The organism is Colwellia sp. BRX8-4 (assembly GCF_014077345.1).
Lineage (GTDB): Bacteria > Pseudomonadota > Gammaproteobacteria > Enterobacterales > Alteromonadaceae > Colwellia_A.
Genome location: NZ_JACGVS010000005.1, coordinates 1 through 57,005 on the forward strand (window position 1 = coordinate 1; position 57,005 = coordinate 57,005).

General features: G+C 37.4%; 65 protein-coding genes and 1 tRNA gene (1 of these 66 running past the window's edge). 34 read left to right on the forward strand and 32 right to left on the reverse strand.

Going from position 1 to position 57,005, the window contains the following annotated elements:
• Window positions 1–31: 31 nt before the first annotated feature.
• The 3 genes from H4J56_RS05820 to folB are packed head-to-tail and all read right to left on the reverse strand — an operon-like array spanning window position 32 to window position 1,767.
• Window positions 32–847 carry an undecaprenyl-diphosphate phosphatase gene (locus H4J56_RS05820; RefSeq protein ID WP_182258994.1) on the reverse strand — a complete coding sequence of 272 codons (816 nt, stop codon included), beginning with the start codon at window positions 845–847 and terminating at the stop codon, window positions 32–34.
• Between the two features lie 48 nt (window positions 848–895).
• Window positions 896–1,393: a 2-amino-4-hydroxy-6-hydroxymethyldihydropteridine diphosphokinase gene (folK, locus tag H4J56_RS05825; RefSeq protein WP_182241781.1), complete on the reverse strand. Its 498-nt coding sequence runs from the start codon at window positions 1,391–1,393 to the stop codon at window positions 896–898.
• Complete coding sequence (gene folB / locus H4J56_RS05830) at window positions 1,393–1,767, reverse strand: dihydroneopterin aldolase (protein ID WP_182258995.1); 375 nt, start codon at window positions 1,765–1,767, stop codon at window positions 1,393–1,395. Before folB ends, folK begins: the two co-directional genes overlap by 1 nt.
• A gap of 220 nt (window positions 1,768–1,987) precedes the next feature.
• On the opposite strand from folB, the gene plsY reads away from it, so the two are divergent.
• Window positions 1,988–2,590 (forward strand): glycerol-3-phosphate 1-O-acyltransferase PlsY, encoded by a 603-nt coding sequence (gene plsY, locus H4J56_RS05835; RefSeq protein ID WP_310733831.1) that lies wholly within the window; start codon window positions 1,988–1,990, stop codon window positions 2,588–2,590.
• Between the two features lie 29 nt (window positions 2,591–2,619).
• Here the strand turns inward: plsY and tsaD are convergent, their stop codons facing one another.
• A complete protein-coding gene (gene tsaD / locus H4J56_RS05840; RefSeq protein WP_070374848.1) occupies window positions 2,620–3,678 on the reverse strand; it encodes a tRNA (adenosine(37)-N6)-threonylcarbamoyltransferase complex transferase subunit TsaD in 1,059 nt (352 codons plus the stop codon).
• Window positions 3,679–4,040: 362 nt separating this feature from the next.
• Between tsaD and rpsU the strand changes: the two genes are divergently transcribed.
• The 5 genes from rpsU (at window position 4,041) to H4J56_RS05865 (ending at window position 9,401) form a co-directional block, all read left to right on the forward strand.
• On the forward strand, window positions 4,041–4,256 hold the full coding sequence (gene rpsU / locus H4J56_RS05845) for a 30S ribosomal protein S21 (protein ID WP_011045067.1): 216 nt from the start codon (window positions 4,041–4,043) through the stop codon (window positions 4,254–4,256).
• A gap of 38 nt (window positions 4,257–4,294) precedes the next feature.
• Complete coding sequence (locus H4J56_RS05850; protein ID WP_182218037.1) at window positions 4,295–4,741, forward strand: GatB/YqeY domain-containing protein; 447 nt, start codon at window positions 4,295–4,297, stop codon at window positions 4,739–4,741.
• 199 nt (window positions 4,742–4,940) lie between these two features.
• Window positions 4,941–6,698: a DNA primase gene (gene dnaG, locus H4J56_RS05855; protein ID WP_182221176.1), complete on the forward strand. Its 1,758-nt coding sequence runs from the start codon at window positions 4,941–4,943 to the stop codon at window positions 6,696–6,698.
• Between the two features lie 114 nt (window positions 6,699–6,812).
• Window positions 6,813–8,654 (forward strand): RNA polymerase sigma factor RpoD, encoded by a 1,842-nt coding sequence (gene rpoD / locus H4J56_RS05860; protein ID WP_146798012.1) that lies wholly within the window; start codon window positions 6,813–6,815, stop codon window positions 8,652–8,654.
• A 117-nt stretch (window positions 8,655–8,771) separates the two neighbouring features.
• Window positions 8,772–9,401: a hypothetical protein gene (locus H4J56_RS05865; protein WP_182258997.1), complete on the forward strand. Its 630-nt coding sequence runs from the start codon at window positions 8,772–8,774 to the stop codon at window positions 9,399–9,401.
• 3 nt (window positions 9,402–9,404) lie between these two features.
• On the opposite strand, the gene H4J56_RS05870 is transcribed toward H4J56_RS05865, so the two are convergent.
• A complete protein-coding gene (locus H4J56_RS05870; protein WP_182258998.1) occupies window positions 9,405–10,574 on the reverse strand; it encodes an MbnH family di-heme enzyme in 1,170 nt (389 codons plus the stop codon).
• Complete coding sequence (locus tag H4J56_RS05875) at window positions 10,567–11,403, reverse strand: MbnP family copper-binding protein (protein WP_182258999.1); 837 nt, start codon at window positions 11,401–11,403, stop codon at window positions 10,567–10,569. Before H4J56_RS05875 ends, H4J56_RS05870 begins: the two co-directional genes overlap by 8 nt.
• A gap of 142 nt (window positions 11,404–11,545) precedes the next feature.
• Between H4J56_RS05875 and H4J56_RS05880 the strand changes: the two genes are divergently transcribed.
• The 4 genes from H4J56_RS05880 (at window position 11,546) to H4J56_RS05895 (ending at window position 17,323) form a co-directional block, all read left to right on the forward strand.
• A complete protein-coding gene (locus tag H4J56_RS05880; protein WP_182259000.1) occupies window positions 11,546–14,305 on the forward strand; it encodes a choice-of-anchor B family protein in 2,760 nt (919 codons plus the stop codon).
• A 164-nt stretch (window positions 14,306–14,469) separates the two neighbouring features.
• Window positions 14,470–14,546 (forward strand) — tRNA-Ile (locus H4J56_RS05885).
• 744 nt (window positions 14,547–15,290) lie between these two features.
• Window positions 15,291–16,604 (forward strand): hypothetical protein, encoded by a 1,314-nt coding sequence (locus H4J56_RS05890; RefSeq protein WP_182259001.1) that lies wholly within the window; start codon window positions 15,291–15,293, stop codon window positions 16,602–16,604.
• Window positions 16,605–17,098: 494 nt separating this feature from the next.
• Window positions 17,099–17,323 (forward strand): hypothetical protein, encoded by a 225-nt coding sequence (locus H4J56_RS05895; RefSeq protein WP_182259002.1) that lies wholly within the window; start codon window positions 17,099–17,101, stop codon window positions 17,321–17,323.
• A gap of 108 nt (window positions 17,324–17,431) precedes the next feature.
• Here the strand turns inward: H4J56_RS05895 and H4J56_RS05900 are convergent, their stop codons facing one another.
• From H4J56_RS05900 to H4J56_RS05920, 5 genes are all read right to left on the reverse strand, one after another.
• Complete coding sequence (locus H4J56_RS05900; protein WP_182259003.1) at window positions 17,432–18,007, reverse strand: inovirus-type Gp2 protein; 576 nt, start codon at window positions 18,005–18,007, stop codon at window positions 17,432–17,434.
• 298 nt (window positions 18,008–18,305) lie between these two features.
• Entirely contained in the window at window positions 18,306–18,557 is a 252-nt protein-coding gene (locus H4J56_RS05905) for a hypothetical protein (protein WP_182259004.1), read from the reverse strand.
• Window positions 18,557–18,745, reverse strand: coding sequence for an AlpA family transcriptional regulator (locus tag H4J56_RS05910; protein ID WP_182259005.1), 189 nt, complete (start codon window positions 18,743–18,745; stop codon window positions 18,557–18,559). The genes H4J56_RS05905 and H4J56_RS05910 overlap by 1 nt, the downstream gene beginning before the upstream one ends.
• A gap of 92 nt (window positions 18,746–18,837) precedes the next feature.
• Window positions 18,838–19,404: a hypothetical protein gene (locus H4J56_RS05915; RefSeq protein WP_182259006.1), complete on the reverse strand. Its 567-nt coding sequence runs from the start codon at window positions 19,402–19,404 to the stop codon at window positions 18,838–18,840.
• Window positions 19,401–20,729 carry a site-specific integrase gene (locus H4J56_RS05920; RefSeq protein ID WP_182259007.1) on the reverse strand — a complete coding sequence of 443 codons (1,329 nt, stop codon included), beginning with the start codon at window positions 20,727–20,729 and terminating at the stop codon, window positions 19,401–19,403. Before H4J56_RS05920 ends, H4J56_RS05915 begins: the two co-directional genes overlap by 4 nt.
• Window positions 20,730–21,697: 968 nt before the next feature.
• Between H4J56_RS05920 and H4J56_RS05925 the strand changes: the two genes are divergently transcribed.
• From H4J56_RS05925 to H4J56_RS05950, 6 genes are all read left to right on the forward strand, one after another.
• Window positions 21,698–22,054 carry a hypothetical protein gene (locus tag H4J56_RS05925; protein WP_182241789.1) on the forward strand — a complete coding sequence of 119 codons (357 nt, stop codon included), beginning with the start codon at window positions 21,698–21,700 and terminating at the stop codon, window positions 22,052–22,054.
• A 243-nt stretch (window positions 22,055–22,297) separates the two neighbouring features.
• Window positions 22,298–22,693 (forward strand): universal stress protein, encoded by a 396-nt coding sequence (locus tag H4J56_RS05930; protein WP_182218047.1) that lies wholly within the window; start codon window positions 22,298–22,300, stop codon window positions 22,691–22,693.
• A gap of 558 nt (window positions 22,694–23,251) precedes the next feature.
• Window positions 23,252–24,112: a sensor domain-containing diguanylate cyclase gene (locus H4J56_RS05935; RefSeq protein WP_182259008.1), complete on the forward strand. Its 861-nt coding sequence runs from the start codon at window positions 23,252–23,254 to the stop codon at window positions 24,110–24,112.
• Between the two features lie 265 nt (window positions 24,113–24,377).
• The gene (locus tag H4J56_RS05940; RefSeq protein ID WP_182221187.1) at window positions 24,378–25,346 is read left to right on the forward strand and encodes an HlyD family secretion protein; all 969 of its coding nucleotides are present in this window, start codon (window positions 24,378–24,380) and stop codon (window positions 25,344–25,346) included.
• Window positions 25,343–26,311 (forward strand): ABC transporter ATP-binding protein, encoded by a 969-nt coding sequence (locus tag H4J56_RS05945; protein ID WP_182259009.1) that lies wholly within the window; start codon window positions 25,343–25,345, stop codon window positions 26,309–26,311. The genes H4J56_RS05940 and H4J56_RS05945 overlap by 4 nt, the downstream gene beginning before the upstream one ends.
• Window positions 26,308–27,456: an ABC transporter permease gene (locus tag H4J56_RS05950; protein WP_182218053.1), complete on the forward strand. Its 1,149-nt coding sequence runs from the start codon at window positions 26,308–26,310 to the stop codon at window positions 27,454–27,456. Before H4J56_RS05945 ends, H4J56_RS05950 begins: the two co-directional genes overlap by 4 nt.
• A 124-nt stretch (window positions 27,457–27,580) precedes the next feature.
• On the opposite strand, the gene H4J56_RS05955 is transcribed toward H4J56_RS05950, so the two are convergent.
• The 4 genes from H4J56_RS05955 to H4J56_RS05970 are packed head-to-tail and all read right to left on the reverse strand — an operon-like array spanning window position 27,581 to window position 29,937.
• The gene (locus H4J56_RS05955) at window positions 27,581–28,279 is read right to left on the reverse strand and encodes a GNA1162 family protein (protein ID WP_182244167.1); all 699 of its coding nucleotides are present in this window, start codon (window positions 28,277–28,279) and stop codon (window positions 27,581–27,583) included.
• Window positions 28,280–28,284: 5 nt separating this feature from the next.
• A complete protein-coding gene (locus tag H4J56_RS05960) occupies window positions 28,285–28,641 on the reverse strand; it encodes a DUF4810 domain-containing protein (protein ID WP_182176359.1) in 357 nt (118 codons plus the stop codon).
• Window positions 28,642–28,657: 16 nt separating this feature from the next.
• Window positions 28,658–28,963, reverse strand: coding sequence for a hypothetical protein (locus H4J56_RS05965; RefSeq protein ID WP_182259010.1), 306 nt, complete (start codon window positions 28,961–28,963; stop codon window positions 28,658–28,660).
• An 11-nt stretch (window positions 28,964–28,974) separates the two neighbouring features.
• Window positions 28,975–29,937 carry a CsgG/HfaB family protein gene (locus H4J56_RS05970; protein WP_182259011.1) on the reverse strand — a complete coding sequence of 321 codons (963 nt, stop codon included), beginning with the start codon at window positions 29,935–29,937 and terminating at the stop codon, window positions 28,975–28,977.
• Between the two features lie 440 nt (window positions 29,938–30,377).
• Between H4J56_RS05970 and H4J56_RS05975 the strand changes: the two genes are divergently transcribed.
• Together H4J56_RS05975 and H4J56_RS05980 are read left to right on the forward strand one after the other, a co-directional pair.
• A complete protein-coding gene (locus tag H4J56_RS05975) occupies window positions 30,378–30,569 on the forward strand; it encodes a DUF3185 family protein (protein ID WP_070374865.1) in 192 nt (63 codons plus the stop codon).
• 177 nt (window positions 30,570–30,746) lie between these two features.
• Entirely contained in the window at window positions 30,747–31,835 is a 1,089-nt protein-coding gene (locus H4J56_RS05980; RefSeq protein ID WP_182221190.1) for an endonuclease/exonuclease/phosphatase family protein, read from the forward strand.
• 43 nt (window positions 31,836–31,878) lie between these two features.
• On the opposite strand, the gene H4J56_RS05985 is transcribed toward H4J56_RS05980, so the two are convergent.
• The 10 genes from H4J56_RS05985 to mlaF form a co-directional block, all read right to left on the reverse strand.
• On the reverse strand, window positions 31,879–32,439 hold the full coding sequence (locus tag H4J56_RS05985; RefSeq protein ID WP_182259012.1) for a TrmH family RNA methyltransferase: 561 nt from the start codon (window positions 32,437–32,439) through the stop codon (window positions 31,879–31,881).
• A gap of 147 nt (window positions 32,440–32,586) precedes the next feature.
• A complete protein-coding gene (locus H4J56_RS05990; RefSeq protein ID WP_182259013.1) occupies window positions 32,587–33,189 on the reverse strand; it encodes a flavin reductase family protein in 603 nt (200 codons plus the stop codon).
• On the reverse strand, window positions 33,179–33,628 hold the full coding sequence (locus tag H4J56_RS05995) for an SMI1/KNR4 family protein (RefSeq protein ID WP_182221191.1): 450 nt from the start codon (window positions 33,626–33,628) through the stop codon (window positions 33,179–33,181). The genes H4J56_RS05990 and H4J56_RS05995 overlap by 11 nt, the downstream gene beginning before the upstream one ends.
• Window positions 33,629–33,905: 277 nt before the next feature.
• Window positions 33,906–35,168 carry a UDP-N-acetylglucosamine 1-carboxyvinyltransferase gene (murA, locus tag H4J56_RS06000; RefSeq protein ID WP_182243148.1) on the reverse strand — a complete coding sequence of 421 codons (1,263 nt, stop codon included), beginning with the start codon at window positions 35,166–35,168 and terminating at the stop codon, window positions 33,906–33,908.
• A gap of 28 nt (window positions 35,169–35,196) precedes the next feature.
• Window positions 35,197–35,454: a BolA family protein gene (locus H4J56_RS06005; RefSeq protein ID WP_070374871.1), complete on the reverse strand. Its 258-nt coding sequence runs from the start codon at window positions 35,452–35,454 to the stop codon at window positions 35,197–35,199.
• Between the two features lie 12 nt (window positions 35,455–35,466).
• Window positions 35,467–35,781, reverse strand: coding sequence for a lipid asymmetry maintenance protein MlaB (locus H4J56_RS06010; protein ID WP_182176367.1), 315 nt, complete (start codon window positions 35,779–35,781; stop codon window positions 35,467–35,469).
• Window positions 35,782–35,818: 37 nt separating this feature from the next.
• A complete protein-coding gene (mlaC, locus tag H4J56_RS06015; RefSeq protein WP_182259014.1) occupies window positions 35,819–36,451 on the reverse strand; it encodes a phospholipid-binding protein MlaC in 633 nt (210 codons plus the stop codon).
• Window positions 36,452–36,480: 29 nt separating this feature from the next.
• On the reverse strand, window positions 36,481–36,948 hold the full coding sequence (gene mlaD / locus H4J56_RS06020; RefSeq protein WP_070374874.1) for an outer membrane lipid asymmetry maintenance protein MlaD: 468 nt from the start codon (window positions 36,946–36,948) through the stop codon (window positions 36,481–36,483).
• A gap of 55 nt (window positions 36,949–37,003) precedes the next feature.
• Entirely contained in the window at window positions 37,004–37,780 is a 777-nt protein-coding gene (gene mlaE / locus H4J56_RS06025; RefSeq protein WP_070374875.1) for a lipid asymmetry maintenance ABC transporter permease subunit MlaE, read from the reverse strand.
• Entirely contained in the window at window positions 37,780–38,586 is an 807-nt protein-coding gene (mlaF, locus tag H4J56_RS06030; RefSeq protein ID WP_182202505.1) for a phospholipid ABC transporter ATP-binding protein MlaF, read from the reverse strand. The genes mlaE and mlaF overlap by 1 nt, the downstream gene beginning before the upstream one ends.
• A gap of 316 nt (window positions 38,587–38,902) precedes the next feature.
• Between mlaF and H4J56_RS06035 the strand changes: the two genes are divergently transcribed.
• The 12 genes from H4J56_RS06035 (at window position 38,903) to mgtE (ending at window position 48,309) form a co-directional block, all read left to right on the forward strand.
• Window positions 38,903–39,886 (forward strand): calcium/sodium antiporter, encoded by a 984-nt coding sequence (locus H4J56_RS06035; protein WP_182176370.1) that lies wholly within the window; start codon window positions 38,903–38,905, stop codon window positions 39,884–39,886.
• 43 nt (window positions 39,887–39,929) lie between these two features.
• Entirely contained in the window at window positions 39,930–40,895 is a 966-nt protein-coding gene (locus H4J56_RS06040; protein WP_182176371.1) for a KpsF/GutQ family sugar-phosphate isomerase, read from the forward strand.
• A gap of 1 nt (window position 40,896) precedes the next feature.
• The gene (gene kdsC / locus H4J56_RS06045) at window positions 40,897–41,442 is read left to right on the forward strand and encodes a 3-deoxy-manno-octulosonate-8-phosphatase KdsC (protein WP_182229931.1); all 546 of its coding nucleotides are present in this window, start codon (window positions 40,897–40,899) and stop codon (window positions 41,440–41,442) included.
• On the forward strand, window positions 41,439–42,005 hold the full coding sequence (lptC, locus tag H4J56_RS06050) for an LPS export ABC transporter periplasmic protein LptC (RefSeq protein WP_182214628.1): 567 nt from the start codon (window positions 41,439–41,441) through the stop codon (window positions 42,003–42,005). The genes kdsC and lptC overlap by 4 nt, the downstream gene beginning before the upstream one ends.
• On the forward strand, window positions 41,986–42,528 hold the full coding sequence (gene lptA, locus H4J56_RS06055; protein WP_070374881.1) for a lipopolysaccharide transport periplasmic protein LptA: 543 nt from the start codon (window positions 41,986–41,988) through the stop codon (window positions 42,526–42,528). The genes lptC and lptA overlap by 20 nt, the downstream gene beginning before the upstream one ends.
• Entirely contained in the window at window positions 42,525–43,256 is a 732-nt protein-coding gene (gene lptB / locus H4J56_RS06060; protein WP_070374882.1) for an LPS export ABC transporter ATP-binding protein, read from the forward strand. Before lptA ends, lptB begins: the two co-directional genes overlap by 4 nt.
• 79 nt (window positions 43,257–43,335) lie before the next feature.
• On the forward strand, window positions 43,336–44,844 hold the full coding sequence (locus H4J56_RS06065; protein ID WP_182221193.1) for an RNA polymerase factor sigma-54: 1,509 nt from the start codon (window positions 43,336–43,338) through the stop codon (window positions 44,842–44,844).
• A gap of 23 nt (window positions 44,845–44,867) precedes the next feature.
• A complete protein-coding gene (gene hpf, locus H4J56_RS06070) occupies window positions 44,868–45,155 on the forward strand; it encodes a ribosome hibernation promoting factor (RefSeq protein WP_182259015.1) in 288 nt (95 codons plus the stop codon).
• A gap of 45 nt (window positions 45,156–45,200) precedes the next feature.
• Window positions 45,201–45,656, forward strand: a complete 456-nt coding sequence (gene ptsN / locus H4J56_RS06075; RefSeq protein WP_182229930.1) for a PTS IIA-like nitrogen regulatory protein PtsN — start codon at window positions 45,201–45,203, stop codon at window positions 45,654–45,656.
• Between the two features lie 31 nt (window positions 45,657–45,687).
• Window positions 45,688–46,542 (forward strand): RNase adapter RapZ, encoded by an 855-nt coding sequence (rapZ, locus tag H4J56_RS06080; RefSeq protein WP_182176378.1) that lies wholly within the window; start codon window positions 45,688–45,690, stop codon window positions 46,540–46,542.
• 13 nt (window positions 46,543–46,555) lie between these two features.
• Window positions 46,556–46,831: an HPr family phosphocarrier protein gene (locus H4J56_RS06085; RefSeq protein WP_182214633.1), complete on the forward strand. Its 276-nt coding sequence runs from the start codon at window positions 46,556–46,558 to the stop codon at window positions 46,829–46,831.
• A gap of 119 nt (window positions 46,832–46,950) precedes the next feature.
• Window positions 46,951–48,309: a magnesium transporter gene (gene mgtE, locus H4J56_RS06090; protein ID WP_182214634.1), complete on the forward strand. Its 1,359-nt coding sequence runs from the start codon at window positions 46,951–46,953 to the stop codon at window positions 48,307–48,309.
• A gap of 102 nt (window positions 48,310–48,411) precedes the next feature.
• Here mgtE and pmbA read toward each other — a convergent pair whose 3' ends face one another.
• On the reverse strand, window positions 48,412–49,779 hold the full coding sequence (gene pmbA / locus H4J56_RS06095) for a metalloprotease PmbA (RefSeq protein WP_404842634.1): 1,368 nt from the start codon (window positions 49,777–49,779) through the stop codon (window positions 48,412–48,414).
• 107 nt (window positions 49,780–49,886) lie between these two features.
• Here pmbA and yjgA point away from each other — a divergent pair, with 107 nt between their 5' ends.
• Window positions 49,887–50,411 carry a ribosome biogenesis factor YjgA gene (yjgA, locus tag H4J56_RS06100; protein WP_182214636.1) on the forward strand — a complete coding sequence of 175 codons (525 nt, stop codon included), beginning with the start codon at window positions 49,887–49,889 and terminating at the stop codon, window positions 50,409–50,411.
• A gap of 154 nt (window positions 50,412–50,565) precedes the next feature.
• Here yjgA and efp read toward each other — a convergent pair whose 3' ends face one another.
• Complete coding sequence (gene efp, locus H4J56_RS06105; protein WP_070374890.1) at window positions 50,566–51,135, reverse strand: elongation factor P; 570 nt, start codon at window positions 51,133–51,135, stop codon at window positions 50,566–50,568.
• Between the two features lie 56 nt (window positions 51,136–51,191).
• Between efp and epmB the strand changes: the two genes are divergently transcribed.
• Window positions 51,192–52,208, forward strand: coding sequence for an EF-P beta-lysylation protein EpmB (gene epmB, locus H4J56_RS06110; RefSeq protein WP_182259069.1), 1,017 nt, complete (start codon window positions 51,192–51,194; stop codon window positions 52,206–52,208).
• A 38-nt stretch (window positions 52,209–52,246) separates the two neighbouring features.
• Complete coding sequence (locus tag H4J56_RS06115; protein WP_070374891.1) at window positions 52,247–52,558, forward strand: hypothetical protein; 312 nt, start codon at window positions 52,247–52,249, stop codon at window positions 52,556–52,558.
• A gap of 90 nt (window positions 52,559–52,648) precedes the next feature.
• Here H4J56_RS06115 and H4J56_RS06120 read toward each other — a convergent pair whose 3' ends face one another.
• The 4 genes from H4J56_RS06120 to H4J56_RS06135 form a co-directional block, all read right to left on the reverse strand.
• Window positions 52,649–53,158, reverse strand: a complete 510-nt coding sequence (locus H4J56_RS06120; RefSeq protein ID WP_182259016.1) for a DUF3016 domain-containing protein — start codon at window positions 53,156–53,158, stop codon at window positions 52,649–52,651.
• Window positions 53,159–53,269: 111 nt separating this feature from the next.
• Window positions 53,270–53,803, reverse strand: coding sequence for an RNA polymerase sigma factor SigX (gene sigX, locus H4J56_RS06125; RefSeq protein ID WP_182259017.1), 534 nt, complete (start codon window positions 53,801–53,803; stop codon window positions 53,270–53,272).
• 19 nt (window positions 53,804–53,822) lie between these two features.
• Window positions 53,823–54,647 (reverse strand): mechanosensitive ion channel family protein, encoded by an 825-nt coding sequence (locus tag H4J56_RS06130; RefSeq protein ID WP_182214641.1) that lies wholly within the window; start codon window positions 54,645–54,647, stop codon window positions 53,823–53,825.
• Entirely contained in the window at window positions 54,647–54,913 is a 267-nt protein-coding gene (locus H4J56_RS06135) for a hypothetical protein (RefSeq protein ID WP_070374895.1), read from the reverse strand. The genes H4J56_RS06130 and H4J56_RS06135 overlap by 1 nt, the downstream gene beginning before the upstream one ends.
• A 261-nt stretch (window positions 54,914–55,174) precedes the next feature.
• Here H4J56_RS06135 and H4J56_RS06140 point away from each other — a divergent pair, with 261 nt between their 5' ends.
• A complete protein-coding gene (locus H4J56_RS06140) occupies window positions 55,175–56,245 on the forward strand; it encodes an OmpA family protein (protein WP_182244176.1) in 1,071 nt (356 codons plus the stop codon).
• Between the two features lie 701 nt (window positions 56,246–56,946).
• On the opposite strand, the gene H4J56_RS06145 is transcribed toward H4J56_RS06140, so the two are convergent.
• Window positions 56,947–57,005 carry the final stretch of a YncE family protein gene (locus tag H4J56_RS06145; protein ID WP_182259018.1) on the reverse strand. It continues 2,977 nt past the right edge of the window, so 59 of the gene's 3,036 nt are visible here — the last part of the coding sequence; its start codon lies off the right edge, out of view; its stop codon occupies window positions 56,947–56,949.

Below are 57,005 nucleotides of genomic sequence, written 5' to 3' on the forward strand. Positions count from 1 at the left end.
ACTAAACGATAGCAGCACCGATTTAGATCAATCAACCCAGCACAAACCAAAGTAATGCGACACCCAGAACTAAGCGATAGATAACAAATGGCATCATACCGACTTTTTCCAATAGAATAAGAAAGTAGTGAATGCAGACATAAGCACTAAAAAAAGCTAACACACTGCCAATACCAATAGCATTCCAATCAACAGGACCCGTTTCAGTAATTAATTTTAATGTTAAATAACTCCCCGCCATCGCAATGGCAGGAATTGACAATAAGAAAGAAAATCGAGCCGCATTTTCTCGACTTAAGCCAAGCATCAAACCGATAGTCATTGTTATACCTGAACGCGATGTACCCGGAATTAATGCTACCGCCTGTGCTAAACCAATTAGCATAGCACCTTTAAATCCTAGCTTTTCAAAATCAATATGCTCAGTCGCTTTTCTTTTACCCGCTTTAATGTCAGCAAAACCCAGTAAAAATCCAAAAATTAAGGTAGTAGCAGCAATAACCAACGCAGTACGTAAATGTGCTTCGATGAAGTCTTTGCCGAGCAAACCAAATATTCCTAATGGAATAGTCGCAAATAATATCCACCAGGCAAGCTTGCCATCAAAGCTAGTATTATCACCTTTTATACTGCCCACACAAGCAACAGCCATATTCGCGACATCTTTACGAAAATATAAAACAACTGCGAGTAATGTTCCAACATGCAAAGCAACATCGAGTGCTAAACCTTGATCTTTCCAGCCTAAAACAGCTGATGGCAAGATTAAATGTGCTGAACTTGATACGGGTAAAAACTCCGTTAATCCTTGGAGAATAGCTAAAATAAATATCTCTGTAATGGTCATTGCTTATTATATTCCTTATGTATAATTCAATTTTTTAATGTCTAACTTTTATAATTGGCTTGACCAAGAAAAGTCTACTGTGGTTATTTGTTGTTGTGTTTTATCGTAAGCTTGCCAAAGTTGTTGGTACGATTTTTTTAAAATGGGGTGTTTAAGATCTGGCGCTACTTCAGCCAATGGCCATAAAACAAAGGCATTTTCTGTGATCTCGGCACGTGGAATTTGTGCTGGAGTGTCCAACACTAAATCGTCAAACAGCAATAAATCTAAATCTAAGGTGCGTGGGCTATATTTTTTAGCATCAATTTCTCGACCGTTTTTAAGCTCAATTTCGCGGAGTGCTTTAGCCACTTGTACTATATTAAGTTCGGTCGTCGCACCGATCACCATATTATAAAATTCAGCACCGTCGAATCCTACGGCTTTACTAGCAAATAAAGATGATAGCGTTAACTCACCAAGCAGCGCTTCAAGGGCAGTCAATCCTGTCTGTAAATAGTGCTGACGGTCTACATTACTGCCAAGCGAAATATATAAACGCGCCATTACCCATGATTACTGTTATTTGATTGGCTACCACGTTCAATTTCAACGCCAACTGTGATGGCATTATGCACCGCATTAGGCTTGGCTACTTTTAATTTAAGCCAAGGGATCTGATAAGTTTCGATTAAGAATTTAGCCAAACGCTCTGCTAATGTTTCAATTAAATCTACGGGGTTTTTATTAGCAAATTCGGCTATTTTTACTGATATGTCGGCATAATCGAGTGTTTTAACTAGCTCATCATTTTCGGCCGGTTTGGCGGTATCCCACCCCATAACTAAATCAATCACTAAGGTTTGTTTGATTTCTTTTTCCCAATCGAAAAAACCTATGGTGGTTTGAATACTCAAGCCTTCAATATAAACTTTATCCATTAACGTACACTCATCTTTAATAAAACAACTAAAAATATAGGTCGATTTTACCTGTGCAAAGTTATAAAAACTAGTGGTTGACGGATCAATTCATTTTTTTTATTAATAGACGATAGAAAAACTTATTTCCATTGACATTATGAAAGGCTAGAATATCTAAAATTGTTGAAAACTTGTTATAATTAACCATCATTTTAACAATGAATTGAGAGGTTTTTGTATTAGCGCTCTATTAGTAACACTGATAATAATGCTTGCTGCCTATTTGGTCGGTTCGATTTCTAGTGCTATTTTATTGTGTAAGCTATTAAAACTTCCAGATCCTCGCACTACCGGCTCAAACAATCCTGGCGCAACCAATGTTTTGCGTATCAGTAACAAATTCATCGCTGCACTGGTGCTGGTCTTTGATATCCTCAAAGGCACTATTCCTGTGTGGGGCGCTTATTTCCTTGATTTAGACCCCCTTAATTTAGGGTTAATAGCACTGGCTGCTTGTTTAGGCCATATGTACCCTATATTTTTTAACTTTAGAGGCGGAAAAGGCGTTGCAACCGCACTGGGTGTATTATTACCGATAGGTTTAGATCTTGGGGGTTTATTGATACTGACCTGGGTAAGTGTGATTTATTTTAGCCGATATTCAAGCTTAGCCGCTATTATTACGGTATCGCTTGCGCCTTTTTATATTTGGCTATTAAAACCTCTATATATGTACCCAGTGATGATGCTCTCGGTATTAATTATTTTTCGCCACAAGGACAACATTTGGCGATTGATAAAAGGAGATGAAGGTAAAATATCCTTTACTAAGGCCAAATAAAGTCATTAATGTGCCAACTTTACCGCTAGTTATACCGCTGGTAAAGTATCTAACGGCCAACGTGGTGTCGCTTTAAACGATAAATCTGCATCTGTTCCTGCTTTTAAACGTTGCAAGCCCGCATAAGCTATCATCGCGCCATTATCAGTACAAAACTCAGGACGTGGATAAAAAACTTCTCCACCGAGCTTTTTAGTAATTTCCGCTAATTTTTCTCGAAGCGATGTGTTGGCGCTAACGCCACCAGCAATCACTAAACGTTTTAACTCACACTGCTGCAAAGCACGGCGACATTTTATTGCTAAGGTATCAACAACCGCTTCTTGAAATGCATAAGCGACATCGGCATGAGTTTGTTCATCCATACCTTCATTGCCTTGTGCTTTTTGTAACGCTATTTCTTTGCGAATAACGGTACCCGCAGCGGTTTTTAAACCACTAAAGCTAAAATCTAAACCTGGACGATCTGTCATTGGACGCGGCAATTTATAACGCCCTTTTGTGCCTTTTTCAGCCATCTTCGATAAAGCAGGCCCGCCGGGGTAATCAAGCCCAAGTAACTTAGCTGTTTTATCAAACGCTTCACCCGCAGCATCGTCAACTGATTCACCGAGTAATTCATATCGACCAATGCCGTCAACACGCACTAGCATAGTATGTCCACCCGAAACGAGCAGGGCAACAAAAGGAAACTCTGGCACGTTTTCTTCTAACATAGGCGCGAGTAAATGCCCTTCCATATGATGAACAGGCACAGCCGGAAGTCCCCAACCGTAAGCTAAACTTCTGCCAATTGAACAGCCTACTAATAATGCCCCCACTAAACCAGGCCCTGCAGTATAAGCAACGCCGTCTAGATCAGCAGGGGTTAAGTTAGCTTCTTTTAACACTTCTTTAATTAAAGGTATTGTTTTACGGACATGATCTCGTGACGCTAATTCAGGAACGACTCCGCCGTAGTCAGCATGAACAGCTATTTGACTATATAAACGATGGGCTACAATACCTTTAGGTAAATCACCTTCTCCGTCATCATAAATAGCAATACCCGTTTCATCACAAGATGTTTCTATACCTAAAATTCGCATAATACCCTTAACCTAAAAGCCTAAATAATGTTTATTTCATTTTATTGAGCGATTTTAACGCCAAATACGTTAGCTATTATACCCATTTGATCAAGGTTGTGATCTACTTTTTTATCAGAAAAATAGATAATGGCCAGCGACAACGTTTAATAAATTATTATTCGTTCTCCCCCGTGAACATCAGCGGATATATAATAAAATTAGTATTAAATCAGTTAATTTTAATTTTAGAAAATATTACACTTTACTTTAACTAGTGCTTAGCTTTAGAATACGTCACCCAATTTTGATAGAGTGGGTGTTTGCGAAGCAATAATGCTTAAGCGATACACCAATCATATAGATACATACTAAGGTTATACATGCCAGTAATTAAAGTTAGAGAAAACGAACCATTTGACGTTGCATTACGTCGTTTTAAACGTTCATGTGAAAAAGCAGGGATCCTTTCAGAAGTTCGCCGTCGCGAATCTTACGAAAAACCTACTTGGGAACGTAAACGTAAGAAAGCTGCCGCTGTTAAGCGTGCTGCTAAAAAAGTTTCTCGTGAAAACGCTCGCCGCGTTCGCATGTACTAAGATACCTTAGTAGTATTTAAGACTATCGAGTAAAATAAATGAGTTTAATAGACCAACTCAGAGATGAAATGAAAGTTGCGATGCGTGCTAAAGACAAATGTCGTCTTGGTGTTATTCGTATGGCCATTTCATCAATTAAGCAAGCCGAAATCGATCATAACCTTGAACCAACTGATGAGAACATCATTGTGATTTTAACCAAAATGGTTAAACAACGCAGAGAGTCCATCAAAATGTTTACTGACGGTGGTCGTGATGAGTTAGCTGCTAAAGAAGCTGAAGAAGTAACCGCGTTAGGATTTTTTCTTCCGCAGCCACTTTCAAGTGAAGAAATTAGTCAGTTAATTACAAAAACTATTGCTGATACCGGTGCTGCTTCAATGGCTGACATGGGTAAAGTAATGGCGGTATTAAAACCATTAATGCAAGGCAAAGCAGACTTAGGCGCAGTAAGTGGCCAAGTTCGTAATACCTTAAATGCATAACGGATTTTACTAAAGCTTACTGTTTTCGTTTTATTAAAATGTACATTTTAAAGCCGTGAAATTTATTTTCACGGCTTTATTGTTTTATATAATACCTATTTATCGTTTCACTTGGGTGAGAAGTTAAAAAACACCTATCCAGTACAGGTCAATTAGGTTTAAAATAACCTTCGCACAAACAACCAAAGAAAATGTAGACATGACTGGTATGATCCCTCGACAATTTATTGATGATTTATTAGCGCGCGCTGATATTGTTGAATTAATTGACTCTCGAGTGCCGCTAAAAAAAGCCGGCAAAAATTATCAAGCTTGTTGCCCATTCCATACCGAAAAGTCTCCCTCGTTCAGTGTTAGCCAAGATAAGCAATTCTATCATTGCTTTGGTTGTGGAGAACACGGCAATGCTATTTCCTTTTTGATGGAATTTGACCGTTTAGAGTTCCCTGATGCGATTGAAGAACTTGCCTCACATTATAATATGGAGGTGCCACGTGAACAGAATAACCAGAGCCCTGCGCAACTAAAGCAGCAACAACAAGTTCATAAACAAAAACAAGATGATTACGAACTGATGGAAAAAATCAGTCGTTTTTATCAACAACAATTAAAAGTTGCTACCGATAAAGATTCCGCCATTGATTATTTAAAAGGTCGCGGCTTAAGCGGTGAAGTGGTGAAGCGCTTTGGTATTGGTTATATCAGTGACGCTTGGGATGGGATGATGAACCATTTTGCCAAAAATCCTGAAACCACTCAGCAACTTGTCGATTTAGGTATGGCAATCCCTGGCGATAAGAATCGTCCTTATGATCGTTTTAGAGGTCGTATTCAATTCCCCATTCGTGACAAGCGAGGTCGCGTTATTGGTTTTGGTGGTCGTGTATTGGGTGATGGTACGCCAAAGTATTTAAACTCTCCAGAAACACGTATTTATCATAAAGGCCATGAACTTTACGGATTATTTGAAGCAAAACAAGCCAATAAACAATTGTCTCGATTGGTCGTGGTTGAAGGCTACATGGATGTTGTGGCATTAGCACAACATGGTGTCGACTATGCTGTAGCGTCGCTCGGTACATCAACCACCCCAGAGCAATGCCAAACTTTATTTAGAACCGTTAAAGAAGTTATCTGTTGTTATGACGGTGACCGAGCAGGCCGAGATGCTGCATGGCGAGCCATGGAGAATGCCCTGCCTTTAATCAACGATGGTACGAGTTTAAAATTTGTATTTTTGCCTGACGGTGAAGACCCTGATTCGTTGATCAGAGAAAAAGGTCAACAAGCTTTCGAAGAAATTCTAGATAACGCCACACCCTTGTCAGTTTTTCTTTTTGATCACCTTTCTCTGCAAGTCAATATGAGTACTTTGGAAGGAAAATCAAAAATGATTGAGCTCTTCCAGCCTTACTTAAATAAGCTGCCTGATAGTACCTTGAAAGATTCAATTTTGACTGAATTAGCCAATAAATTCGCCCGTGGCAACGAAAAACGTTTAGACGAATTACGTAAAAAGAACAATCAAAACAACAAGGCGAGTACGGTAAAGAAGCAAAGTAAGATCACACCATTACGCCTTGCTATTGCATTATTACTTGAGCACCCCCATATCATTAGTGCATTACCGGATATTACTATTTTACAACAACTCGATATGCCAGGTATTCCTTTGCTAAATCGACTGTTAGTTTTATGTAAACAAAATTCAAAAATTAACAGTGCTCAGCTTATTGAACATTTTCGAGGGACCACTGAAGGTAGCCAATTAACAAAGTTAATGTGCTTACAACATCATGTTGAACCTGAAAATGCTGAATCGATGTTTATTGATGTAATAGAAAGTTTTTTAAACAAATTTATTGAACAACGTACGGAGCAATTGCTTGCCAAAGAACATGCAACTGGCTTAAGTAAAAGTGAGAAACAAGAATTACATAGTTTGTTAAGTGCGTAGCAAACAAAAATAAGTTGAACAAACTTTAACGCTGGCAATATACTAAGCAATTAGCTATAATTTCCGGCTTACTGTTTTCATTTTGATAGCCATAATTTAGGTGGACACTCGTCAATGAATCAAGCCCCACAATCTAGACTTAAAGAGCTCATTACCAAAGGTAAAGAGCAAGGTTACTTAACTTTTGCTCAAGTTAACGATCACCTGCCACAAGATATAATCGATTCAGACCAAGTTGAAGACATCGTTAGAATGATCAACGACATGGGTATTCAGGTATTCGAAACTGCTCCAGATCAAGATACCTTGATGATGACAGAAGGTAATACTGATGAAGATGCTGCTGAAGCAGCTGCCCAAGCACTTGCTACGGTTGAAAGCGAAATTGGTAGAACAACTGATCCTGTCCGCATGTACATGCGTGAAATGGGTACGGTTGAGCTATTAACGCGTAAAGGCGAAATTGTTATCGCTAAGCGTATTGAAGAAGGCATTAAGGAAGTTCAGCGTAGTGTTGCTGAATATCCGCCGGCAATCAATTTTTTACTCGATATGTGGGACAACTTTGAAGCTGAAGAAGTACGTTTAACCGATATTATCGTTGGCTTTTTAGACCCTGATGCTGAAGAAGAAGAAATTCCAGCAGCAGCGACGCATATTGGTTCAGAGCTTTCAAAAGAAGAGCTCAACGACGAAGACAAGTCTGATGGCGACGAAGAAGATGAGGAAGAAGAAGATACCGGTCCTTGTCCTGAACTTGCTAAAGAAAAGTTCACTCTACTTCGCAATGCCTACGAAAAAGCAAATAAAGTTATTAATGCTAAAGGTCGCGGTCATAAAGACGCACAAGCAGCGATTGATGATTTAGCTGAAGTATTTAAAGAATTCCGTTTAATCCCTAAACTTTTTGATAAGCTTGTTAAAAACATGCGTAGCGTAATGGATAGATTACGTATTCAAGAACGTTTAATCATGAAGCACTGTGTTGTTGGTGCTGGCATGCCTAAAACAACGTTTATCAAAATCTTTCCAGGTAATGAAACCTCTAAAGATTGGTTTAACGAGCAAAAAGCTGCAGGTCATGCTTATTCAGCAAAAATGTCTGATATTGAGTTAGACGTTGAACGTTGTATTTATAAATTAAACCAATTAGAAAAAGAAACGTTCTTAAATGTACACGGTATTAAAGATATTAACCGTCGTATGTCTATCGGTGAAGCTAAGGCTCGTCGTGCGAAAAAAGAAATGGTTGAAGCTAACCTACGTTTAGTTATCTCGATTGCTAAAAAATATACCAACCGTGGTTTACAATTCTTAGATTTAATTCAAGAAGGTAACATTGGTTTGATGAAAGCTGTTGATAAATTTGAATACCGTCGTGGTTACAAATTTTCAACGTATGCAACGTGGTGGATCCGTCAAGCGATCACCCGTTCAATTGCTGACCAAGCCAGAACGATTCGTATCCCAGTACATATGATAGAAACGATTAATAAATTAAATCGTATTTCTCGTCAGATGTTACAAGAAATGGGACGTGAGCCAACACCTGAAGAATTAGCTGAACGCATGATCATGCCGGAAGATAAGATTCGTAAAGTATTGAAAATTGCTAAAGAACCGATTTCAATGGAAACCCCTATCGGTGATGACGAAGATTCACACTTGGGCGATTTTATTGAAGATGGTAATGGCGAACTACCTGTTGACTCGGCTACCGCTGAAAACTTGAAAGATGCGACACACGAAGTATTAGCTGGCTTAACCGCTCGTGAAGCTAAAGTGTTAAGAATGCGTTTTGGTATCGATATGAATACCGATCATACGTTAGAAGAAGTAGGTAAGCAGTTTGATGTTACCCGTGAACGTATTCGTCAAATCGAAGCAAAAGCGTTACGTAAATTACGTCACCCTTCTCGCTCTGAGCAACTTAAAAGTTTCTTAGACGGCGAATAAAGCTTTCATTTTTAAATAGATGACTTAAAATCCAGTAATTAATTACTGGATTTTTTTTGTCTTTAATTAACTCGACTCAATTATCAGCCAATCAAATTTTGCATAAAAGGACTTTCAATGCGCTCTCTCATTCTACTATTTTCTTTATTTTTAACACTACCTACTTTAGCGGCTAAATCTGGACCTATCGAGGTAACTCCCTTTGCAGGTTACCGTTTAGGAGGAGACTTTACTATTGCAGGTGACTTTTATGATATGAGTGAGTCCCAATCGTTAGAAGTTGAGATAGATGAAGGCTCAAGCTTTGGAGTGATTGTTGCCTGGCCTTATGACAATAAACGACAAGGTGAATTGCTGATAAGTCACTATGAAAGTGAATTAATCCCTGCCAGTTTATTAAGCCCTTATACTAGTGACTTATCGGTAACTTATCTACATATCGGTGGTAATGTGCCACTTTCAAATAGCTTAGTCCCCTTTTGGTTTTCTGGTGGCTTTGGTGTTACGCATTTTTCACCCAAGGCAAAAGAACTTGATGACGAAACTAAACTCTCAGTAAACCTAGGGTTTTACAGTAAATTACAACTCAATGACCGTATAGCGATTCGTTTAGGTGCAAGAGTATATGCGACACTTATTGACTCTCAAGACGCACTTTTCTGTGATAACAATACCTGTAAAATCGCAATATCGAGCGATATGTGGGTGCAAAGTGAATTATCAGCAGGTTTAACCTTCACGTTTTAAGACTTACTTATCAACAATAATATGCTTAGGATCAGATAGAAATGTTTGGTCCGTTAAGGTTTTCAAAAAAGCAATTAAGTCTTCTTTTTCTTCTTCTGTTAAGACAAACCCTTTAATGAACTGGCTTTTCAGTGGATTACTTCGCCCATCACCTTGATATTCACCCGTAGTAACATTTCGTCCACCCGCGGCATAAAAATCAATAACTTCCGCTAAGCTTCCAATACTGCCGTCATGCATGTAGGGCGCACTAACTTCAATATTACGTAATGTTGGCGCTCTAAATCGGCCATTATCTCTCACTAACGTTGAAATTTCAGACAAACCAGTATCATGTTTAGGGTAACCTGATTTATCACGACCACTTTGATGGCTAACATTATACAAACCCGTATTATGGAAGGGTCTGCGATCAATAAGCTGTTTTTCATGACTGGTAGACTGAGTGAAATTAAATCCGCCGTGACAATGATGGCATTCAAGCTGCTCTGAGAAAAATAAATTCATACCGCGCAAAGCCGAGGCAGAAATAGCATTGTCATCAGCCAAATATGCATAGCTATCAAAAGGCGAATTTAAAGAAACTAAACTGCGAACATAGCTCGCTAATGCTTTCACAATTAAATCGAAACTAACGGTTTGATTTGGAAATGCTTCTGTGAATAACATTTGATAAGTTTCTGAGCTAAAGCGTGCCAAAACTTCTTCTTCATGACCGGTTATGCCTAATTCAACCGGCGATTCACCAAACATAGGTAATAGTATTTGTTGTTCAATTGACGTTAAACCGTCATGTGCCCACGTTAACGTTTTGTTATACGCTATATTAACTAAAGCAGAGGCATTACGTCGATGTGGTTGTGCGGTGCTGCCAAATGAATGGGGAATATTTTCACCAAAAGCAAACTCTTGATGATGACAACTTGCACACGCTTGTTGTTGATTAGCTGACAAATTTTTATCAAAAAACAGACTCTTTCCTAAATTAACTTTTGCTTGAGTCATTGGGTTATCTTGTGGTACTTGTGGTTTAGGAAAACCTTCGATAATTGGCCACTGATAATCACTTTCTAATTTCTTATCATCACTACATGACTGCAAAGCCAAGAAAATGCCAAAAGTGAATAAGCACTGAAGTGTTAATTTAAGTCGATGTAGAAGCCAATTACCCATTATTTTTTGTCTTAAATAACAACGATTCATTACTAGTATTCGCTCCCAAACCTAAGTTCTTAAATAACATTTTACAGCTCTCTTCATCGATTGCCGATTGACAACTATTTTTGCGTGCTAATCCAACATCTCGTATTAACAACGCTAAATCAAATTCAATGGTAGAATTTTCCAAGGTAAAAGGTAAAGCAACAGACACGCGATTAGGATACAAACATTCATTATTTGGTGCTCGTACTGGGCTTAATGCTTTACAACCTGTAGAGCCTAGGTGAAATAGCCAGTCATCATTTTGAGAGACTAACTCGGCCCGCATAAATTTATGCCCTCCTTGCCATCCCCAAAACATTGAAGCGTCATTTAATGGACTAGGTTGGGTTAATGGATTTAGGTGATTAAGTGCAAATGGTACACCTAAAGTAAAACGAATATCAGTAACAACAGCCGCTTCATCTAATGGCATTAATTCGAGTTGCCAATAACCTTTGCCATTTTTTCTATCACATATCTCTCCCAGTAAAGCGACATTGTCTGCTTGATTTGCATTTGTTGTCATCAGCCAAGGCTGCCAACCCTTACTACTGGTGTTCACTTCAACGCCATGTATAAAAAACTGTAACTGCTGATATTGCCACTTTTGTGATTCGCTACTTTTTAATTCATGAACATCAGAGAAACTGCTTGCACAGTTAATGTCAGTATTTTTATAAACAGCTTGAAAAGAAATTTTTGTGGGCTGTGACTTTTGAAAACATCCTGAAAGTAAGGTAATACTTAACCCAAAAATAGTTGTGACAGCTAAAATTTTTTTTAATATATAACGGTTCATTTGAATAAGGCTTAATCGTTGAATGCAAAGTAATATTTACATGAAGTTAAGGTAATGTTAACGAGTTGGTTTTAAATTGTACGTTAACTTGCTATGGTAAAGCCATCAAATATTGAGCAGCTAAATAAAAAACGAGCACATTATGGCTAAAATATCATTACCTCTTGGCATTGCAATTATTTCAATATCTTATTTTTTACTCTCTTCAAATACATTCGCTCATTCAGAGCATGATAAATCGAGGTTTGTTGCTGTTAATGGCGTAGATAAAGACCGCTGTGATAATGTTCTTAGACCCTGTAAAACAATTGCCTATGCGGTTAGCCAAGCAAACAAAGGTGATAACGTACTTGTTGCTTCAGGCGACTTTACAATCACTTCAAGCGAAGAATTATTTTATTTAAAAAGCGCTCTTGTCTCAGTCGTCGGAGGCTATAATCAATTTGATCATTACCAATCACAAAGCCCTCAGTCAAATGTTACCACTTTACATAATATTCCAATTGAAATGGTTGATGAGCTTCGTAGCAACGGTTTTAGCGTTATTGCAGATGGTAAAGCCTTTGCTAAAGATAAAGATTTAAAACAAAAACTTGCAAGTTATTATCAACTCAGTGAAAGCCAAGCAAATGAACCTTGTGTTAATGGCAAAGCTGATATTTTTGACTGCAATAACATTGATTTACTCGCTCATTTCCCATTAACTGCAATGTCGAGTGATCCTGTTGAAGGCAACGATATTTGGGGCCATGTAGATTTAAATACGGGTAATGAATTTGCTATTATGGGCGTAAAAAATGGCGTTGTTGTGGTTAATGTTACAAACCCAACCACTCCTGTTGAAGTGGGTACAATAGCTGGAGTAACGTCAACATGGCGAGATGTAAAAGTTTACCAATACTTTGATGAAAATATCAATTTATGGCAAGCCTATGCTTATGTTACAACCGAAGGTGTTCGAAATGGTCCAACAGATTATGTGACTATTATTGACCTTAACAATCTTCCTCATTCAATAACCTTAGTTGAAAAGAATAAAGTGGTCAGTAGAGCCCATAATGTTTATATCACTAATGTTGATCATACCCTTAATATAACGCTTCCAGATCAAACAGCTTCACTGCAACTTATTGGCACAAACAGTAGGGGTGGGGCTTTCCAAAGCTATTCATTAGAAAACCCAAAAACATTAGTCAACGTTACTGCTAACAATTTTGGTAATGGCTACACCCATGATGGGGCTTCTCTTGTTATAGATGATCAACGTTCAGTGAATGATTGTGGTTTAACGTCAGGTAGCTGTACTGTTTTCATTGATTTTAATGAAGACGTCATGAAGTTATGGAATATCACCGATCCAAATAACTCAACTCAGTTAGGTGCGGCTGAATATAACGACGTAGCTCCGAACAATAAATATGTACATTCTGGTTGGGGCACTGAAGATAAGCAGTTCATTTTATTACATGATGAATTTGATGAATTTCGTGGTGGATTAAACACCACTGTTAGAATATTTTCAATTGGGGACCTAACGAACCCAACACAGGTTGGCCAATGGACAGGTCCTACACAAGCGATTGATCATAATGGTTTTGTTCGAGGTAATAGATACTATATGTCTAACTACGAACGTGGCTTAACCATTTTAGACATTACGGATCCTACAACGCCTACTGAAGTTGGGTTCTTTGATACTTTCACACCGAGTAACTCAGCAAGCTTTAATGGTGCATGGGGCGTTTATCCATTTTTACCGTCAGGAAATATTCTCGTTAGCGATATTAACAGTGGTCTGTATGTACTAAAAGATAACGCAAAAGCTTCAACGAAAGGAATGTTCAGCTTTACCAGTAAAAGCACAGAAACCGCTCAAGGAACAACTCTCAACCTCATTGTGCAACGTAATGGTTCAGACATTACAGAAAGTACTGCGGTAAGTTACCAAGTAATTCAAGGTAGCGCCAAAAAAGGCACTGACTTTGATGTAGAAAACAACACACTCACTTGGGCTGCAAACGATAATACCAATAAGACAATAAGTATTGATATTGCAGATGATCTAACAAATACCGAATTGTCAGAGTCTTTTTTTATACGTTTATATAATCCAACAAATGGTGCAACACTTGGCTCAAACAGTTACAACACTATCAATATTACTGGGTTAATAGACAAAGGAACGGGAAGCTTTGAATTCGACGAGCAAACAATCGCAGAGAATGTTGATGAATACACCGTAAATGTTAACCGAATGGGTAGCACATCGGGCAGTATCTCATTCCAGTATCAACTGACTTCAGGGCAAGCGATTATTGGTAGCGATATCATTGATGCATCGGGGCAAGTATCTTGGGGCGAAGGTGAAAGTGATACTAAAAAAATTATATTAACTATTATTGATGATATTGAAGAAGAAGAAAATGAAACGTTCACCTTAACCTTATCAAGCATCGATAATAGTCGGTTAGGTAATAATGCAGAGATTATATTCACTATTGCTGATGATGATCAAAATACAGCACCTATGGTTACCCTAAGAGAAAATTTTGAAGTAAATACTAATCAAGGTGTAACGTTAACGGCTCAAGCCATCGATGCAGAAAGCGACAGTATGACCTACTTATGGGAGCAAACAGCAGGCTCAACGGTATCAATAACTAACGCTGATATGTTATCAGCTAGCTTTACAGCCCCAAATAACGCTACCTCGTTAACATTTAAACTTACCGCTACTGATTTCAGAGGTGCATCAAGTACAGGGAGTGTTATTGTTTCAGTAGTCGCACCTGTTGTAGTAACACCAACGCCCAACGCACCAAGTAGCGGCGGCACAATATTATGGCTAACAATCCTTTCATTATCTTTATTAACCAAGAGAAAAGTCATTATCAATAAATAGTATCTAGGCAATAGTGATATAAAATCACCCGTATTGCCTAACAATTAAGCGAACAACGTAAAATTTATCATTTTTTAAAAATACGCTAGTGACAACAAAATAAAAAATGCTTATACTTCACGCCGCTTTAAGTTGAAGTCTCAATTTAAAGCGGATAAAAAGATGGCCCCTTAGCTCAGTTGGTTAGAGCATTCGACTCATAATCGACAGGTCCCCTGTTCAAGTCAGGGAGGGGCCACCACTTCTACCAGTACACACCAGGTTAATAACCACTAACAAAATAGGTAATCTATCTAAACAAGGTCTAGTTGTGGGTCTAGTTAGCATTTATTTATTCTTTTTCTTATGATTTTCTTAGTTATATTTCTTCAAAGACTATCAATAACTTTTTTTAAGTAAAACACTCCGAAAAACCTAACAATTATTAACACTACAAAGTCTTTTTATAAACCACAAATACTATTAATGCTAAGTTAATTATTTAAGTTTGAAAGTAAGGTTTTGATAGGTTTATGCATTTTCGTATAGGTGAGGTTTAGGTTAGGTTATGTTAGGTTTATCTTAGGTTATCTGAGGTTCATTGGAGAATCTCTAGCAGCAGTGCCACGTAATTGCATTTACCTAAAAAAACCAATTACATTTAACTATGCCACAATATTTCAGCCTTATTAAAGCTGTCACTTTGGATAAGTTGAACACTGCTAATGCTCACTTTTGCCACTTTGAAGACCTACGGCTTGAGTACCATACCGACAGCTTTGGGATGGTAAGCGGTCATAAATTGAGAAGCTGACCACAATATCTAGCAGTCACTTTGAGACTATTGCGGTCGTTAAGAAATAAACTACAACATAATAAATTTCTTAAAATTCAATCAGTTTCTGTGTAATATCTAGTTTACTTCTGATAATCTGAATTATCTAAAGTAAAAGATAAATATATATTCCAAATTGATATTGTTTAATAAAAAAATAAGGGACTACAAATGGATACACTTCGAAAACATATTTTACTAATAATTATACTTTTGCTTTCAGCATGTGGAGGTGGAGGCAGTGAGCCTAAGCCTGTTGTTACTCCACCACCTGTAACGACACCTGATCCTACTATTACTCTAACCAAGTTAAGTGATGCTGATACCAATATTGAAACAAGTGTGTTCAAAATAGAAGGTTCAGATACTATTGGAGCTTTTACTTTTGATCTATCAAATGTGGCAACTGCTTATATTAAAGGTAACGGTCAAAAAACACAGATTACGAATAATTCAGTAGATGTGAGTGGGATGAGTCTCAAAGATTTTGAAATATCTGTTATGCATGATAGTGGTGAAACTATGGATTTTAAGGTTTTAAGTTTCACTGTGGGTGGAAAATCATACAGTTATAATGGTTCAGCTATTTCGGTGACATTTACAAAAACTGAACCTGTAGTTAATAATAATTCAAGATTAACCCTCTTCGTTGACGCCTCTGTAAAAATAAGTACAGAGGCACCTTCTCAAGTTGTTAAAGGTGAAAAACCTAGTACTTTATACCTACGAAATTTAATCCAAAAAATCACTAAATATAACGAAACTTTAGATTCTTATGAAGATTACAGCGAAGAAGAGATAGCACTTGTAGACGGAACAATCGATTATCACTTGCCTGTAGGTAGGTACTTAATCCATCTATCTGGTGATAGAGAAACTGCTGGAACCTCTTTAAAATTTAAAGGAGCATATGAAGTAAATGTTACTAATATTAATGGCGGTCACCATAACACTGACGTTATGCGTGTATCAGGTTTAACTGAAAGTGCAGTCAATACTATGCAAGATTATGACAATCAGTTTGTTAATGGTGAAAGTAAAGATTTTACCTTATTTGATATATTAATTGACAATAATAAGAACCCGACATTATCTATAGCTAGTTTCTTTAACATTCTTAGTTATGATGTACTCTCACCATCAATTGAATCTGTTACTATCAGGTATTACCTGGTTGCTTATCAGCCAAGCCTATTTTATAATATAAACTTTAAGTCCAATCTATCAGCTAAAATTGATATTAAACTTCCTACCCTTCTTACGCCTGTTTCTTATGATGTTAATGCAGGTGAACTTTTAATTGCACAGGCACAAGGTGAAATACCTGCTGGTGAACACATCATTGATATTACAATATCAAATGTTGCTTACACAGGAGATGATTTTATATACGGAATAGATGCTGGCATTACCGACCTATCAGGATATGGAGGTCATTCGGGAAATGTGCTGGGTGCACTTAAAACTATTAAAGTACGAGAGTAATCAGATTAATAAACCGTCGATAAAAACTATTATCGACGGTTTTTTATTGCCTATATTTTGCTTGAGCGCATAAGTTATTAATTACCCTAATGACCGCTTTAAGTCTTGGAGCTGCCGTTAGCAAAGTAAACTCTAACGTCTGGAAAGCGCACAAAGTGATCATATTTATTAGTGGCAAACCTAATGTTGTTAGGTGACAGTATTAGATGATAATGACTGGCAGTTCTGATGCAATTAGGTGGCACAACTGATGTAATTGTCCAGTTCATTCTTTAAGAACTTTAAAACTCTTTTTATAATGCAAGAGAACTATAGATTGATAATACCCCCTAATATTGAAAGTATTTATAATCTATTTCTATCAAATATATTCGTTTTATGAGATGTTAAATGTGATTCATGCAATCAGTATTGCTAAATATGCTATAACAAGCATTAGCCTAATTGTATGAATCATATGAAATTTTAATCTTATATTATAAAAGGGAATTGTGATGAATGAGTTATTAGGCGGTGGTGTTGGTGTAGCAGTTATTTTATGTTTAGTGGTTTTAGCTATTTTATGGTTTTTATTACCATTCGCTATTTTCGGAACAAAAGATAAATTAAGTGAGTTAATTGCTGAATCTAAAAAAACTAACGAGCAGTTAAGTGCTTTAAGATCAGAAGTTGCCACTTTGAAGGCCAATGATGATCCAGTCATTAACGCAAGTAGATAAACATATACACGCAATAGTTCACGTTGCTAAATAGATTTATTCTGTAAAGCTAGAAGGTCCGACACATAAAATTATGCCTGTGTTCGGACACTTCAATTTTTAAAGTCCTTACTTTAATCTACTATTAGAATAATCTTTTGTTTGTAAGGGTCGATAACCTTTACCTCTCGTTTTTGCTAAGTAAGACAGGTGATAAATTGCATTTTGACGTGACTGATGACTATCACGATATACCATGTGATAGGGAACCATTGTCATGTGACCACCTCGAACAAACCACCAAGCATCTTGAATCATCTCCCATATACACTCAGGTGTTCTAATCTTTCTACCCTCTACAAATATTGCCATGTGGTAATGTTGCTGTTTTGAGCGCTCCTGTTCTCTGCACCACGCATAACCAATATCATTGAGTTTATACTTAGCTCTTAGCCTATTGAGTAGTAGTGATGTGAATTTTGATATTTGAGTATTGTCGTTGGTATGGCTATCTAAGTGAAGATCAAACCTAATCACAAGCACTCTGCTGTATTGCTTCGTCATTGCATTAAGTTGATTGATGATTGCTTTTAGAGGCTTGGTATAAATCGCTAACGGATAACCTGATTTACTATAACCAGCATTAACTGACCAAATTTCTTTATCAACAATAATGTATTCTGATGTCGTTGAATATTTACTCATAATACTAAAGACATACTTAGATATTATTAAATACCCCCACTAAAGTTAGTAATTACTATCACACCTATAACTCAGTAAGTAATAAGGTGCTATGTGATAATAAAAAAAATCGCATACCTAAAACCCGACAATCAGATTTCATTTTATTACATGTGCAATACAGTGTTTTTAACTAAGGTTTTATCAGGTGATTGTTCATAATTCTAATTTATGTATATAATCCTTTGTTAGCTGGTGGCCCTTGCCGTCAAACTTGAACCACCAGTATTAATACCTAAGCCTATTTTCGATTATTCATTTATGTTTTATCGGATATAGGTTTTTCTTTTTGCTCTAATACATATTTCATAATCCCCCTTATTTTCCCTGTTACAGGGCTACGATTATTTATCGGTATATGCCGAATGTTCATCATTTTACTTAATGTAGAAACAACTCTCGGCACATCTACTATTGCATACATTAACCGAGCTTCATCTGTGTTGATTGGCCCTATATTCTCAAGATGGTTTTGTATGATTTTCACTTGTGTTAGCGTTGGATTATTCATTAGACACTCCCTTGGTTATCATCTAACCATTGAGTGATTACTGAGGTCTTCCATCCAAGGCATTTACCGTTAAGTAAAATCGGGGGTGGCAATACTCTATCTTTTTTCCAATATCGCCAAATTGAAACTTTCGATTTGTTCAGCAGTTGAGCTAAATCAGTCAGAGATATTATTTGGTTATTTATCATTTCATTTACCATTTGTTATTTAATGAACCATCATAATAACGAGGGTAATAACCTGTAATAAGGGAATAAAAAGTCAGAAATAATTCGGTAAATTAATCTCTTCGATTTCCTCTCAAGCTTTGGGGTATTAAATGAGGTATAGATGATATAAAATTTTCTTGTTCTAACTTACTCCAGCCATCTTCACGGATAGACTTTACGTATTCAATTGAGTCTATATTGTCTGATCTCCAAGTAGGATAGCGCTTTTCTAAAGTAGAGGCTTTAGTGCTGTGTGATGGAAATATATTATCCAGCCACACTGCGGCTAATAATGCTGATTCACTTATACTTTTATTGCAAAAGAATGTTAACTTAAAAATAACCCAGTAAGCTTGATCTGATGGCACGTTAGCATTAATTTTTGTTTTTTTAGTGTAAGAGTACTCCCTTTTCAACCGCCTAAGTGAGGCAATAGAAATCTGCTCCAATAGTACCCCTTTTATTGCTATGTTATTCTTATCAGCATCAATAATAATTTTATCCAAATAATCAGGGTCTCCACTTTCCAACCACTCTGAAAAATTAATACTTATTGATGTCACATGCTCTTTCAACGGCGTTTCTTTGCAAAATCTAATCTGTAGCTCATATTTTTCTTCTTTTGAATAGTAACTCATAATTTACCTCTTAAAGTAATCACATTACTAATAGCAAAATCGGCTAGCTCTCGCTCCCATACTTCTAATGCTCTAAGCTTTTCAGGCATGTATTCATAGCGGTCATAATGTTTTGAACTAACATCTTGCAATGCATGATTTTGAAGTCTGTCACGGATAGATTTACTAATACCTAGCTCACCCATTAAGGTTTTACAGGTTCGTCTAATATCACGAGGTATAAACGAGCGTATTTCGCTGTTTTCACAATAACGACTAACTGCCTTAGATAATGAATCTAAGTTAATATGTCGCTCCTCAGAGAGCCTATGGGGAAATATAAAACCATTACTGCTATCGGTCTTTTGCTTGGTTAAAATATTTATAGCTGAATCGGTTAGGGGAATTAAATGAGGTCTTTTGTTTTTTGATATTTCAGGCGTGATTAATAGTGTTTTCGCCTCCCAATTTATAGCGTCCCACTTTGAGCTAGCAAGCTCATAAGGTCGTTGACCACCTGTATAAAAACATAAGCTCATTAAGTGTCGGATATGCTGGCCCATTTGAAAGCGGATAAATTCACTATCTAAATCCAAGAGCAACAGCTTAACCTCTCCATTGCTAAGAAAATGCTCACCAACCTTTTCTGCTGATTTTTGCTTAGGAATTGCCGATACTGGGTTATACAACAAACCAAATTTAGCAGTGCCGATATAATTTGCAGGGTCGTTATCATGTGACAGGCCATAATTAAATGCCGCCATCAAATAACTTCTTACTCGATTACTTTGAGTATTCGCCCCACGCTTTATCATGTGGGCCAATACACTAATTAAATCGTCTTTGGTTACGTCTTTGGCTTTGGTTGCTTGCGGTATAAATGGATAGGTTTCTTTTTCTAATGCAGATAGTACGGTTTTAAATGTACGCTTACCGTCTTTTTCCATTTGTGCAGTATAGCTTGTAAATAATTGTTCAATACTTCCCTTTTGTGCTTCAAGCTTTACTTGGTTTTCTTTTTCTTGATTTATGATCCCCTGTTCAAGTCTTGGATCAACTCCACGCTGTAACATAGCTCCGTATTCTTTAGCCTTTTCCCTAGCATCTGCCAAGCTCATACCAAGTGCTTTATCGCTAGTCTTTCCACCATCGTTCGGTACATTGCCGATTAAAATGAAATTGGCTTTAGTTCCAACAAAATACCTGAATACAAAGCGTTTACTGCCACTAGGATAAATTTTAACGCATAAGCGCCCCATTCCTTTGGTTCCGTCATCATCTGACACATAGTATGCAGAATTCTTTTTAAGTAGTCCTGTGATCTTGTTTGGGGTTAATTTTGCCATCTTTCATCCTTGTTGCTAACTAGACCTTATTTGAAGCGGGGTCTAGTTGTGGGTCTAGTTAGAGTGTAACTTAATGAAAGGATATAAAACAGGAGGAAAGCCCATAAGGAATTGTTACCCCTTTAAATCAAGGGTTTATATAGGGTTTGTTGCTTGATGTTATTTGATGAAAACTATACTTCGCTTGACTCATAATCGACAGGTCCCCTGTTCAAGTCAGGGAGGGGCCACCATTTCAAATATTACTATCCTCGTAAGAATTTACTAAAAAATATTTTAATCTGAAATTAACTTTAGTTATCACTGTAGTAGTAACTCCAATAAAGTTATGTACGATAACACTCGCTCTTGCCGTGTCGGAAATTTGTACGAATACCCCGTCCCTTTAAGATATCCCGAAACGCTAGGGTTACCCTAGTGGTATTGGTGTAAAAATCCACTGTGTGAATATAAGGTGAGTGCTAAATTTTGACATGTAGGATGATGATAGTTATTACTATACGCCTAATCCCAACCCTATTCTGTTCTTATAAAATTCGGTAATGGAATACTCTGACGTGGTTTACATCCTCTAGCTTTAGGTTTCTAATAAATCTATTAACGTTACTCACAAAGTGTTAATGAAGCGAATGACTAAGCGGTTTAGTTGTGTATAAAAATGCGTTTAGCTTTACAAATTTTGTATCTACACAACTAAGTAGATTATTTACTCTTTAACACTCCCTATTTTGTTACTCTAAAAAAGCCTTCTGCTGCTTCAGTTAAGCTAGAGAGGTTTTTATTCTCACGCCGGCTTATTGATTATCATGGTTAATAGTAAATTATTAGCAAAACTTTGTTTTAAGTACGTTCATATCAATAATAACTTGTTATTTTTAATGTAGTATAAGATCGGACTTGCTTACTAGGCTATGATCTTTCAAAGCCCTCTAAGAAATAAAAACAAATAGAATAGGGATAAATAAACAATGGTAAACATGTTAATTGCATATCAACTTGATGGCGGTGATGTTATCGAGATTAATCATCCAGAAGAGTTCGAGTTCAAAGATTTAGATGGAAATAGCTTAGGAAATGCTCAGATTATCAAGCGCCATAATAACGATCTGATATTAGCCGAAGCTGCATTTGTGATCTCAGCCGAACATGCAAAAGTTATGATACCAAGCGATGCGGCATTCATGGAATCCAAAGCAGGCGTAAAGCAACCTTTTGACTTTAACGGGCTCGTAAAAGGCTGTGGATTTGACTCTGTTAAATATAAATTTGATAAACAAGGTAATGAACCAACTGACTGGGTTATCGCCTATCCTCTAAAGCACTAAGCCTAAAAAGGTCGCTAGTCATACCAGTGACCTTTGTTATAACTTTGAATAGACCAGGTAATGAGATTATTTCAACATCAGGCTAAGCGAATATATCTGTTTTAGAACGACTGAATATTGATTTAAATAGAGGGTTTAGTTATCAGGTTAAGAAACACTGATACGTAAACTAAACTTAGTCATATTTTATTATATTTTTTTTAACAAAACATAATCGATATGCTCAAGAGAATAAGCTGTAATATGTATAAAACTATTATTTGCGCAATAGAAGCTAGTGATGAAGGACTGGAAGTACTTTCAAAAGCCCATGAGTTATCTCAACTATACCAAGCTAAATTGTTTGTTACTCATATCATCCCATATACATTGCTTCCTAAAGACTATCAAAAAGAATTAAAAGAAAGTGCATTACCTTCAATTGAATCAAAAGCCGCATCATTAGGTATATTAAAGAAAGATGTCTCGGTCACATTTGGGAAACCCTACGAGCAAATTTGCATACTTGCAGAAAGAAAAAAGGCAGACTTAATTATACTTGGTACCCACTCTAAAAAAGGTATTCATGCTTTGATTGGGTCAACAGCAAATGGTGTTGCCAATTATGCTAAATGTGATGTTTCACTTATTAAAATTTAAAGTGATTTTTTTGATAAAAAATCTAAATGTGCTCTTTCAAATAAATAACTAATGCCGCCAACATGGCATTAGTTATTATTAGAGCAATGAAGATTGCACTCTTGGGTTACTTACAATAGTCATATTAAGTGAAATTACTTTTAATGGCTCACTATCTCCTTCTAATAACAACGCTAATACCCTGGATATTAAAAGCTCATATACATGAGTATATTTAATAGTAAGTTTAGTTCCTTTAAACCAAACATGAATCGTCAATAACTGGCCTTAAAGTGTTATCTAGATATTAATTTTTCGACATTTAATGAGATATTTCATCCATTCTAAAAACCGGATAAAAATCATCTTATCGCTTATAACGTTTCAGGATTATTGTCAGTTACGCGTTTTAGTCATAATGTATATTAGGAAGTGATCACCTTCTCATTCAATGTAGCTGTTGGATATTTAAGCTAAGAAAAATGAATAAATTTTATCAAACTAACATGACTAAAGCTCATTCGTAATATATTATTATTTTTAGGGAATCGTATATAAAAACGGCAGTTATAAAAAGTTATGGATCTAGATAGATTTAAACAAATTAATAAAGCATTTGATTACCTCTTTGATTCATTGGTGATCACTGACCTACAAGGCATTATTACTGACTGGAATAAAGGCTCTGAAAATTTATACGGCTATTCCAAAAAAGAGATCATTGGTCAGCCTGTTGATATTTTACACCTCCCCGAAGACACCGAACATATTACTTCAGAAGTTATTAGCGCAGTAGAGAAATACGGAAAATGGACCGGTGAAGTTAGAATGCTCCATAAAGATGGTCATATTGGCTGGATTGAATCTATGTGTGTGCCACTTTTTGATGCTAATCATCAGCTCGTCGGTGCATTAGGTGTAAATCGAGATATATCAGACCGGGTAAAAGAGACTAAACGTCTTGAGCACCTAGCTCATTATGATCAACTGACAGAAATTCCAAATCGATACCTAGTGTTTGACCGAATTGATCACCTAATTGATCAGTCTGAACGTGATATGAGAACTTTTGCGTTGCTTTTTATTGATTTAGATAAATTTAAAATAATTAATGATACCAAGGGTCATGCGTTTGGTGATCAAGTGCTAATAGAAGTATCTTTACGTCTTAAGCAGTCAATTCGTAATTCAGATACCGTTGCAAGAATTGGAGGTGACGAATTTGTTATTTTACTTGAGAATATGATTGATAAGTCTAATGTAGACTCTGTGATTAAAACTATTATGGATACGATTAGCAGACCCTTTAAGATTAACGATGAAAAGTTAACCGTGAGTTGTAGTATTGGTGTTTCAATTTATCCTGATGATGGTATTACCACCGATAGCTTAATCGCAACAGCAGATAAAGCGATGTATAACAACAAACATAAAAAATGACCTCAGCTGATAAATGAGTTTAGATATTTTTGATGCTATCTTTGATTTTTTGATCTTAAATAAGCACGCTATTAGCCATTAATTTGATTGCTAAAGGTTATTTTAACGAATACTGCTATTACCTCCCCTCTTATTGACCTACTAGTTAACCTTGATGTTCAGCCTCAGCCTAGTTAACAGCTAGCTTATACTAGAGAATAAATTGACTTTTAACTGATTGAGAATAGACTAAAAACTAGTTTATATTTCAATGAGATAAATTATTATGTCTACTAAAGCTTTCGCTACTTGTTCTTGTCTATTCACATTATTTATAACCTTAGCAACACTTAGCGGTTGTGATAACAAAAAACCAGGTATTGCCTTAGGTACGTTAGAAAGAGAACGCATAGCGCACACAGCAACAGTGAGTGAAGTTATCACGGCATTACCTGTTAGTGCAGGTAGTCAAGTTACTGAAGGTACAATATTGGTTAGGCTAGACGACACCCTTCAAAAAGCCTTCGTTGCTAAAGCTCAAGCTCAGATGCAACAAGCAAAAGCTAACTTAGAAAAAGTACATAATGGTGCGCGTAAAGAAGAAGTTGCCGCGGCATCTGCAGAAGTCGAGGGCGCGAAAGCCGCACTGATCAAAAGTGAGGCAGACTATAAACGCACTCAAATACTGATAAAGCAAGCATTATCTAGTCAGGTAACGCTCGAAAACTCCCTTGCATTACGCGATGAAAATAGAGCTAAATTACACAGCGCTCAAGAAAAACTATTACAACTAATTAATGGTGCTCGTATCGAGGACTTACAAATAGCTGAAGCTATTTTAGCAACCGCGGTTGCGGTACTCGACAGTGAAAATAAAAAACTCAACGATTTAACCATTACCGCAAAACGTGATGGTCTATTAGACAATCTTCCATGGAACCTCGGTGAACGTGTCACACTCGGAAGCCCCGTAGCAATTGTATTAGCGGGACGTGCTCCTTTTGCACGTGTCTATGTGCCAGAGCCCTACCGAGTAAAAATTAAAGTCGCTGATAAATTAACCGTACAAGTTGATGGTTTAACAGATACGATTATTGGTACTGTGCGCTGGATATCTTCTGAACCTGCTTTTACCCCTTACTTTGCATTAAACCAAGAAGAGCGTGCAAACCTTATGTATTTGGCTGAAATACAATTACCTGATAGTGCTGCAGAGCTGCCAATGGGTGTGCCAGCGCAAGTTATAATGCCATGAAGCACTTAAACGATAGCCAAGAAAAAAATCTTAATAGCTCTTTTGCGATAAGCGCACAAAAGCTCACTCGAAAATTTGGCGAATTAACAGCAATATCTGCGCTAGATTTATCTGTAGAGAAGCAAACTATTTACGGATTTTTAGGTCCCAATGGCTCAGGTAAAACCACGGCAATTCGATTGCTGACCGGTTTATTAATTCCAACGAGTGGTCAGGTTAACGTTTTGGGTTGTCATTTACCGCAAGAGGCCAATAAACTGCGAATGAAAATTGGCTATATGACACAAAAGTTCTCTCTCTATGAGGATCTTACCGTTAAAGAGAACTTGCAATTTATCAGTCGAATTTATGGTCTAACGGCTAATCAACAAAAATCACGACTGAGTGAGTTATTAAGTACTCATCAATTAACACAGCAAAGCCATCAACTTGCTGGCAGTATGAGTGGTGGTCAAAAACAAAGGCTAGCGCTTGCCGCCGCAGTGATACATAAACCTAAGTTACTCTTTTTAGATGAGCCCACTTCGGCGGTTGATCCGCAAAACCGACGAGAGTTTTGGGAACAATTATTTGATCTTTGCGATCAAGGCACCACAATATTAGTCTCAACGCATTACATGGATGAAGCGGAGCGTTGTCATAAGCTGGCCATCTTAGAAAATGGTATAAAAAGAGCGGATGATAGCCCACAAAACTTAATGAATAATATGGCTGCTCAAGTGGTTGAGGTAGGCGCAAGCAATATACGTCAAATAAAAGAGCACTTAATCAAATTGCCACAAGTGATTTCTGCCGCCCAGCTCGGTACCCACTTACGTGTATTAGTGAATAAAGAAGAAAGTAACCCTATCGCATTATTACAGCGCCAGCCCTGCTTAAATGATACAGCTAAACTTGTTATTGTTAGACCCAGTCTTGAAGATGTCTTTGTTAGTTGCACCGGCCAAGGGGTGACACAGTCATGAAAATATCACTATTAAGAATTCAAGCCATTGTTATAAAAGAACTACTGCAACTTAGACGCGATAGAATGACCTTTGGCATGGTCATAATGATCCCCCTAGTACAATTACTGCTATTTGCCTTTGCCATCAACACTAATGTGCGAGATATCCCAGTTGGTGTTGTAGATCATAGTCAGACATCTTTGAGTAGAGTATTACAGCAAACCGTTGCAGCAACCGGCATTGTTAAATTTACTCACAGTTATTACTCGGTAAAGGAAGCACAAGCCGCCATCGATAGCAGTGAAGTGCGTGCAGTATTAATTATCCCACAAGACGTTAGCCAGCGTTTAGTTCGACACCCAAGTGTAGGTTTTGGTTTGCCACCCTCGAGTAAACAAGAAACGAGCAGGCCAATAGCACAGTGGTTAGTTGATGGCTCTGATACTGTTATAGCAGGTAGTATTAAAAGTTTACGTAATATGCCACTTACAGAGTTATTAGATAAGCCCGCCAACCGAAATACCGCAACGTTTGAAGTGACCTTACTTTATAATCCAGAGCAACGAAGTGTGGTTAATATAGTGCCTGGACTTGTTGCCGTGATATTAACAATGACAATGATAATGTTTACCTCGGCCGCCATTGTTCGCGAGCAAGAGCGCGGTAATATGGAAATGTTAATTACGACACCACTTAGCTCACTTGAGCTGATGATTGGTAAAATATTTCCCTATATTTTTATTGGTGCGATTCAAGTCTGTATTATTCTTGGTTTAGGTTATTGGCTATTTGACGTCCCCTTTAATGGCGGTTTTGCCCAACTAGCACTTGCGACTTTACTGTTTATTTGCGCCAGCTTAGTACTGGGTTTAGTTATATCGACAATTGCTAAGAACCAATTACAATCAATGCAAATGACAATATTTATTTTACTGCCATCTATATTATTATCTGGTTTTATGTTCCCTTATGAAGGTATGCCACTGCCCGCACAATATATTGCTGAAGCACTGCCAGCGACACACTTTATTCGCTTAATAAGAGGTGTAGTATTACGTGATGTTGCCGTTATTGAGATGAGTTTTGATATGCTATGGTTAATTGCTTTTACCTGTTTTGGTTTACTTGTTTCAGCACTGCGTTTTAAGAAAACACTCGACTAGCTTACCTGATGGTTTCATTGAACAAGCTGAGATATTTGAGTGAAAAAATAATATAAAAGTGGCGCGAAACTAAGCCACTTTTATATTTTATTATCACACAATATCCTGCATTATTTATAGTGAGTTAATTAGCACTATTATTTTCTGAGGCTTGCTGCAGAATTTGAACTTTCTGGTCTTTAAGGTAGAGAGGATGGTAAGGCCCTACCGGTACTGTACCAACAAACCGGCTATTAGCCTGTCTTGCATAACGGGTGTAATCAGCTGCTGCTGTGTTTACCGCTGTCGCTATTGCGCCAACAATCAACCCAGCTAAACCACCACCATTATTTCCACCACTAAGATCAACAACAACCGTGCCGGTATATTTCCATAACGTCGAAGATGTTTTTGTTGATTTTATTTCTGCTTCAATTGATACGGTTAAGCTTGAAGCAATAACCAAATAGCTAGTGTCCCACTTAAGTATTTTGGTAAATAACACCGCATCCGCACCGAAGTACTCATGAAATTTATTTAGTGGCATGTCGTAAACAAGTTCAGCATCATAAATACCTTCTTGTTTCAATATTTCTGACGTTAGCTCGTATGGAAAAGTATAATATCCCTGAAACGCGATAGGCATTTCTACCGTAGTCGCATAATAATCTTTCGCATCTGCTGCCGTACTTAAATTAATCGGTGGCATTATTAATAATGAACGTGGTTTTTCATTATACATCTCTGGGAATTCGTCTAGTTTAGTGACGAGGTTGTTACTGACACAGCCTGAAACAAAAACAACAACGAGAGTAACCAACAACGTTCTAGCCTTATTAAACATAATCACTATCCCTGTACCTTAACTTTACTGATCAAATTATTCATAAAGATAACTGATTCTGGATAAACACTTTTTTCCAACTCAAAATAGGAAATTGCCTTTGTGGTATCATTTAACTTTAAGTGCAAATAACCTAAATTGGCGTATACGCCAGGCGGAACACGTAAGCCTTGGTTACCAGAACGTTGAATAACATCTTCTAACGCAAACTTCCATTCGCCTTCAGAAATTTCACCCGCATCCCTTTTCATTGCATAAAATGACTCTGAATATTCACCATAGTCATACATAGGCTTAGGGCCACTTGCACAACCAGTTGCTAGCAGTACCGCACAAGCCATCATTAAAATTTTAGTTTTCATTGTGAGTCCTTAGCTGTTATTTAGGTACATTAAATTCTTTTGACTGGCCGTCACCTAACAGTACAATCCTGTTAACTACTATTACACCATTCTTGGTGATGGTTACTTGCTGTTTACCCGAAGCAACCTTATAAATCTTACGTGCACCTAATTTATCAACAACGAAAGCCTCTCCTTTACCTACTGTCACTTCTGCCCCTTCGGCATTTCCAGTGAAGTAAACATATGATACGGGCTCAGCAGTTCGAACTCCCTCGCTATAACCACAAGCACTTAAGTACATGGCAATAAACACACACAATGATATTTTTAATAATTTCATTTTATAATCCTTTATTTACTTTCTTGAATGTATAACGAAGAGAAGTCACCCGATGCAATGTATTGACTAAAATCACCTGTTGAAATTGAAGCAATTGATATCTCACTTTCTGGGGTGTCACCCAGAGAAGTCAGCACAACAATGTTACCTATAGGTTTTCCAGGTAAGGTAATAAACATTCCAGTTTGTGGGTTTTTAACTTTGTTACCTGATTTATAAACAGTAAATTTAGAATTTTCAGAAATATTTTGAGATTTACCGCCAGAGATAATTAGGTTACCTTCATCTGAAGAGAGAATGTAAGATTTCCAAGGTTTATCAAGCATGTTTTCAATAACATTTGAGGCTAAGTCGGTAATAGCCGCATTAAGCACTTTATCATTAAGCGAACTGTCATAGCCTGCTTTATCACCAACGCCCATGACACTGCCCGCTTCAGAGAATGCGATCCCTTTACCAGACTCAGAATAGATTATCTGGCCTGTTGATACATCTATTAATCGAATGTTTACCGTTGCATTGGCTTCTTGTTTTTTAACTCTTGAAAAAATTCCTACTTCACTGGTGTTTTTTCGGCCAAACTCTGAAATAGAACCAACAATTAAAAAGTCAGCCGCATTTTTGAGACTCGTCTCACCGCCAATAGAAAGCTCCTTTTCAACTTGCGCTAGATCTGCACGTTCAAGCATTATAAATCGATCGGTTTCAAACAACTTAGCCGATAATATATCCATAGCTTGCTTACCAATACGATCATTATTTTTATCAATAAAGAAGCTTTGTCCGTATTTAGTTTCATTAGTAAAACGTCCTATCGCAACTTTGCGCTTAAGGTATTTTTTACTGACAACATCCGCTTGCAATGTTTGGCTAACAGCCGCCTTTTTTTGTTTCGTCTCCGTGACGGTTGAATCTTTTACCGTTGCACAACCTGATGCAAGTAGCAAAGATGATACAATTAACAATTTTTTCATGGTGGTACGTTCCTTTTTTTATAATATCGATACTTCTATGTATCGTTAAATTCTTGATAAAATTGTATTAACTACAAATAGTTAAAAATTTTAAGAGTAATATTATACAGGTATAAAAAAGGCTAAATGTAGTCTATACACACTTAATTATGTAAGTTATGTCTTACATTTATAAGGTAAGTCAGCTCGGCTAAACTACAATATAAGTAGTAAAAATGAATTATAAGTCATATTTAAAGTGGGAATTTCGATGATAAATTTTCATCTGTAGGCCTATAACTTAAGCTAATGTTAAGTTTATTAGCGTTTTACAGCGTGATTAAATTGTCGAATTATATTTTGATTGGTGAAAGTGGTAGATAAACTGTTAACATAGCGTTATATGCTTTCGTTAGTATTAACGCGATTAGACTATCGTCTTATAAATATTTGGAGTAGAAATGAATAATAAAATTATTGGTATTACCCTTATCATTATTGGTGTTGCTGTCGCGATTTGGGGTTATAACATTTATGACTCAGCTAGCGCTCAACTTACTCGTACGTTAAGCGGTGATACGCCTGTTGAAGCTTGGGCAGGAATGATCGGTGGTGTTATTGCTGTTGTTATCGGTATCACAAGAGTAAAGTAAGCGTTGATTTTTACAAGTAAACACCTATAAGTGTTTACTTGTAAACTAGGCTTAGGGCTATTTATTTCAATAAATAGCCCATTATATTTTCAACTATTATAAGCATCAGTAAAATCAATCACGAAAATATCGACAGTCGCAAGACATTAAGATTAAGCGAACAAGATTAGGCTTTCAATGTTAACCATACTCATATTTTTCACCCTGTTTACTGTGCTAACAACCCTTTTGCCCTTGTCTCGACATCCCCATTGGATTGTTAGAGGTATGGATTTTCCTCGCTTACAGTTCACTATACTTGCAACGATTTTGTTACTCGCCCATTTTATTTTTCTTGATCCGCAAAGAGTAAGTACGCAGGCACTGATTATTAGTACAACGCTGTGTTTGATATGGCAGTTATCTTGGATAATACCCTATACTTTTATTTATCCCAAAGAGGTTAAAACCTCTACTGAATGTGATGCTGATAAACAACTTAGCATTATTACTTCAAATGTTCTGACACCCAATCGTAATGCCGATGCACTGATAGCACTGATTAAAAAACATCAGCCCGATGTGCTAGTCACACTAGAATCAGACCTATGGTGGGAAGAACAGCTTAACGTCCTAGAAACTGACATGCCTTATAGCGTTAAATGCCCACTTGATAATCTCTATGGCATGCATGTATTCTCACGATTACCTATCGCCGAACAAGAAATCTGTTATTTGGTTGAAAAAGATGTTCCGTCAATACACACCACAATAGAGTTGCGTAGCGGCGATAAAGTGCGAGTGCATTTTCTTCATCCTGCGCCACCAAGCCCAACAGAGAATGATGAATCTGCAGAGCGTGATGCTGAGCTGATGATTGTTGCTCGAAGTGTTGCTGACAGTGAGCAACCCGTTATTGTGACAGGCGATCTTAATGATGTTGCTTGGTCTGCTACCACACGACTGTTTCGTAAAATTAGTGGTTTACTCGATCCTCGCGTTGGACGAGGAGTATTTAGCACTTTTCATGTCGACTACCCATTGGTTCGATGGCCTTTAGATCATTTGTTTCACAGCAAACATTTTACACTGCAAAAAATTAAGCGTTTACCGTCAATTGGTTCAGACCATTTTCCGCTGTTAACCCAACTATCGTTTACTGCACTGCGTTGTAATAATCAAGCAGGTATAAAAGCAGACACGGCCGAGCATAAGTGGGCACAAGAAATATCTGAACAACAAAATGTTAGTAAAGGTGATGTACCAAAGCCCGGTGAAACAAGTTAAGCCAATAAACGTTCTGCGTTAATGGCTAACGTTTTATAACGGGTTAATTCGTAGCTATATTTGCTGATATTTTGCGGATTTGATCAGCGCACTCAGCTAAGACGATAGCACCAGCCGTTGATACATTTAGAGAATTACCCATACCAAACATAGAAATATGTATTTGATGATGGCTTAGTTTTAATGCCGCTTCACTTACACCCTTGCGTTCATTACCTAACACTAATGCACAAGCAGTGGGATATGCCATCTCTTTATAGTCAACCGACTGCTGGCAGAGTTCTACGCCAAAAACAGTATAACCGTCGTCTATTAATGATTGTAAGCTTGCCGTTGTGCTATCACTGTATTCAATATCGACCCATTTCGCTTCATTTCTAGAGGCCTTTTTCAATTTTTTATCTGAAATTGTGAGTTCGCCACAAATAATAATTTTTTGAATAGCAAAAGCATCCGCTAAACGAATAAATGCACCAATGTTGTAGCTATTAGTGACATGATCTAAAACCAATACTAAAGGGATTTTTGCCTGCTTTACATATTCATCGCGGGTCGGTTTATCTTGTCTGAGGTCTTCTTTACTTAATTGTATTTTTGAATGCATAATAACGGCTCTTATTAGATACTAAACGACTGTCATTCTATTAGTATTCTGACTAATCGATGAGGTCGATATTTGATATTTGATATTTGATATTTGATATTTTTAGTTCGTCACGGTTAACCATTTAAACAAACTTTTATTATAAATTTATGGGCGATCAAGGGCTAGATATTCTGAAGTGAGACTATAACCATCTCCGCCCATTTTACCAACAGAATCAATTAACACTTGGTTTATGCCTGCTTCGTTGTATAGGTCATCACGAACATAAATAGACTTTACATCTAAAAGCACAAGCGTTCCTCCAGCAGGTAAATCACCGAGAGTAATAAGTTCTCTTAATGTGCATTCATAACGAATTGGCGACGCTTTAACCGAAAATGGTGCCACGCTACAGCTACCTATTTTATCAACCCCGGCAAAGTCAAACTCACTTTCATCGAGACTAATACTGGCACTTGTTTTGTTCATTTGAGCCAATAATGAGCTATTAACAATATTGATAACACATTCACCCGTTTCTCTTAAGTTTTGTAAGGTGTCTTTATCAAGACCACTGCGCTGCGTTACCTGCGTATAGAGAAGTACCGGAGGATTACAACTGGCCACTGTAAAAAAAGAGTAAGGAGCAAGATTGTCAACACCGTATTTAGAACGTGTACTGATCCAAGCGATTGGTCTTGGTGTAACACCACCATTGAGTAGGCGATATTTTTCCTGAACGCCAAGTTCTGTAATATCAAAGTTCATTAAATGCCTCCAGCCATTCTGTAAAAGAATTAGCGACCTGATTAACCGTTACCGCCGTGTGATCATAGAACCATACTGCACTGTCTGCTTGTCTGTGTGCACAATCACTAAGTTTGAAGCAAAACATACTGCCCTTACAATCAGATGCAAACAAGATATGGCCTTTTGGCATACCGGTCATTTCATATAACTTTGAGAGGGAAAAAACATCATCAAGGCTTAAAAAATCTTGTACTTCGGTAATATCGACACCTAAATCACAGATTTTAGTTAATACATTTGGCGTGTGTACCAAACCGTAAGTCGAAATCAAATATTTATATGCATCAGGCATGTAAGCAGATAATTTTAATTCTAGCTCGGTTATATCCTCACTGGCTATCGGTACCATGGCGCTTTTACTGCCCCAATTTTTTACAAAAAGATCAATGCTATTCATCTGGATACTCTCATTCTGTTACTGTGTTATTTGTATTGAACACTTTATAACTTGCCAATTTATCGTGCTTTGTTCAAGCTTACCTATAACGTCGCATTCTAGCAGTTTAAGAGAATAGGGTATTGCTAATTAATAGCGTAACGAGTTTACCTATCTGGTTATTTCAGCAAAATAACAACACTGATAATATGCAGCTAAGCCATTCATTATATTGAGCGATAAAAAAAGCACCTAAAAAGGTGCTTTAATCAATCGTATCTTTTATCTTAATTTCAGACTAACTCGCTTTAATGCGCGTAATATTCGCACCAAGTGCTTGTAGTTTATCTTCAATATTTTGGTAACCGCGGTCAATATGATAAATACGGTCAACTTGTGTTTCTGAGGTCGCCACTAAGCCAGCAATCACTAAACTTGCTGATGCACGTAAGTCTGTTGCCATTACTTGCGCACCGTTTAGTGATTCAACACCACAAGAAATAGCGGTATTGCCTTCGAGACTAATATCAGCTCCCATGCGTTGTAGTTCAGGAACATGCATAAAACGATTTTCAAAAATAGTTTCTGTTGTCGTTGCCATACCTTTTGCAATTACGTTCATTGTCACGAACTGTGCTTGCATATCCGTAGGAAAAGCAGGATGAGGAGCAGTGCGAATATTAACCGCTTTGGGTCGCTGATTCATCGTTAGCTCGATCCAATCATCACCGGAGGTAATTTCTGCGCCAGCTTCTTGTAACTTACTTAAAACCGCTTCTAAAGCTTTAGGATCTGTATTTAAACACTTAACCTTGCCTTGAGTAACCGCAGCAGCCACTAAAAAAGTGCCTGTTTCAATACGATCTGGCATAACACGATACTGTGTGCCTGATAACTCGGCAACACCCTCTATGCTCAGTGTATCTGTACCTGCGCCAGAAACTTTAGCGCCCATAGCGTTTAAGCACTTAGCTAAATCAACAATTTCTGGTTCGCGGGCAGCATTTTCGATCGTGGTAATACCGTCAGCTAATGCTGCAGCCATCATCAAGTTTTCAGTGCCGGTAACACTTACCGTGTCCATAAAAATGGTCGCACCTTTTAAACGCCCATTATTGCGAGCGATGATATAACCATTTTCAACGTCTATGTCTGCGCCCATTAACTTTAAACCGTGAATATGTAAATTCACTGGTCTTGCGCCAATAGCACAACCGCCGGGCAAAGAAACTTCAGCATGACCAAAACGCGCCAATAACGGACCTAAAACTAATATAGACGCGCGCATAGTTTTAACTAACTCGTACGATGCACGGCAATGATCTATGGTACTTGCATCAATAACTAATTCATTGTCACCAGACCAATGAGCTTTAGCACCTAATTGACTTAGCAATTTAATCGTCGTTTCAATATCATTTAACTTAGGAACGTTACTAAATGTAATAGGTGTCTTAGAGAGAAGTGCTGACATTAATATCGGTAAAGCGGCGTTTTTTGCGCCCGAGATGGTTACTTCACCCTTCAGGGCCGTACCACCTGTTATTTTAAATGCATCCAATAGAATATTCTTATTTGGTTATGAAAAATTAAAGCGGAAGATTAAACATTTTTTCACGCTGCCAAACTGACGTTGTGAAAGTTTTAATCGATACCGCATGAATTGCACCCGCTTTAATAGTCTCTGCTAAAGGTGCATATATTGCTTGTTGCTTCTTTACACGGCTTAATTCACCAAGAAAGTCTGCAACCGCAATCACTTTGCATTGTGACCCATCAAATGCAACATGTAACTCATCAAGTTCAAGGGCATCATTAAGTAATTTTTCTATATCTGAAACTTCCACATTTATCTCCGGTTACTGATTAAGCGTACTATCAGTTTTTGGTAAGAACATATCAACACAACTTAACTGAGCTAATTTAATTAAATCTTTTGGTAAATTATCAAAAGTTAATTGGCAGTCAGTCTTATTACTTAATTCTAGCATGGCAAGTAGCCAAGCTAAACAAGCCGTATCGACTTTTGAAACATTTGACAAATCAAAGATTAACACCCCTGATTTAATCAAAGCTTTTGATTTTTTTTCAAATGAATTATCAATAGTTAATAAGGTTAATTCACCACTAAAAACAACTCGGGAATCTTTTTCAATAAAACTAATTTTCTTCACTTCAATTCCTAATTTTCACAGAAATAGCCTATTAACGCTACTTAAAAACGATTTTTTGATCGCTTTTTTCTTTTAACATTTCAGTAACGTATGGCAAACCTTTTTGACGTATTAAGCCGCTAAGCTCTGCTTCTTTACTATCAAGCAAACTAACACCTTCGGCGACCATATCGTAAGCTTTCCATTCATTGGTTGTGGTATTTCTTCTAACACGAAATGAAATATCAATAGGTGGTCTACCTGGGTCTAAAACCGAGGTTCTAACAGCAACAACCTTAGCGTCATCAAAGTCTCTTTCTGGTTCAAATTCAACTTCTTGTTGCTTATACAAGGTAAAGACTTGTGCATATGAGGTAACTAAATACTCTCTAAAAACATCAACGAAATCAGCTCTGCTTTGCGAAGTTGTTTGTTCAAAGTTTTTAAAACCGATAACTTTCAATGCTGCATATCGGTAATTAATGTAAGGCATCAACTCTTCACGAACGATATCTTTCAATATTTCAGGGTTCTTACGAATCTCTGGTTGTTCGTCAGAAAAACGTTTAAACGTTACTTTCGCTACCGTTTCGATCATCGCGTACGGATTTTTACTGTCAACCGCTTTTGCTGTTGCACTAATACTCACTATTAATGCTAAAGCGATTATTACTGTAAATAATTTTTTCATTATATTACTACTCTCCATTGGTAAACCTGCTAGTCACTTCCTTGACTAAATAAAAATTGTCCTATTAATTCTTCTAATACTAATGCTGGTTTAGTATCTTCAATAAAGTCACCTGGAACTAGCGTGCCTACCGATTCATCAACAAAACCAGGTCGTAAGCCAACATATTGCTCACCCAACAAACCTGCGGTTAAAATAGAGACCGACGTTGCTTCTGAAAAATTAATATACTGTGTATAAATATCTAAAGTGACTACCGGCGTATAATCTTTTGCATCGATGGTAATATGGCTAACACGACCGACAACAACACCACCCACTTTTATCGCTGAACGAACTTTTAGACCGCCAATGTTATCAAACTTAGCATAAAGTTGATATGTCTCACTATTACCGGAAATACCGCTATCAGCAACTTTCAGCGCAAGCATAAGCAACGCAGCAATACCTATTGCTGCAAATAAACCTACCATTAACTCAATTTTTTTCGACACCATGTCTTCCACCAAACCTAAAATAAAAATTATTATAAAAATTAACTAACAGCAAACATTAACTCGCAAACATTAATGCTGTTAATACAAAATCTAACCCTAAAACCAATAATGATGATTGTACAACTGTTGAAGTTGTCGCTCGACTAATACCTTCTGATGTTGGTACACAATCGTAACCTTTATAAACAGCTATCCAAGTGACAACAAAAGCAAAAACAACCGATTTTATCACCCCATTAAGAATATCTTTTTGAAAATCAACTTGAGCCTGCATCACTGACCAGAATGTACCACTGTCTACGCCCAACCATTCAACACCGACGAGATGACCACCTAATATCCCTACGGCAGAAAAAATAGCGGCTAGCAAAGGTAAACTAATAAACCCTGCCCAGAATCTTGGCGCAATCACACGACGTAAAGGATCAATTGCCATCATTTCTAAACTTGATAATTGTTCTGTTGCTTTCATTAAACCAATTTCGGCGGTTAATGCCGAGCCTGCACGTCCTGCAAATAATAGTGCCGCAACCACAGGGCCTAATTCACGGAGTAAAGAGAGTGCGACCATAGGTCCTAAACTGCCTTCAGCACCATAACCCACTAAAATAGTATAGCCTTGTAAAGAGATAACCATGCCTATAAATAAACCGGATACCACCACTATCATCAGTGAAAGTACGCCAACAGAATATAACTGCTGCACCAATAGAGGAAAGCCTTTACGTACATTCGGCACATGAAGCAATGCAGAAAGTAATAAAACTATTGCTCGCCCTAATCCCGTAATCGTGGCAATAATGTTATGACCTAAACTTTGTAAACTATTCATTATTTAGGCTCCTTACCCATTAATTCATCTTGATAAGGGGCGCTAGGAAAATGAAATGGTACGGGACCATCAGCTTCACCTTGAATAAATTGTTGCACCAGTGGTGATGTTTGCTTACTTATCTCTGACGGTGTGCCATGACCAATAATTTTCTTTTCAGCAATAATATAAATGTAATCGGCAATACTCATTACTTCTGTAACGTCATGTGAGACCACAACTGAGGTTAAACCTAATGCTTCATTTAAATCTTTTATTAAACGAACAATAACACCCATTGAAATAGGGTCTTGTCCCGCAAAAGGCTCATCATACAAAATAAGTTCAGGGTCTAAGGCGATAGCGCGGGCAAGGGCAACTCTTCGTGCCATGCCACCAGAAAGTTCGCCAGGTGCTAAATTTCGTGCACCGCGTAAACCAACAACCTCAAGTTTCATTAATACCATTTTTTCAATTAACGATTCTGACAAGGTACTGTGTTCGCGCATCGGAAAAGCAATATTGTCGTAAACACTCATATCGGTAAATAACGCGCCACTTTGAAACAACATGCTCATACGTTTACGCGCTTCATAAAGTGCACTGCGTGATAATGTTGGAATATTTTGTCCGTCAAAAAGTATTTTACCTGAATTGGGTCTGAGTTGACCGCCAATTAAACGTAATAAGGTGGTTTTACCAATACCACTTGGCCCCATTATCGCGGTAACTTTTCCTTTAGGGATCGACAAACTAATATCATCATAGATCACTCGTTCATCACGTTTAAACGTAAGGTTCTGGATATCGACCAAGTTTTCAGGCATAAGATTTATATAACGTCACTGGTTGTTATTATTAAAGTCAGGTGAATTTTACCTGAGCAATCAAAAAACGTCATTAAAATTGCGTTAAAAATGTAAATAAAAATCGTAAGAAAGCGTGTAAAAACGTAATAAAGTGTAAGATTTTACTCTCAGAAGATATATTTTTGCTTTAATGAAATTTTTACTTTGGCTATTTTTTAACAATGGCATGTAAAAAAACCGCCTTTTGGGCACTTTTTTACCAAGATCTGATTATTTCTCTTTGTTTTTGCTTCGCAACCAGCGACAATTTACGCTCTTAATATAGGAGCCCTTAATGTTATTACAGATTCTAATTTTACTTGTTTCACTTGTTACTCTGGTATGGAGTGCTGATAAATTTGTTTTTGGTGCCTCATCATTAGCAAGAAATTTTGGTATCTCACCGATGATTATTGGTTTAACTATTGTTGCCATGGGTTCATCTGCTCCAGAAATGATGATTGCAGCGACAGCATCTTTAGACGGTAACAATAATACAGCTATCGGTAACGCAATCGGTTCAAACATTACTAACATTGCTTTGGTACTCGGTATAACGGCATTATTTCAACCTTTAAACGTATCCTCATCAACGGTAAGACGAGAAATTCCATTAATTTTAATTGTTACCGCCCTAGCCTATTGGATGCTTTCTGACGATTACTTTGGCTTTAACGAAGGCTTATCACTGATGATCGGCTTTTTTGTTTATATATTTGCGTTACTTTTTATCACCATAAGAGCCTCTAAAACTCGGCCAATTGATGATCCATTGATCATTGAAGCTGAACAAGAAGTGCCAGACGCGGTTAGCAAACCTAAATCTTTACTTTGGCTAGTCGTTGGTATTATTTTCTTACCTATGAGTGCTAGCTACCTGGTCGATTCATCCGTTTTTATTGCTAAAGCATTTGGCATAAGTGACTTAGTGATTGGTTTGACCGTTATTGCCGTTGGCACAAGCTTGCCAGAACTTGCTGCAAGTATTATGAGTATTATCAAGAAAGAAGATGATTTAGCGCTAGGGAGTATTATTGGCTCTAATATCTTTAATATTTTGGCCGTACTCTCGCTCGCTGGCTTAATTGCACCTGGCGAAGTAGATTCAGATGCCGCAGCACGTGACGCTCCTTACATGCTTGGCGTTACCGTATTATTATTTATACTGTGTTTTACTCGTCGTGCCGGAAAGTTTTGCATTGGCCGCTTAAAAGGTTTGTTATTAATAGGCGCTTTTATCGCTTATCAAGCGCTACTTTTTAGTCAAATAAAGCAATAACAAACACTATAATAGCAATTTACAAAATAAAAACGGGCTAATAATGAACGATTTCAAACAACTAGCGTTAGACGTTATTCACATAGAACAACAGGCTATTGCAGAGTTAGCCCAGTACATTGATGAGAACTTTGAATATGCCTGTCAGTTAATGTTTAACTGTAAAGGTAGGGTTATTATTGCTGGCATGGGCAAGTCAGGCCATATCGGTGGCAAGATTGCTGCAACGCTGGCGAGCACCGGCACACCTTCTTTTTTTGTTCACCCTGGTGAAGCAAGTCACGGTGATTTAGGTATGATTACCGGTGATGACGTCGTGTTAACTATTTCGCACTCGGGCGAAACCAGTGAAGTGTTAGCAATAGTGCCAGTCATAAAACGTATTGGCGCTAAACTTATTGCGATGACGGGGAATCCAGCCTCAACCTTAGCAAAACTAGGCGATACCCATGTCTGTGTTGCTGTTTCACAAGAGGCTTGTCCACTAGGATTAGCGCCAACATCAAGTACCACAGCAACCCTAGTAATGGGTGATGCACTCGCTGTTGCCTTATTAAATGCTCGCGGCTTTACCGCTGACGACTTCGCACTCTCTCATCCCGGTGGTAGTTTAGGAAAACGCCTATTACTACGTCTTAGCGATATAATGCATAGTGGTGAGCGCTTACCAACTGTAAATGCTAATGCTAAAATTAAGGATGCGTTGGTTGAAGTATCATTAAAAGGTTTGGGGATGACGGCGGTAGTCGACGAGAGTGGTCAATTACAAGGCTTATTCACTGACGGAGATTTACGTCGTATTCTTGATGAACGTATTGATATACATCTCGATACTATTGCATCAGTGATGACAAAAAATCCCACTGTGGCTCATCAAGATATGCTAGCCGCCGAAGGCTTAAAAATCATGGAAGACAAAAAAATTAATGGTTTAATTATTGTTAATGACAATAATATACCTATTGGCGCAATGAATATGCACGACTTACTAAAATCAGGTCTTATCTAATATGCAAACACTCTATGGCGAAATTACTGACACAGCATTCAATACCATGAAAACAATAAAGCTGCTGATATGTGATATTGATGGCGTTTTTTCTGATGGCCGTATTTATTTGGGTAACGATGGTGAAGAATTAAAAGCTTTTCACACTAAAGATGGCTACGGCATAAAAGCATTAGGCGCCAGCGGTGTCGATGTAGCGGTGATCACCGGGAGAACATCAAATATTGTCGCAACACGTATGTCAGCCTTAAATGTTAAATATATAGTGCAAGGTGAAGAAAATAAATTACCCGCCTTGAAAACGATGGCTAAGCAATTAAAGCTATCCCTCGAGGAAATTGCTTATATTGGTGATGACATGCCTGATTATGAGTGTATCAACGCTGTAGGCTTGGGTATTGCTGTTCAAGATGCCCACCCAAGTATTTTATCTATCGCAAATTACACCACTTTTAACCATGGCGGTTTTGGTGCTGTTCGAGAAATATGCGATTTAATCATGCTTAGCCAAAACACCTTAGCAAATGCTTCGGGTGCGAGTATATGAATCGACTTTATAGTTTAACCTTGTTGTTTTTTCTAATTGCGGGAGGCGTTTACGGTATAATTGAATGGAGAAATTCCTCAGCACCACAATTACAAGCGATTGATAAGACGCTGACCCCTGATTTTATTGCCGAAAATTTACACAGTAATGTTTATAAACATCAAGGAAGTTTAGCTTATGTTGTTGATGCCCATCGTATGGAACATTACCCTGAGTTAAGTATTACCAACTTTGAGTTTCCTCAATACACACTTCATCCAAAAAATGATGCGCCCGCATGGAAAATATCTGCCAATGAAGGCATATTATACAATAACAACCGGGTAAAATTAGCAAAGCATGTCCGCCTGTTAGCAACAGATCCCGATAGCTTATTACAAGAAGTTCAAGGAAAATACTTTGAACTTGATCTAAAAACTAACATCATAAGTTCAGAACAAGAAATTAAAATTATCGGTAAAGGATTTACCATCGATGGTAAAGGTTTAATTGTCGACTTAAACACCAACCAAATGACACTAACTAAACATGTGAAATCAATTTATGAAATTGTTAAAAAATAGCCTACTGTGCTTATTGTTATCAACTCCGCTATTTTCGTCAGCTTTCGCTGAAAAATTTGATATAAAACAAAAGATTGAAATTAACGCTTCAAGACAAGCCGTTGATCTTAAAAATAAAATATTCAGCTATATTGATAACGTGGTGATCACTCAAGGTTCATTAGTTATACGTGCTGATTTAGTACAAGTGCTGACTCAATCTGGCAGTGAAGAAAAAACCTATATCGCTAAAGGGAAGCCAGCAACCTTTAAACAAACCTTAGCCGATGGTACTCCTCTTAGCTTACAAGCAGACGAAATAAGATATGAGCCCGCAAATAATTTAGTGATAATTTCAGGAAATGCGTTATTACAGCAAGAAGGTAGTGAGGTTAGTGGCAGTAGAATTACTTACAATATTGCCACTCAGTATGTTAATGCTGAAAGTAAATCTAACGAACGCACTAAAACGATTTTTCAGCCGAAAGAAAAAATTAAAGCGACAACCACAGACGCGAAAACTCAGGAAAAAATTAATTTATGAGCACTAGCACCCTAATGGCAAAAGGCCTTGCCAAAGCCTATAAAGGCAGAAAAGTGGTTAAAAATGTCAGTATGCAAGTTTCAGCAGGACAAATAGTCGGTTTACTAGGCCCAAATGGTGCCGGAAAAACAACTTCTTTTTATATGATTGTGGGTTTAGTTGAAAGTGATAGTGGCGATATTATCTTAAATGACGAAAACCTGACGTTAGCGCCTATGCATGAGCGTGCGAGAAAAGGCATCGGATATTTACCACAAGAAGCCTCTATTTTTCGAAAACTCAGTGTTTACGACAATATTATGGCTATTTTACAAACACGAAAAGAATTATCAGATGCTGAACGTGAAGAGAAATTAGAACATCTTGTTGAAGAATTCAACATAGGTCATATCAAAGATAATTTAGGCATGAGCTTATCTGGTGGTGAACGCCGCCGAGTAGAAATTGCTCGCGCATTAGCTGCTGAACCAAAATTTATTTTATTAGATGAACCTTTTGCTGGTGTTGACCCAATTTCAGTAGGTGATATTAAAAAAATTATTCTACACTTAAAAGAACGTGGCATTGGTGTGTTGATCACTGATCACAATGTACGTGAAACTCTCGATGTATGTGAACATGCGTATATTGTTAGTCATGGTGAACTTATTGCAGAAGGTACTGCAGATCAAATTCTTGCAAATCAACACGTAAGAGATGTATACCTTGGTGAACAATTCACGCTATAGTAGTCAGTAAATGAATAGTATCTTCGTATGAAAAAAACGAAAATATCCCATTAAAAATAATAGGAAGTTAATGACCTAAATGCGCCCTACTCTACAACTCCGCATAGGACAACAATTAACCATGACGCCACAATTGCAGCAAGCAATCAAATTGCTGCAACTGTCTACGTTAGAGCTTCAACAAGAAATTCAGGAAGCCTTAGAAAGTAATCCATTATTAGAAATGGATGAGTCTTCAAATAATCCCGAAGATAAAAGTACTGACAACCTTGAAGAAGCTCACACTGCCGGTACTGGTGATGTTAAAGAAGCCCCTGCTTCTGATGGTAGCGAAGACGCTACGCCTACCATTGATGAAATCACCACCACTGAAGCCATGGACAAGAACGATATCCCTGAAGAATTAAACATGGATACCACTTGGGATGATAACTACACGGCCGGTGCAGCAAGTTCAAGCTCAGGCCCAGCTTCAGAAGATTATACTTACCAAGGCGAGACTCAAGACTCCATTCAAGATCATTTGCGCTGGCAAATGGAATTAAGCCCTTTTACCGAAACAGACCGCGCTATAGCGACAGCAATTATTGATGCTGTTGATGACGCCGGTTACTTAACGGTATCTAGTGAAGACATTTTAGAAAGTGTTGCCATTGAAGGAGTAGAGCTTGATGAAATTGAGGTGGTACTAAAACGTATTAACCTCTTTGATCCTGTCGGTGTCGCTGCTCGTTCTATTTCAGAATGTTTAATCATTCAACTTAATCAATTTGACCCCGCTACACCTTGGTTAGCAGAAAGTAAGTTAGTTTTGCGTGACCATATTAATCTGCTGGGTAGCCGAGACTATCGTACATTAATGCGTAAAACTCGACTGAAAGAAGAGCAACTGCGCGAAGTGGTGCGTCTTATTCAATCACTTGATCCTAGACCCGGCGATAGTGTGATGAAGAGTGACGATCAGTATGTTATTCCTGATGTGTCTGTTGAAAAGAAAAATGGCCGTTGGGTGGTCGAATTAAACCCTGATACTGCGCCAAAACTTTCGGTGAATCAGCAATATGCTTCGATGTCACGTTCGATGAAGTCGACAGCGGACACACAATTTATTCGCTCAAATTTACAAGAAGCTAAATGGTTTATTAAAAGCTTAGAAAGCCGTAATGATACCTTATTAAAAGTGTCAAACTGTATTGTACAACGTCAAATTGGCTTTTTTGAACATGGTAATGAAGCCATGCGTCCAATGGTTTTAAATGATATTGCCGAAGCTGTCGATATGCATGAATCAACCATTTCACGAGTGACGACACAAAAGTATATGCATACGCCACGTGGAATTTTCGAACTGAAGTTTTTCTTCTCAAGCCATGTTGGCACCGAAAGCGGTGGCGAATGTTCATCAACAGCTATTCGTGCATTAATCAAAAAATTTGTTGCTGCCGAAATCCCAGCAAAACCACTTAGTGATAGTAAAATGGCTGATTTATTAGCCGATCAAGGGATAAATGTAGCTCGACGTACCATAGCAAAATATCGAGAGTCACTTTCTATTCCACCTTCTAACCAACGAAAAAGTTTACTTTAACGAAAAGATGAGGAATTAAGCTTATGCAAATTAATCTTTCTGGCCACCATGTTGACATTACCGAAGCTTTACGAGAAAACGTCACGACTAAGATGGCAAAATTAAACCGACATTTTGATCATATCAATAATGTTCATGTTGTTCTCACCGTTGAAAAATCAAATCAAATTGCTGAAGCGACTGTTCACGTTAGTGGCTCTGATTTACATGCAAAAGCTGAAAATGCTGACATGTATGCCTCTATTGATAGTCTTGTTGTTAAGCTTGACCGGCAAATATTGAAGTACAAAGGTAAAACGAATCAGCATTAATGCTGTTTATCGCCTGTTCACTCACCAAAGAATCTAAGTAGTATAATGAAGTTGCAAGATATCCTTACCCTTGATTGCACCCTGTGTGCGATTAAGGGTACAAGCAAAAAAAAACTCCTTGAAATAATTAGCGAAACTGCGGCAAAAAAATTCGATAATATTGATACTCATCAATTATTCGAAAGCTTAATGGCGCGTGAAAAAGTTGGCTCTACCGGCATAGGGAATGGCATTGCGATTCCTCATGGTCGATTAACTAATACGTCACAAGTTATTGCTGTATTGCTGACCAGTGAACAAGCCGTTGAATTTGATGCGATAGACAACCGTGCTGTCGATATTATTATTGCGTTATTTGTCCCCGAAGAAAACTGCCAACAACATTTAGATACCTTACAAAGTATCGCGCAAATATTTAGTACTAAACAATTCGCAAAGCAAGTAAGAAAATGCCAAAATTCGCAAGAGCTTTTTACTTTAATAAAGCATGCTAAACGTTAATAAAATCTAATAATAATCCAGGAAAACTCAAATGAAACTCTTGATAGTCAGTGGTCGCTCAGGGTCAGGTAAAAGTGTCGCCTTACGTGTACTCGAAGATTTAGGCTACTACTGTGTCGATAATATTCCGGTGAATTTATTGCCTGCATTAGCACATACCGTTATTAATGATTACGACAAAGTAGCGGTTAGTTTAGATGTACGTAACTTACCCAATGACCCTAATGACGTTTCAGAAATATTAGATTATCTACCAAAAACGGTAAAACTCGATATTCTGTATTTAGATGCTGATGACTCTGATCTTATTCGACGTTTTAGTGAAACGCGTCGTTTACATCCTTTGATTAAACAAAATATCCCACTTGACCAAGCCATCTCTTTAGAGAAAAAGCTGCTTGAACCTATTTCCACGCGTGCGGGTTTGTATATTAATACCAGTCAGTTATCACCTCATCAATTATCTGATTTAGTGCGTGAGCGAATTTTAGGCAAAACCTCGGCATCTATGGTGGTGGTGTTTGAATCTTTTGGCTTTAAACACGGTGTACCACAAGACGCAGATTATGTTTTTGATGCACGTTTTCTGCCTAACCCTTTTTGGGAAACAGACTTAAAAGGTTTTACCGGTTTAGATCAACCCGTGCGAGACTTTCTTGCTAGCCAACCGATTGTCACTAAATTTATCTGGCAAATTAACAGTTTTATGATGACGTGGTTACCCCACTTAGAAAGAAACAATCGCAGCTATATTACTATCGCCATTGGTTGTACGGGTGGAAAACACCGATCGGTTTATATTGCAGAAATATTAGCAAACAATCTTAGAAAAGAACGCGAAGATGTTCAGTCTCATCATCGCGATATTAAAATACAAAGCACTTAATAACGGTCACTGTATGCCAAAATATAATAAATCATTAACCATTAGCAATAAACTGGGATTACATGCACGTGCTGCAACTAAACTTGCCCAGTTAAGCCAAAAGCTTAATGCTAACGTTACTATTTGCTTAGAGGGCAAAGAAGCTGATGCCAGTAGTATTATGGGGTTAATGTTACTGGCCGGTGGCTTTGGAAAAACCGTAGAGGTTATTACCCAAGGAGAAGATGCTCAACAAGCACTTGACGATGTATGCCAGTTATTTTCTGATAAATTTGATGAAGACGAATGATAAAAAGACTGAATAAAAAATAAAGTTACGTTATCATTCATTACAACACCTTAGCCAGCGCATCTTGACTAAGATATAAACAATATAATTTTCGTATTACTGCGGCACAGGAAAACTTTATGCCGGAAATATCAGAGCAACAACAAAATCATCAACGCCTGCAACAAGTCAATAAAGCACTTGGTAGCGGAATGTTTGTGCACGTTCGAAAATTACTACAGAACATGCCAGCTTATGATATTGCTTTAATATTAGAGTCATCTCACCCGAAAAGTCGTGCCGTTTTATGGCAACTTATCGACGCAGATAATCACGGTGAAGTACTTGAAGAACTCAATGAGGAAGTTCGAAAAGGTATTTTAAAAACTATCCGCCCTGAAAAATTAGCCGCCGTTGCTGAAGGCATGGATGTTGATGATTTAGCTGAAGTTTTACGTACTCTACCCGATAGTGTTTATCAAGAAGTATTAAGTGCTATGGACTCGCAAGACCGAGGTCGAGTCGAAGCCGCGTTATCATTTGAAGAAGATACCGCTGGCGGTATCATGAATACCGATACCATAACAATTCGTCCCGATGTAACGGTTGATGTGGTATTGCGCTATTTGCGCTTACGGGGTGATTTACCTGAAGCGACCGATTCTTTTTATGTGGTCGATGGTAAAAATCACTTTATTGGCGCCGTTTCTCTAGCGGCGATCATTACCGCTAAACCTGAAATTATCGTCTCAACACTCATTGATAAAGATATTGAAGCAATTCAAGTGCATTTGTCTGATAGTGACGTAGCGCAACTCTTTGAAAAATTTGATTGGTTCTCTGCACCAGTTATTGATGATGAAGGCCGTTTGCTTGGTCGTATCACGATAGACGATGTTATTGATATTATTCGTGAGGATGCCGAACATTCAATGATGAGTATGGCGGGCTTAGATGGAGAGGCAGATACCTTTGCTCCGGTTTTAAAAAGCACGCAACAACGCTCTATTTGGCTTGGCGTTAATCTCATTACCGCACTACTGGCTGTTGCTGTATCGAGTATGTTCGAAGGTGTTTTAAGCCAACTGGCTATTTTAGCTATTTTAAATTCTTTAGTGCCTAGTATGGGGGGTGTTGCCGGTAACCAAACCTTAACACTGGTTGTTCGTGCCATTGCACTAGGCCATGTTGGCGACTCAAATGCGAGAATACTCATTCAGAAAGAACTTGCTGTTGGTTTTCTTAATGGCGTTATCTGGGCGGTATTAATTGCCGGTGTTGTGGCTATTTGGCAACAAAATTTAATGCTTGGTGGCGTAATAGCCTTTGCAATGTTAATGAATTTAACCGCTGCTGGTATCGCTGGTGTCGCTATCCCGCTGTTTTTGAAACGGATGAATATTGACCCTGCTCTCGCTGGTAGTGTGATATTAACAACGATTACCGATGTGGTTGGAATATTCGCTTTCTTAGGGACTGCAACTTTATTCCTAACCTAAACTGATATGGGCTTATTGAGATCTTGATAGCTTTTCAAGATCTCAATATTGGTCTGTTGGTTTTAATAATCAAATGTATCTTGTTAAAATAACACGATTTGATTAATTGCCGCCAACCTGCATCTCTTCAATTAACAATGAACCCGTTAAAATACTGCCTCGTAAGTCAACATCACTACCGACAGCAACTAAGCCTTTAAAGATATCAGATAAATTACCCGCAATGGTAACTTCTGATACCGGGTAAGCAATTTCGCCGTTTTCAACCCAGAAACCGGCAGCGCCACGTGAATAATCACCATTGACTACATTAACGCCTTGTCCCATTAATTCAGTGACAAGAAAGCCAGTACCGAGTTTTTTCAACATGGCATTAAAGTCACCGCCATTGGCAGAACCTTTGGCATTAATTTGCCAATTATGAATACCACCGGCATGGCCAGTAGATTTAAGTCCTAACTTACGTGCTGAATAACTGGTTAATAGATAGGTCTCTAAACAACCATCGACAATAATTTCACGGTCAACCGTTTTTATGCCTTCACTGTCGAAAGCACTACTCGCTAACCCTTTTAAAATATGAGGGCGTTCACTGATATTTAAAAATTCAGGAAAAACTTGTTTGCCAATAGCGTCCATTAAAAAAGATGATTTACGGTATAAATTACCACCGCTGATCGCCGCTATAAAATGTCCAAAAATGGAATTAGCAATGTCGGCACGAAACATCACCGGCACTTTTCCTGTCGGTAATTTTTGAGCATTTAATCTCGATAGCGCTTCTTTTGATGCTTGCAGACCAATAGCGATGCCATTATCCATTAAATCAAAATCACGATTAACGGTGTAAGCATAATCTCTTTGCATATCATCACCTTCAGAGGCAATCATTACACAGCTTAAACTATGTCGAGAGCTTGGATAGCCAACAATTTGCCCATTGGTATTACCATACACTTTATAGCCTTCAAAGCTATCAAGTGAGGCACCATCTGAGTTAGTAATACGAGGATCATACGCTAGCGCACTATCTTCACATTCTTTGGCGAGTTGAATAGCTTGGTCTGTTGTTAAAACTTTTGGGTGATATAAGTCTAAATCAGCAGGCGACATTTCAAGCATGTCCTTGTCTGCTAATCCTGAACAGTCGTCAACAGAGGTATACTTTGCAATATTAACCGCCGCTTGTACTGTTTGTTTTAACGCCGCTTCTGATAAATCTGCGGTTGAAGCACTCCCTTTACGACCTTGCTGGTAAACAGTAATACCCAATGCACCGTCATTAGTAAACTCAACCGTTTCAACTTCACCAAACCGCGTACCAACACTTAACCCTTGTTGGCGGCTTATAGAAGCTTCAGCTGCATCTGCTCCTAGCGATTTTGCTAAGTCGAGTACTTGTGCTACACGTTGCTCAACGTCTCTTAATTGTTCGTTCATCGATTGTTTAGCGTTCATCGTTTCAGTCATAATTTATTGTTTTCTTCTATAAATGCAGGAAATTGGAGAATATGCGCTGTATACCATAAGCACTTACGAGTATAATAGCGATAATTATCACTTTAATAACGAATATTATGCCCGACTCTGCTAACGATATCGATGAATTAGATGAAGAATTAAAAAGTAAATCAGAAGTAAAGCGTGAAATGATCCAGTTACAAATCTTTGGACAGTCGCTTATTGATTTATCTAAGCATCAGCGCAGTAAAATTCCTTTTACTGAGGAGATTAAGGACGCCTTAATTTTAGCTGATAAAATTAAAAACAAACATGAAGCATTACGTCGCCATGTTCGCCACTTGGCAAGAATATTATCAGAATCTGATTTAGAGCCAATTAAACATGCTCTTGATGTTATGGCAAATAAGCATCAACAAGAAACAGCTAAGTTTGTTAAGCTTGAAAAGATGCGTGATGACGCTATTGATGAGGGTAATGACTTTGTTGAAGCTTTACTGAACGAGCATGAGTCGATGGAAAGACAAAAGCTACGTCAATTAGTACGACAAGCGGCAAAAGAGAAAAAATCAGAAAAGCTTGGCAAGTATTACAAAGAGCTATTTGATTATCTAAAACTTCATACTAGACAGATAAACTAGTCATTTATCTATAAAAAAAACCTGCATCAGCAGGTTTTTTTAATACTAAATTTTATTCATTGCTAAGTGACAATAAAGCTAAGTAGCCCAAATGCCCTGGCTACTTATTAAGACGCTTATTGAAAATAGCACAGTAGATAATCGTTAAAAGTGCTTATTTACTTGCACGCGATACGTATTCACCCGTACGCGTATCCACTTTAACTGTCTCACCAATTTGAATAAATAGCGGTACACGAATAACCGCACCGGTATGTAAAGTTGCTGGTTTTCCACCCGTACCGGCAGTATCACCTTTTAATCCTGGATCTGTTTCTGTAACATCTAGATCAACAAAATTAGGGGTTGTTACTGTGATAGGTGAACCATTCCATAAAGTAATGGTACAAAGATCGCCTTCTTTTAACCATTTAATACAATCTACAACTGCTTTTTCATCAGCGGCAATTTGCTCAAAGGTATCATTATTCATAAAATGCCAGAATTCACCGTCAGCATACAAGTACGCTAGCTCGGTTTCCATTACATCAGCGCCTTCGCAAGACTCGCCTGATTTAAAGGTTTTTTCTAAGACTTTATTAGAAATAAGTTTACGAATTTTTACGCGGCTAAAGGCTTGGCCTTTACCTGGTTTTACTAATTCGTTTTCTAAAATGTTACATGGTTCGCCGTCAATCATTAATTTAAGGCCAGCCTTAAATTGGTTTGTACTAAAATTAGCCATATGAATGTTCTCTTATACTCAAACAAATAACGCAGAGATTTAAATTGAAATTACAAATGCCGCAGATAATACCCCAAATAAGCGAACAATTGCACATTTCTTGGCAAAAAGAGTTAAGTAATGTCGTTACAGATCCGAAAAAGCTTTTAGATATGCTAGAAATTGACAGCCAAGATTATCTGCAACACTTTTCAGCACGTAAGTTATTTCCGGTCCGTGTACCCCGACCTTTTATTACAAGAATGAAAAAAGGCGACTTTAACGATCCGCTGCTTAAACAGGTTATGCCACTCTCTGATGAGTTTGTTGTCTCTGATGGCTATTCAATGGATCCACTAGAAGAGCACGACACTGTTGCCGAAGGCTTATTGCATAAATATAAGCACAGAGTCTTGATGATTATAAAGTCAGGTTGTGCAGTTAATTGCCGTTATTGTTTTCGTCGCCACTTTCCTTATGATGAAAACAGTCCCAATAAAGTTCGCTGGCAGCCGGCGCTAAAATATATTGCCGATCATCCTGAAATTAATGAAGTGATTTTCAGTGGTGGCGATCCTTTAATGGCAAGTGATGATCACCTACAGTGGCTTATTGAACAACTTGAGCCAATTAAGCATTTGACACGCTTGCGTATTCATACGCGTTTACCCATTGTTATCCCGCAGCGCATAACAACATCATTAGTGAACATTTTGTCTGAAACTCGATTAAAGGCAACCATGGTTTTACATATTAATCACCCTAATGAAATCGATGATGAAGTAAAGCAAGCACTCGAAAAACTTCGTGTGGCAAGAATTCCTTTGTTCAATCAAAGCGTATTATTAAAAGGAGTGAACGATGACGCCAAACTCTTATGTCAACTCAGCGAAACTTTATTTGATAGTGGTATTCAACCTTATTACTTACATATGTTTGATCCCGTACAAGGGGTTGCTCACTTTGATATTTGTGAAGAAGAGGCAAAAATAATCGTCCAAAAAATGATGGCGATATTACCTGGCTTTTTAATGCCAAAATTAGTACGAGAAATTGCGGGAGAAGCTAACAAAACGCCCATCAATTTGGCATAATAGCGATATATCAAAACAATCGTCAATATAGAGACACTATGAGCGCAACTGTTAGTAAGCAACTCGTTGATAATATTTCAATTATTTTAAAAAAATCGCTAGCCGCTGATGCGACTTTAGCTGATTTAAGAAAAAACAAGCAAGCAAGCTTTGAGGCAATATTTAAAGCAGACGCTGGTTTCAAATGTTCGGCAAATACTTTTCAGCCTTATGTTGAAGAAGTCGCGAACGATTTAATTTTTTGGCAAAAAACATCAGATCAACAAACGCTAATAGATACGGTAAAGAAAATAGAAAAGCTTTTTACCGTTTTAGCGAACTTTGAAAACAGTGCAACGGTTACTCATTAACGGTACCGTTTAAAAGTAAAAATAAAAAGGCCATCTTTATTGCACTATAAAGATGGCCTTTTGCTTTATATAACGTTAAAAATGTGACGCTTATTTATCAACATAGTCTGCGAAAGCATCTTTAAACCAATCATCAAGCAATTTTTTTTCATAGCCTAACGCATTATTTCTATATTTTAAGCGTCCACCCATCATAAAACTCATATCTTTTAAATTAACATTGTCGCTAAGTATTATGACTTTCTCAGCATTTATTAATGTAAATGATAGTTTTATTCTTGGAAAATAAAGGTCTTTAATCACTCTGATTTGATGTAGGCCACTGGCGAGAACATCACCGGCTAAATCAATGTCTGTTACGTCTATATTAAGTATTTGAGATGCAGGTAATGCTTTGGCAAGTTTGGATAAATGTTTTTCAAATTCGTTAAACATATTTTCTCGAAAGCGTTTTCGACCTTCGGTTCCTGAATCAATATCTCGGTATTTATCAGGCTCCGTCCAAGTGATGTTCACCTCAGCAGCTTGTGCTGTAGAAATCGTTAAGATCAGACTGCCTAGTATTAAAGCAGTCAACAAAGTGAATAGTGGTTTAATCATCATATATCCTTAACCATAAAGTTTATTAATGCCGAGTGATATTTTTATATTTACCCTGAATAAAAACGGCCCTAAAATTATCTTATCCATAGTTACACAGGTTACCAAACTTTACTGCTTTAATCGCTGTTGTAAAAAATCTACAACCCTTTTATGACGCATTTTTACCGCTGAAATATTGAGGTGACAAATATCGGCTATTTCTTGAAATTCCAAACCTGTGCGGTAACGTAGTAGCATAATATTACGATCAGCAAAGGACAGGTTAACCATTGATAATGAAAGTGCTGTCCCAAAATCTTCATGGCTATTGTCATCATTGGTTATACTTTCAAGATATTCATCATTGTGTTCGATAGTATCCCAACGGCGATCTCTTATTTTATTGATACATTCGTTATGGGCAATTTTAAATAGCCATGCTTTAAAAGATACCGCCCACTTAAAGTTTTTTAAGTGGGCGAGTACCTTTATAATTATTTCTTGTACGACGTCTTCGGCATCAGGCTGATGCTTAAGTAACTTTACACAGTATCCTTTTAAAACAGGTAAATAAGGTGTAATTAGTTGCTGAAAAAGACGCGTATCATAAGGTAGGCTTGCTTGCACTAAGGTCACAAGCTCGCGTTCATTAAGCGTAGTCAAACCGTAAAATAAGCCTCAACTATTGCTTAATAACTTTATTAGCTAATAAGAAAGTATTCGGTATCGTCGTTAGCGACTCATCGGCTGCCATCACTTTACTCGCAACACTGCCAATAACAGCTAAGGTGCCCTTAATGTCTGTTACTTCAATAACGTCACCTATTTGGTACATCTCTCGAAGATAAACGCCAGCAACAATTTCTTGGGCCATGGCTTTAGTGCCGATACCTAAAGAAATAGCCGCCGCTAAACCGACACTGCCAATAAGTACTGTCATGATGTTATTTAGCAGAGAAACATCTATGTCTAATTGCGTAATAGATAAAGAAACAGTAATAACGATAATAATACCGCGGCATACTTCGGCAACGGAACGGCCATAGTCAACACCAGTATTCTTAGCGGCTATTTTTACGCCATTAAAAACAATTTGCGCAACAAAGAAGCCACAAATTAAAACAGCGAGTGAAGCAAGTAATTTAGGTAAAAACAACACCAAAGTGTCGATTAAGCCGGAAAGTACGGTTAAGCCTAAAATATCTAGAGCCGCTAATAAAAAGATAAGTAAGAAGAATGTCGAAATAAGACTAGCAACAACTTGGCTACCCGTTAAAGTAACATCCATTTTTTTCAGCAGTGAATCTAGACCCAGTTTATTTAAAAACGTATCAAAACCAATTTTAATTAATGATTTATTAAGAAAGTTTTTAATGAGTGTTGAAATAATCCAACCGACAAGTAGAAATAAAATAGCGACAATTAAATCAGGTAAAAAAGTAACCACTTTATGCCAAACAGTTATTAAGCCAGAGTAAGCTTTGTCGGTGATGTTTTCAGTATCCATTATCTATTCTCATTATTAGTTATGCTATTGCTTGTTATCTTAGGGCAAGGTGCCATCTGTTTAAATATCGGTTTTAAAACTTTCATAAATAGGCTAATAAAAACAACCCAAAGTGAAGCTAAGCCTAATGCAACAAGATCTTTTGTACCTTGCTGATTATTTGCTGTTAAGGTTGCGCGCTTAAAAAGCTGATCATCTGATGTACTAAAAGCAACATCTGCATCACGGCTTAATTCTTTCGCTAAACTCTTTTCTATGTCTTTCATCTCATCCTCGAGCAATAGTTTTATCGCTTTATTCTTTAACGACTGAGCCGTTAAAAAGTCACATTAAATCTGTATGTTTTTTATTCTTATTTTTATCTATACACATTAACTTTTTTAAATCGGGTGCATTCTACGCTAAACAATTTTGAGTTTTAGCGTTAATTTAGTAAAATTAAGAAAAACTTGTGACTTTTGAGTTTCTTATCCGTTATAGAGCCAGAAATTACATCACATTACCCGAAACTTAATAAGGATTTATCCATGAAAACTTTTAACATGACTCTGATAGCTGCATTAATAAGCTCTCCACTAGCTGCAGAAACTATTGATAAAACATGGGAGCTTGGTGTGTTTAGCGACTACATCAAGTCAGATACAAACAAAGAAAACAATATTGACTGGCAACAAATTGAAGCGGGCAAAAGCCTTGGTATTGATTTACAAAAAATCATTAATGAGCGTTGGGACATTCGTTTAGAATTAGCTAAAACACGTTACGACATTGAAAATGGCAATGATAAAGATTACGGAACACGTGCCGGTATCGATGCAATTTATAAAGTTGAAGATAGCAGCTTTTACCTTTTCACTGGTGTAAAGCGCTTTAATAATGTTAGAAGCTATAATGCGGCTAATGTAGGTGCTGGTTATAACCTTCAAATTAATGATCGTTTCTCTCTATACAGCGAAGCCGCTGTTTATCGCGATCTTGATTACGGTCAAACAGATCAAGGTATTAAATTAGGTGTAAAATATACTTTTGGCGATGTTAAAAAATCACCTGTTGTTAACAAAGCTGTTGTTAACAAACCTGTTATGGAAACGATGAAGTCAACGCCAGTCGTTAAAAAAGTGATGATGGTTGATACTGACAACGATGGTGTTAGTGATAACAACGACCGTTGTGCTAATACACCGGCAAATGTAAAGGTTGATTCTCAAGGCTGTACGTTATATTCAGAAAAATCAGTCGAAATTAAGTTAAATGTTATCTTTGAAAATAACAGTTCATTGGTTAAGCCAGCAATGGTTGATGATGTTCAGCGTTTAGCTGATTTCATGAAAGAATACCAAAACACAAGTGTTGTTATTGAAGGACACAGTTCAGCTTCTGGTAGTGAAGAATATAACCTAATGCTTTCGCAAAAACGTGCTGATACCATTAAAGGCTTATTAATTAATAAGTTTTCTATCGATGCTAGCCGTTTATCTGCAAAAGGCTTTGGTGAAACACAGTTGATTGCTAAAGGAACTTCGCCTGCAGACAATAGTGTAAACCGCAGAGTTGTAGCGAAAATAGAAACTGTCGTTAAAAAAGTGATTACAAAATAAGGCTAAATTGCCTAACTAAAAGGGAAGCCATTTGGGCTTCCCTTTTTTATTACTCTCAATGAAAGTCTCTTGATAAATCAATTTACTCGATGTGTATAGAGCGCAGTATTAAAAGCCTATACAACTTTGGGCTAATTAATGACAATCACTCAGATAAAGTGATTATCTGAAGGACATAAGACCTCGTCAATATTATGCATTCGCATTATTGGCCGTAAAATTTACAGACCTTAATAAACAAATAAAGCCCGAATATTTATATTCAGGCTTTTCAATTTTGAGCTATAAATGGTTTTGACTATTTATGCGCAGGATAAACGGTTTACTTCAAGGCGCTTTATTGTGACGTTTAGTGTTTCTTAAACGAACGATAACGCAACGAAGAAGTTAACTGTTAAGACAAGCATAATTACATCATGCCGCCGATACATACATTAACCACTAATTTTACTTAATAAGTAAGATTGGAATAATTTTGATACCCCACCTTATACCCCACGAACTTATTATTCGATTAACTTATTGTAATTTATTAAAATTATATTATTTGGTGTAAATATTGTGTTTTACTTAAACGAACCTAGTAAAAATTACTAGTGACTTACAGCTGGGAACTAGAAGTAAAACACCATTTCTTCGGCATCAAGCCTGTAAGCGAGAGAAACTACTTAAGACAATTTTTCTCTAGTACATTTACCATTCTATTTAAGGGAAGAGCCGGGTATTAAGAACAACTTCCCTTTAGAATTAGTTGCTCCAA

Excerpts from the sequence above, each read along its gene's own strand:
- H4J56_RS05820 (WP_182258994.1), bottom strand. The coding sequence starts at position 847 with ATGACCATTACAGAGATATTTATTTTAGCTATTCTCCAAGGATTAACG.
- folK (WP_182241781.1), bottom strand. The coding sequence starts at position 1,393 with ATGGCGCGTTTATATATTTCGCTTGGCAGTAATGTAGACCGTCAGCAC.
- folB (WP_182258995.1), bottom strand. The coding sequence starts at position 1,767 with ATGGATAAAGTTTATATTGAAGGCTTGAGTATTCAAACCACCATAGGT.
- tsaD (WP_070374848.1), bottom strand. The coding sequence starts at position 3,678 with ATGCGAATTTTAGGTATAGAAACATCTTGTGATGAAACGGGTATTGCT.
- rpsU (WP_011045067.1), top strand. The coding sequence starts at position 4,041 with ATGCCAGTAATTAAAGTTAGAGAAAACGAACCATTTGACGTTGCATTA.
- H4J56_RS05850 (WP_182218037.1), top strand. The coding sequence starts at position 4,295 with ATGAGTTTAATAGACCAACTCAGAGATGAAATGAAAGTTGCGATGCGT.
- dnaG (WP_182221176.1), top strand. The coding sequence starts at position 4,941 with ATGACTGGTATGATCCCTCGACAATTTATTGATGATTTATTAGCGCGC.
- rpoD (WP_146798012.1), top strand. The coding sequence starts at position 6,813 with ATGAATCAAGCCCCACAATCTAGACTTAAAGAGCTCATTACCAAAGGT.
- H4J56_RS05865 (WP_182258997.1), top strand. The coding sequence starts at position 8,772 with ATGCGCTCTCTCATTCTACTATTTTCTTTATTTTTAACACTACCTACT.
- H4J56_RS05870 (WP_182258998.1), bottom strand. The coding sequence starts at position 10,574 with ATGGGTAATTGGCTTCTACATCGACTTAAATTAACACTTCAGTGCTTA.
- H4J56_RS05875 (WP_182258999.1), bottom strand. The coding sequence starts at position 11,403 with ATGAACCGTTATATATTAAAAAAAATTTTAGCTGTCACAACTATTTTT.
- H4J56_RS05880 (WP_182259000.1), top strand. The coding sequence starts at position 11,546 with ATGGCTAAAATATCATTACCTCTTGGCATTGCAATTATTTCAATATCT.
- H4J56_RS05890 (WP_182259001.1), top strand. The coding sequence starts at position 15,291 with ATGGATACACTTCGAAAACATATTTTACTAATAATTATACTTTTGCTT.
- H4J56_RS05895 (WP_182259002.1), top strand. The coding sequence starts at position 17,099 with ATGAATGAGTTATTAGGCGGTGGTGTTGGTGTAGCAGTTATTTTATGT.
- H4J56_RS05900 (WP_182259003.1), bottom strand. The coding sequence starts at position 18,007 with ATGAGTAAATATTCAACGACATCAGAATACATTATTGTTGATAAAGAA.
- H4J56_RS05905 (WP_182259004.1), bottom strand. The coding sequence starts at position 18,557 with ATGAATAATCCAACGCTAACACAAGTGAAAATCATACAAAACCATCTT.
- H4J56_RS05910 (WP_182259005.1), bottom strand. The coding sequence starts at position 18,745 with ATGATAAATAACCAAATAATATCTCTGACTGATTTAGCTCAACTGCTG.
- H4J56_RS05915 (WP_182259006.1), bottom strand. The coding sequence starts at position 19,404 with ATGAGTTACTATTCAAAAGAAGAAAAATATGAGCTACAGATTAGATTT.
- H4J56_RS05920 (WP_182259007.1), bottom strand. The coding sequence starts at position 20,729 with ATGGCAAAATTAACCCCAAACAAGATCACAGGACTACTTAAAAAGAAT.
- H4J56_RS05925 (WP_182241789.1), top strand. The coding sequence starts at position 21,698 with ATGGTAAACATGTTAATTGCATATCAACTTGATGGCGGTGATGTTATC.
- H4J56_RS05930 (WP_182218047.1), top strand. The coding sequence starts at position 22,298 with ATGTATAAAACTATTATTTGCGCAATAGAAGCTAGTGATGAAGGACTG.
- H4J56_RS05935 (WP_182259008.1), top strand. The coding sequence starts at position 23,252 with ATGGATCTAGATAGATTTAAACAAATTAATAAAGCATTTGATTACCTC.
- H4J56_RS05940 (WP_182221187.1), top strand. The coding sequence starts at position 24,378 with ATGTCTACTAAAGCTTTCGCTACTTGTTCTTGTCTATTCACATTATTT.
- H4J56_RS05945 (WP_182259009.1), top strand. The coding sequence starts at position 25,343 with ATGAAGCACTTAAACGATAGCCAAGAAAAAAATCTTAATAGCTCTTTT.
- H4J56_RS05950 (WP_182218053.1), top strand. The coding sequence starts at position 26,308 with ATGAAAATATCACTATTAAGAATTCAAGCCATTGTTATAAAAGAACTA.
- H4J56_RS05955 (WP_182244167.1), bottom strand. The coding sequence starts at position 28,279 with ATGTTTAATAAGGCTAGAACGTTGTTGGTTACTCTCGTTGTTGTTTTT.
- H4J56_RS05960 (WP_182176359.1), bottom strand. The coding sequence starts at position 28,641 with ATGAAAACTAAAATTTTAATGATGGCTTGTGCGGTACTGCTAGCAACT.
- H4J56_RS05965 (WP_182259010.1), bottom strand. The coding sequence starts at position 28,963 with ATGAAATTATTAAAAATATCATTGTGTGTGTTTATTGCCATGTACTTA.
- H4J56_RS05970 (WP_182259011.1), bottom strand. The coding sequence starts at position 29,937 with ATGAAAAAATTGTTAATTGTATCATCTTTGCTACTTGCATCAGGTTGT.
- H4J56_RS05975 (WP_070374865.1), top strand. The coding sequence starts at position 30,378 with ATGAATAATAAAATTATTGGTATTACCCTTATCATTATTGGTGTTGCT.
- H4J56_RS05980 (WP_182221190.1), top strand. The coding sequence starts at position 30,747 with ATGTTAACCATACTCATATTTTTCACCCTGTTTACTGTGCTAACAACC.
- H4J56_RS05985 (WP_182259012.1), bottom strand. The coding sequence starts at position 32,439 with ATGCATTCAAAAATACAATTAAGTAAAGAAGACCTCAGACAAGATAAA.
- H4J56_RS05990 (WP_182259013.1), bottom strand. The coding sequence starts at position 33,189 with ATGAACTTTGATATTACAGAACTTGGCGTTCAGGAAAAATATCGCCTA.
- H4J56_RS05995 (WP_182221191.1), bottom strand. The coding sequence starts at position 33,628 with ATGAATAGCATTGATCTTTTTGTAAAAAATTGGGGCAGTAAAAGCGCC.
- mlaC (WP_182259014.1), bottom strand. The coding sequence starts at position 36,451 with ATGAAAAAATTATTTACAGTAATAATCGCTTTAGCATTAATAGTGAGT.
- mlaD (WP_070374874.1), bottom strand. The coding sequence starts at position 36,948 with ATGGTGTCGAAAAAAATTGAGTTAATGGTAGGTTTATTTGCAGCAATA.
- mlaE (WP_070374875.1), bottom strand. The coding sequence starts at position 37,780 with ATGAATAGTTTACAAAGTTTAGGTCATAACATTATTGCCACGATTACG.
- mlaF (WP_182202505.1), bottom strand. The coding sequence starts at position 38,586 with ATGCCTGAAAACTTGGTCGATATCCAGAACCTTACGTTTAAACGTGAT.
- H4J56_RS06035 (WP_182176370.1), top strand. The coding sequence starts at position 38,903 with ATGTTATTACAGATTCTAATTTTACTTGTTTCACTTGTTACTCTGGTA.
- H4J56_RS06040 (WP_182176371.1), top strand. The coding sequence starts at position 39,930 with ATGAACGATTTCAAACAACTAGCGTTAGACGTTATTCACATAGAACAA.
- kdsC (WP_182229931.1), top strand. The coding sequence starts at position 40,897 with ATGCAAACACTCTATGGCGAAATTACTGACACAGCATTCAATACCATG.
- lptC (WP_182214628.1), top strand. The coding sequence starts at position 41,439 with ATGAATCGACTTTATAGTTTAACCTTGTTGTTTTTTCTAATTGCGGGA.
- lptA (WP_070374881.1), top strand. The coding sequence starts at position 41,986 with ATGAAATTGTTAAAAAATAGCCTACTGTGCTTATTGTTATCAACTCCG.
- lptB (WP_070374882.1), top strand. The coding sequence starts at position 42,525 with ATGAGCACTAGCACCCTAATGGCAAAAGGCCTTGCCAAAGCCTATAAA.
- H4J56_RS06065 (WP_182221193.1), top strand. The coding sequence starts at position 43,336 with ATGCGCCCTACTCTACAACTCCGCATAGGACAACAATTAACCATGACG.
- hpf (WP_182259015.1), top strand. The coding sequence starts at position 44,868 with ATGCAAATTAATCTTTCTGGCCACCATGTTGACATTACCGAAGCTTTA.
- ptsN (WP_182229930.1), top strand. The coding sequence starts at position 45,201 with ATGAAGTTGCAAGATATCCTTACCCTTGATTGCACCCTGTGTGCGATT.
- rapZ (WP_182176378.1), top strand. The coding sequence starts at position 45,688 with ATGAAACTCTTGATAGTCAGTGGTCGCTCAGGGTCAGGTAAAAGTGTC.
- H4J56_RS06085 (WP_182214633.1), top strand. The coding sequence starts at position 46,556 with ATGCCAAAATATAATAAATCATTAACCATTAGCAATAAACTGGGATTA.
- mgtE (WP_182214634.1), top strand. The coding sequence starts at position 46,951 with ATGCCGGAAATATCAGAGCAACAACAAAATCATCAACGCCTGCAACAA.
- pmbA (WP_404842634.1), bottom strand. The coding sequence starts at position 49,779 with ATGACTGAAACGATGAACGCTAAACAATCGATGAACGAACAATTAAGA.
- yjgA (WP_182214636.1), top strand. The coding sequence starts at position 49,887 with ATGCCCGACTCTGCTAACGATATCGATGAATTAGATGAAGAATTAAAA.
- efp (WP_070374890.1), bottom strand. The coding sequence starts at position 51,135 with ATGGCTAATTTTAGTACAAACCAATTTAAGGCTGGCCTTAAATTAATG.
- epmB (WP_182259069.1), top strand. The coding sequence starts at position 51,192 with ATGCCGCAGATAATACCCCAAATAAGCGAACAATTGCACATTTCTTGG.
- H4J56_RS06115 (WP_070374891.1), top strand. The coding sequence starts at position 52,247 with ATGAGCGCAACTGTTAGTAAGCAACTCGTTGATAATATTTCAATTATT.
- H4J56_RS06120 (WP_182259016.1), bottom strand. The coding sequence starts at position 53,158 with ATGATTAAACCACTATTCACTTTGTTGACTGCTTTAATACTAGGCAGT.
- H4J56_RS06130 (WP_182214641.1), bottom strand. The coding sequence starts at position 54,647 with ATGGATACTGAAAACATCACCGACAAAGCTTACTCTGGCTTAATAACT.
- H4J56_RS06135 (WP_070374895.1), bottom strand. The coding sequence starts at position 54,913 with ATGAAAGACATAGAAAAGAGTTTAGCGAAAGAATTAAGCCGTGATGCA.
- H4J56_RS06140 (WP_182244176.1), top strand. The coding sequence starts at position 55,175 with ATGAAAACTTTTAACATGACTCTGATAGCTGCATTAATAAGCTCTCCA.